At 59.8% G+C, this 57,215-nt stretch carries 51 protein-coding genes (2 of these 51 running past the window's edge); 29 read left to right on the forward strand and 22 right to left on the reverse strand.

All coding sequences use genetic code 11. The annotated features are described in order from the left end of the window. From ACIROY_RS19455 to ACIROY_RS19485, 7 genes are all read right to left on the reverse strand, one after another. On the reverse strand, positions 1 to 388 hold the beginning of the coding sequence (locus ACIROY_RS19455) for an ABC transporter substrate-binding protein (RefSeq protein ID WP_402343406.1). 1,163 nt of this gene lie to the left of the window's left edge; only the first 388 of its 1,551 coding nucleotides appear in the window; the start codon lies at positions 386 to 388; its stop codon lies off the left edge, out of view. A 104-nt stretch (positions 389 to 492) separates the two neighbouring features. Beyond that, positions 493 to 1,440, reverse strand: a complete 948-nt coding sequence (locus ACIROY_RS19460; RefSeq protein ID WP_402343409.1) for a TauD/TfdA dioxygenase family protein — start codon at positions 1,438 to 1,440, stop codon at positions 493 to 495. A gap of 396 nt (positions 1,441 to 1,836) precedes the next feature. After that, entirely contained in the window at positions 1,837 to 3,183 is a 1,347-nt protein-coding gene (locus ACIROY_RS19465) for an MFS transporter (RefSeq protein WP_402275883.1), read from the reverse strand. A gap of 73 nt (positions 3,184 to 3,256) precedes the next feature. After that, positions 3,257 to 4,216 (reverse strand): hydroxymethylglutaryl-CoA lyase, encoded by a 960-nt coding sequence (locus ACIROY_RS19470; protein ID WP_402275886.1) that lies wholly within the window; start codon positions 4,214 to 4,216, stop codon positions 3,257 to 3,259. Beyond that, entirely contained in the window at positions 4,213 to 5,406 is a 1,194-nt protein-coding gene (locus ACIROY_RS19475) for a CaiB/BaiF CoA transferase family protein (protein ID WP_402343412.1), read from the reverse strand. The genes ACIROY_RS19470 and ACIROY_RS19475 overlap by 4 nt, the downstream gene beginning before the upstream one ends. Positions 5,407 to 5,502: 96 nt before the next feature. Continuing rightward, positions 5,503 to 6,471: a LysR family transcriptional regulator gene (locus ACIROY_RS19480; protein WP_402275889.1), complete on the reverse strand. Its 969-nt coding sequence runs from the start codon at positions 6,469 to 6,471 to the stop codon at positions 5,503 to 5,505. A gap of 90 nt (positions 6,472 to 6,561) precedes the next feature. Next, positions 6,562 to 8,328 (reverse strand): diguanylate cyclase domain-containing protein, encoded by a 1,767-nt coding sequence (locus ACIROY_RS19485; RefSeq protein ID WP_402343415.1) that lies wholly within the window; start codon positions 8,326 to 8,328, stop codon positions 6,562 to 6,564. Between the two features lie 383 nt (positions 8,329 to 8,711). Between ACIROY_RS19485 and ACIROY_RS19490 the strand changes: the two genes are divergently transcribed. The 4 genes from ACIROY_RS19490 to ACIROY_RS19505 all read left to right on the forward strand — a co-directional run bounded on the left by ACIROY_RS19490 (position 8,712) and on the right by ACIROY_RS19505 (position 11,732). After that, positions 8,712 to 9,203 (forward strand): VOC family protein, encoded by a 492-nt coding sequence (locus tag ACIROY_RS19490; protein WP_402343418.1) that lies wholly within the window; start codon positions 8,712 to 8,714, stop codon positions 9,201 to 9,203. Positions 9,204 to 9,232: 29 nt separating this feature from the next. Then, a complete protein-coding gene (locus tag ACIROY_RS19495) occupies positions 9,233 to 9,682 on the forward strand; it encodes an ArsR/SmtB family transcription factor (protein ID WP_402343421.1) in 450 nt (149 codons plus the stop codon). Beyond that, a complete protein-coding gene (locus tag ACIROY_RS19500; RefSeq protein ID WP_402343424.1) occupies positions 9,679 to 9,936 on the forward strand; it encodes a hypothetical protein in 258 nt (85 codons plus the stop codon). Before ACIROY_RS19495 ends, ACIROY_RS19500 begins: the two co-directional genes overlap by 4 nt. A gap of 236 nt (positions 9,937 to 10,172) precedes the next feature. Beyond that, positions 10,173 to 11,732 carry an FAD-dependent monooxygenase gene (locus tag ACIROY_RS19505; RefSeq protein WP_402343427.1) on the forward strand — a complete coding sequence of 520 codons (1,560 nt, stop codon included), beginning with the start codon at positions 10,173 to 10,175 and terminating at the stop codon, positions 11,730 to 11,732. A 19-nt stretch (positions 11,733 to 11,751) separates the two neighbouring features. Here ACIROY_RS19505 and ACIROY_RS19510 read toward each other — a convergent pair whose 3' ends face one another. Then, positions 11,752 to 14,355, reverse strand: coding sequence for an autotransporter domain-containing protein (locus ACIROY_RS19510; RefSeq protein WP_402343430.1), 2,604 nt, complete (start codon positions 14,353 to 14,355; stop codon positions 11,752 to 11,754). Between the two features lie 648 nt (positions 14,356 to 15,003). Here ACIROY_RS19510 and ACIROY_RS19515 point away from each other — a divergent pair. Further along, the gene (locus ACIROY_RS19515; protein WP_402343433.1) at positions 15,004 to 15,786 is read left to right on the forward strand and encodes an alpha/beta hydrolase; all 783 of its coding nucleotides are present in this window, start codon (positions 15,004 to 15,006) and stop codon (positions 15,784 to 15,786) included. Positions 15,787 to 15,826: 40 nt separating this feature from the next. Here the strand turns inward: ACIROY_RS19515 and ACIROY_RS19520 are convergent, their stop codons facing one another. The 3 genes from ACIROY_RS19520 to gcvA form a co-directional block, all read right to left on the reverse strand. Then, complete coding sequence (locus ACIROY_RS19520; RefSeq protein WP_402343436.1) at positions 15,827 to 16,600, reverse strand: SDR family oxidoreductase; 774 nt, start codon at positions 16,598 to 16,600, stop codon at positions 15,827 to 15,829. A 58-nt stretch (positions 16,601 to 16,658) separates the two neighbouring features. Beyond that, the gene (locus ACIROY_RS19525; protein WP_402275909.1) at positions 16,659 to 17,486 is read right to left on the reverse strand and encodes an EamA family transporter; all 828 of its coding nucleotides are present in this window, start codon (positions 17,484 to 17,486) and stop codon (positions 16,659 to 16,661) included. A gap of 85 nt (positions 17,487 to 17,571) precedes the next feature. After that, on the reverse strand, positions 17,572 to 18,477 hold the full coding sequence (gcvA, locus tag ACIROY_RS19530) for a transcriptional regulator GcvA (RefSeq protein ID WP_402275911.1): 906 nt from the start codon (positions 18,475 to 18,477) through the stop codon (positions 17,572 to 17,574). Positions 18,478 to 18,655: 178 nt separating this feature from the next. Here gcvA and ACIROY_RS19535 point away from each other — a divergent pair, with 178 nt between their 5' ends. Then, positions 18,656 to 19,117, forward strand: coding sequence for a hypothetical protein (locus ACIROY_RS19535; RefSeq protein ID WP_402275914.1), 462 nt, complete (start codon positions 18,656 to 18,658; stop codon positions 19,115 to 19,117). A 9-nt stretch (positions 19,118 to 19,126) separates the two neighbouring features. Here ACIROY_RS19535 and ACIROY_RS19540 read toward each other — a convergent pair whose 3' ends face one another. Together ACIROY_RS19540 and ACIROY_RS19545 are read right to left on the reverse strand one after the other, a co-directional pair. Further along, the gene (locus ACIROY_RS19540; RefSeq protein ID WP_402275916.1) at positions 19,127 to 19,582 is read right to left on the reverse strand and encodes a MarR family winged helix-turn-helix transcriptional regulator; all 456 of its coding nucleotides are present in this window, start codon (positions 19,580 to 19,582) and stop codon (positions 19,127 to 19,129) included. Positions 19,583 to 19,622: 40 nt separating this feature from the next. Further along, positions 19,623 to 20,054, reverse strand: coding sequence for an SRPBCC family protein (locus ACIROY_RS19545; protein WP_402275918.1), 432 nt, complete (start codon positions 20,052 to 20,054; stop codon positions 19,623 to 19,625). Between the two features lie 213 nt (positions 20,055 to 20,267). Between ACIROY_RS19545 and ACIROY_RS19550 the strand changes: the two genes are divergently transcribed. From ACIROY_RS19550 to ACIROY_RS19575, 6 genes are all read left to right on the forward strand, one after another. Then, on the forward strand, positions 20,268 to 20,924 hold the full coding sequence (locus ACIROY_RS19550; protein ID WP_402275921.1) for a DsbA family oxidoreductase: 657 nt from the start codon (positions 20,268 to 20,270) through the stop codon (positions 20,922 to 20,924). 87 nt (positions 20,925 to 21,011) lie between these two features. Then, on the forward strand, positions 21,012 to 22,061 hold the full coding sequence (locus ACIROY_RS19555) for a hypothetical protein (RefSeq protein WP_402343439.1): 1,050 nt from the start codon (positions 21,012 to 21,014) through the stop codon (positions 22,059 to 22,061). Positions 22,062 to 22,132: 71 nt separating this feature from the next. Next, positions 22,133 to 22,456, forward strand: coding sequence for a hypothetical protein (locus ACIROY_RS19560; protein ID WP_402343441.1), 324 nt, complete (start codon positions 22,133 to 22,135; stop codon positions 22,454 to 22,456). A gap of 378 nt (positions 22,457 to 22,834) precedes the next feature. Beyond that, on the forward strand, positions 22,835 to 23,242 hold the full coding sequence (locus ACIROY_RS19565) for a hypothetical protein (protein WP_402343445.1): 408 nt from the start codon (positions 22,835 to 22,837) through the stop codon (positions 23,240 to 23,242). A 118-nt stretch (positions 23,243 to 23,360) separates the two neighbouring features. Further along, a complete protein-coding gene (locus ACIROY_RS19570) occupies positions 23,361 to 23,897 on the forward strand; it encodes an RNA 2'-phosphotransferase (protein ID WP_402343448.1) in 537 nt (178 codons plus the stop codon). Positions 23,898 to 23,990: 93 nt separating this feature from the next. Next, positions 23,991 to 24,458 (forward strand): hypothetical protein, encoded by a 468-nt coding sequence (locus ACIROY_RS19575; protein WP_402343451.1) that lies wholly within the window; start codon positions 23,991 to 23,993, stop codon positions 24,456 to 24,458. An 808-nt stretch (positions 24,459 to 25,266) separates the two neighbouring features. Here ACIROY_RS19575 and ACIROY_RS19580 read toward each other — a convergent pair. After that, positions 25,267 to 25,551, reverse strand: a complete 285-nt coding sequence (locus tag ACIROY_RS19580; protein ID WP_402279163.1) for a hypothetical protein — start codon at positions 25,549 to 25,551, stop codon at positions 25,267 to 25,269. 430 nt (positions 25,552 to 25,981) lie between these two features. On the opposite strand from ACIROY_RS19580, the gene ACIROY_RS19585 reads away from it, so the two are divergent. The 3 genes from ACIROY_RS19585 to ACIROY_RS19595 are packed head-to-tail and all read left to right on the forward strand — an operon-like array spanning position 25,982 to position 28,426. After that, on the forward strand, positions 25,982 to 26,992 hold the full coding sequence (locus ACIROY_RS19585) for a DUF2167 domain-containing protein (RefSeq protein WP_402279161.1): 1,011 nt from the start codon (positions 25,982 to 25,984) through the stop codon (positions 26,990 to 26,992). 9 nt (positions 26,993 to 27,001) lie between these two features. Next, on the forward strand, positions 27,002 to 27,730 hold the full coding sequence (locus ACIROY_RS19590; RefSeq protein ID WP_402343454.1) for a site-2 protease family protein: 729 nt from the start codon (positions 27,002 to 27,004) through the stop codon (positions 27,728 to 27,730). A gap of 57 nt (positions 27,731 to 27,787) precedes the next feature. Further along, entirely contained in the window at positions 27,788 to 28,426 is a 639-nt protein-coding gene (locus tag ACIROY_RS19595) for a hypothetical protein (RefSeq protein WP_402343457.1), read from the forward strand. Between the two features lie 683 nt (positions 28,427 to 29,109). Here the strand turns inward: ACIROY_RS19595 and ACIROY_RS19600 are convergent. After that, entirely contained in the window at positions 29,110 to 29,688 is a 579-nt protein-coding gene (locus ACIROY_RS19600) for a TMEM175 family protein (RefSeq protein ID WP_402279155.1), read from the reverse strand. Positions 29,689 to 29,871: 183 nt separating this feature from the next. Between ACIROY_RS19600 and ACIROY_RS19605 the strand changes: the two genes are divergently transcribed. The 5 genes from ACIROY_RS19605 to ACIROY_RS19625 all read left to right on the forward strand — a co-directional run bounded on the left by ACIROY_RS19605 (position 29,872) and on the right by ACIROY_RS19625 (position 32,687). Further along, a complete protein-coding gene (locus ACIROY_RS19605; protein WP_402279152.1) occupies positions 29,872 to 30,420 on the forward strand; it encodes a hypothetical protein in 549 nt (182 codons plus the stop codon). 61 nt (positions 30,421 to 30,481) lie between these two features. Continuing rightward, positions 30,482 to 30,901, forward strand: coding sequence for a hypothetical protein (locus ACIROY_RS19610; protein ID WP_402279149.1), 420 nt, complete (start codon positions 30,482 to 30,484; stop codon positions 30,899 to 30,901). A gap of 67 nt (positions 30,902 to 30,968) precedes the next feature. After that, positions 30,969 to 31,226 (forward strand): hypothetical protein, encoded by a 258-nt coding sequence (locus ACIROY_RS19615; protein ID WP_402279147.1) that lies wholly within the window; start codon positions 30,969 to 30,971, stop codon positions 31,224 to 31,226. A gap of 161 nt (positions 31,227 to 31,387) precedes the next feature. Continuing rightward, positions 31,388 to 31,990, forward strand: coding sequence for a hypothetical protein (locus ACIROY_RS19620; RefSeq protein WP_402279144.1), 603 nt, complete (start codon positions 31,388 to 31,390; stop codon positions 31,988 to 31,990). Positions 31,991 to 32,192: 202 nt separating this feature from the next. Then, positions 32,193 to 32,687: a DUF2314 domain-containing protein gene (locus ACIROY_RS19625; protein WP_402279142.1), complete on the forward strand. Its 495-nt coding sequence runs from the start codon at positions 32,193 to 32,195 to the stop codon at positions 32,685 to 32,687. Between the two features lie 52 nt (positions 32,688 to 32,739). Here the strand turns inward: ACIROY_RS19625 and ACIROY_RS19630 are convergent, their stop codons facing one another. Further along, the gene (locus ACIROY_RS19630) at positions 32,740 to 33,111 is read right to left on the reverse strand and encodes a DUF4440 domain-containing protein (protein ID WP_402279140.1); all 372 of its coding nucleotides are present in this window, start codon (positions 33,109 to 33,111) and stop codon (positions 32,740 to 32,742) included. A 135-nt stretch (positions 33,112 to 33,246) separates the two neighbouring features. Then, positions 33,247 to 33,936 (reverse strand): TetR/AcrR family transcriptional regulator, encoded by a 690-nt coding sequence (locus tag ACIROY_RS19635; protein WP_402343460.1) that lies wholly within the window; start codon positions 33,934 to 33,936, stop codon positions 33,247 to 33,249. An 84-nt stretch (positions 33,937 to 34,020) separates the two neighbouring features. Between ACIROY_RS19635 and ACIROY_RS19640 the strand changes: the two genes are divergently transcribed. The 3 genes from ACIROY_RS19640 (at position 34,021) to ACIROY_RS19650 (ending at position 36,200) form a co-directional block, all read left to right on the forward strand. Continuing rightward, positions 34,021 to 35,163 carry an FAD-dependent oxidoreductase gene (locus ACIROY_RS19640; protein WP_402343463.1) on the forward strand — a complete coding sequence of 381 codons (1,143 nt, stop codon included), beginning with the start codon at positions 34,021 to 34,023 and terminating at the stop codon, positions 35,161 to 35,163. Positions 35,164 to 35,235: 72 nt separating this feature from the next. Next, entirely contained in the window at positions 35,236 to 35,706 is a 471-nt protein-coding gene (locus ACIROY_RS19645) for a cupin domain-containing protein (protein ID WP_402279131.1), read from the forward strand. A gap of 89 nt (positions 35,707 to 35,795) precedes the next feature. Beyond that, positions 35,796 to 36,200, forward strand: a complete 405-nt coding sequence (locus ACIROY_RS19650; RefSeq protein WP_402343466.1) for a DUF5990 family protein — start codon at positions 35,796 to 35,798, stop codon at positions 36,198 to 36,200. 93 nt (positions 36,201 to 36,293) lie between these two features. Here ACIROY_RS19650 and ACIROY_RS19655 read toward each other — a convergent pair whose 3' ends face one another. The 4 genes from ACIROY_RS19655 to ACIROY_RS19670 all read right to left on the reverse strand — a co-directional run bounded on the left by ACIROY_RS19655 (position 36,294) and on the right by ACIROY_RS19670 (position 40,113). Next, the gene (locus ACIROY_RS19655) at positions 36,294 to 37,190 is read right to left on the reverse strand and encodes an NAD(P)-dependent oxidoreductase (RefSeq protein ID WP_402279126.1); all 897 of its coding nucleotides are present in this window, start codon (positions 37,188 to 37,190) and stop codon (positions 36,294 to 36,296) included. Further along, entirely contained in the window at positions 37,187 to 37,501 is a 315-nt protein-coding gene (locus tag ACIROY_RS19660) for a putative quinol monooxygenase (RefSeq protein WP_402343469.1), read from the reverse strand. Before ACIROY_RS19660 ends, ACIROY_RS19655 begins: the two co-directional genes overlap by 4 nt. A 9-nt stretch (positions 37,502 to 37,510) precedes the next feature. Beyond that, positions 37,511 to 38,878 (reverse strand): NAD(P)H-dependent oxidoreductase, encoded by a 1,368-nt coding sequence (locus tag ACIROY_RS19665; RefSeq protein WP_402343472.1) that lies wholly within the window; start codon positions 38,876 to 38,878, stop codon positions 37,511 to 37,513. A gap of 314 nt (positions 38,879 to 39,192) precedes the next feature. Then, on the reverse strand, positions 39,193 to 40,113 hold the full coding sequence (locus ACIROY_RS19670) for a LysR substrate-binding domain-containing protein (protein WP_402279118.1): 921 nt from the start codon (positions 40,111 to 40,113) through the stop codon (positions 39,193 to 39,195). Between the two features lie 255 nt (positions 40,114 to 40,368). On the opposite strand from ACIROY_RS19670, the gene ACIROY_RS19675 reads away from it, so the two are divergent. The 3 genes from ACIROY_RS19675 (at position 40,369) to ACIROY_RS19685 (ending at position 52,550) form a co-directional block, all read left to right on the forward strand. Then, positions 40,369 to 41,445 (forward strand): TRAP transporter substrate-binding protein, encoded by a 1,077-nt coding sequence (locus tag ACIROY_RS19675; protein WP_402343475.1) that lies wholly within the window; start codon positions 40,369 to 40,371, stop codon positions 41,443 to 41,445. Between the two features lie 26 nt (positions 41,446 to 41,471). Then, positions 41,472 to 43,313: a TRAP transporter large permease subunit gene (locus ACIROY_RS19680; RefSeq protein WP_402343622.1), complete on the forward strand. Its 1,842-nt coding sequence runs from the start codon at positions 41,472 to 41,474 to the stop codon at positions 43,311 to 43,313. Positions 43,314 to 43,781: 468 nt separating this feature from the next. Then, positions 43,782 to 52,550, forward strand: a complete 8,769-nt coding sequence (locus tag ACIROY_RS19685; protein WP_402343478.1) for a GH36-type glycosyl hydrolase domain-containing protein — start codon at positions 43,782 to 43,784, stop codon at positions 52,548 to 52,550. A 25-nt stretch (positions 52,551 to 52,575) separates the two neighbouring features. On the opposite strand, the gene ACIROY_RS19690 is transcribed toward ACIROY_RS19685, so the two are convergent. Then, positions 52,576 to 54,297 (reverse strand): IlvD/Edd family dehydratase, encoded by a 1,722-nt coding sequence (locus tag ACIROY_RS19690; RefSeq protein WP_402343481.1) that lies wholly within the window; start codon positions 54,295 to 54,297, stop codon positions 52,576 to 52,578. Between the two features lie 130 nt (positions 54,298 to 54,427). Between ACIROY_RS19690 and ACIROY_RS19695 the strand changes: the two genes are divergently transcribed. The 3 genes from ACIROY_RS19695 to ACIROY_RS19705 all read left to right on the forward strand — a co-directional run. Next, complete coding sequence (locus ACIROY_RS19695; protein ID WP_402343484.1) at positions 54,428 to 55,330, forward strand: LysR family transcriptional regulator; 903 nt, start codon at positions 54,428 to 54,430, stop codon at positions 55,328 to 55,330. Between the two features lie 199 nt (positions 55,331 to 55,529). Further along, on the forward strand, positions 55,530 to 56,573 hold the full coding sequence (locus ACIROY_RS19700) for a DMT family transporter (RefSeq protein WP_402343487.1): 1,044 nt from the start codon (positions 55,530 to 55,532) through the stop codon (positions 56,571 to 56,573). Positions 56,574 to 56,729: 156 nt separating this feature from the next. Next, on the forward strand, positions 56,730 to 57,215 hold the 5' portion of the coding sequence (locus ACIROY_RS19705) for a hypothetical protein (RefSeq protein ID WP_402273866.1). The gene runs 132 nt beyond the window's last position; 486 of the gene's 618 nt are visible here — the first part of the coding sequence; the start codon lies at positions 56,730 to 56,732; its stop codon lies beyond the right edge, outside the window.

Raw genomic sequence — 57,215 nt, forward strand, 5'->3', positions numbered from 1 at the left:
TGGGATCGAGGATGTGCTCGACCGAGGCCTTGACGTCCCTGGAGGTGAACTGCGTGCCGTTGTGGAACTTCACGCCCTTGCGCAGCTTGTAGGTGAACACCTTGGAGTCGGGTGAAATCGTCACGCTGGTCGCCAGGCGGGGCACGATCTTGCCCTCCAGGTCGAAGCCGTACAGCGTGTCGTATATTTGCCAGCCGTAGCGCAGCGAATCGCCGCTGATGGTGACCAGGCCGTCAAGGTTCTGGAACTCCTTTTCCACGCCGACCACCAGCGTGTCGCGATCGACCGCCGGCTTGTCGGTGGTGGCATGAACGACGCCGGACGCCAGCACCGATGCGGCGAGTACGCCGCCGGCCAGCAACGCCCTGATGACTTTGGAAAACACCATGCAAAAACTCCCTCGTGACGCGGTCGCGCCCTGTTTGTTGTAGACAAATAAATGAAAAGTGAACGACAGCCCGCACTGACGCAGGCGTCGCCGATGATCCGGAATTACTCGACGCTGTGCGCCGCCACCGGCTCGCCTTCGATGCTGACCGAGGGCTTGCCGTCAGGGCCGACCGGCACGTCGCCGACCAGCGTGATGCGGTACAGCTGGCGCTCGAACTCGGTCTCGTAGATGTCGACCGGCGCCAGGTGGGCGGTGGAACGGTTGTCCCAGAACGCCAGCGAACCTTCTTCCCATTTGAAGCGCACCGTGTATTCCGGACGCACCACGTGTTCGAACAGCAGCGCCAGCAACTGCTCACTCTCGCGCGGATGCAGGCCGACGATGTTCTTGAGGAAGGACGGGCTGACGTACAAGGCCTTCTCGCCGGTCTCGGGATGCACGCGCACCAGCGGATGGTGACTGACCAGCGGCGTGGCCGCGACCTTGCTGACGAATTCCTGCTTGGCCTTGTTGCCTTCCGGCGGCGTGAACTTGTGCTCGCCCTGCAAGGTGTCGACGAAGGCGCGCAAGGCCGGCGACAGGCCGTGGTAAGCGGCCACCAGGTTGGTCCACTGGGTGTCGCCGCCATAGGGCGGAATCACCACGCCGCGCAGGATGGAGGCGGCCGGCGGATTGATCGCGGCGGTGACATCGGTATGCCAGCCGGTCCACGGCCGCACCAGGCGTGCGCCGTCGAAGCGGCTCTTGAAACGATCGCGGCCGACCGAATAGACCTCCGGATAGCCGGGCTCGTAGCCGAACACCGGATGCCCCAGCGTGAGGTCGCCGAACTGCTTGCCGAAGGCGACGTGCTGGGCGTGGCTCAGGTGCTGGTCGCGGAAGAAGATCACTTTCCATTGCAGCAGCGCCGCGCGGATCTCGGCGATTTCTTCAGACGCCAGCGGACGAGCCAGGTCGACGCCGGAAATCTCTGCGCCGATGTGCACGGCCGATGGCTTGACGCTGATGCGTTGATAAGTCGGGATGGCGTTACGGGTGATCGCGTTCATCATTTCTCCATGCGTAGTTGCGCGCAGCAACGAAATATCGGAAGTCGTGGTCCATACTTTCAACGCAACGGATAACGCTCGCGATCTTCAGGTATGGAGAAGTGCATCCCTACAGTCCGGGTAGGATGCGATGGGGTGAAGGCGATTATAGGAAGCGAAAATCGTCCGAGTCCAAGAACGATTTCGTATAACTTTAGAAGGGATTGTTGCGTTTCCTCCGGTCAAGCAGAGGCGGCGCCAAAGCGAATATGGGTATGCGGTTTACGGCCTTCGCTTTGTTGTGGAATACGACGTTTCAGCAAGTTTTCTGCACATGAAAAAAGCGCGCCGGCGGAGAGCCGGAGCGCTTTCTTTACTGCGCGTTTTATCGCAGTTTTTACTGCGATGGCAAAGAGCTCATTCCTTCTCGCGCAAGCTGGCCGGCATCGCAAAGGTCAGCAGCAAGGCGCACAGCAGGGTCATGCCGCCGATCGCATACAACGCCGGCGTGGTGCTGCCGGTCAGGTCCTTGATGCGGCCGACCATGACCGGGCTGACGATGCCGCCGAGCTGGCCCAGCGTATTAATTAATGCTATGCCTGCTGCTGCGCCGGCGCCGGTGACCAGTTTGGGCGGCAGCGCCCAGAAGGCCGGGATGGCGGCCACCACGCCGGCGCCCATGACGCCCAGCGCGACGATCAGCAACACGGTCTGTTTTTCAAACACACCGGCGGCGAAGAAGCCGATGGTCGCCAGCACCAGCAAGCCGATCACGAAGCGGCGGCGTTCACCGCGTGCATCCGACAAGCGGCCGACGATGATCATCGCCGCTGCGCCGCAGATATAAGGCACTGCAGTGAGCAGGCCGATGATGGTCGGATTCTGCGTGCCGGCGGTGCGGATCAGATGCGGCGCCCAGAAGTTGAGGCCGTAGGAACCGACCTGGATCAGGAAGTACACCAGGCCCAGCATCAGGAAACCCGGCGTCCTGATGGCGCTGAGCAGCGAGTGGCCGCGCTCGTGCGCACTCGGACGCGTGACGTTGGCGGCGAGGATCTGCTGCTCGCGCTTGGTCAGCCAGCCGGCGTCTTCGATCTTGTCCTTGAGCTGCCACAACACCACCAGGCCAAGACCGATACATGGCAAGCCGCCCAGCATGAACAGCCAGTGCCAGCCGCGGATGCCGAAGGCGCCTTCCATGTGACCGAGGATCATGCCCGACACCGGCGCGCCGATCAGGCCGGCGAACGCCGACGCCAGGAACAGCATCGAAGTGATGCGGCCGCGATACGAGGCCGGGAACCACAGCGTCAGGTAGTACAGCACGCCGGGTGCGAAGCCCGCTTCCATCGCGCCGATCACAAAGCGCAGCGCGTAGAACTGCCATTCGCTGGAGACGAACACCATCGCCGCCGTCGCCAGTCCCCATGAAATCATGATGCGGGCGATCCAACGGCGCGCACCGACCTTGTAGAGGAACATGTTGCTCGGCACTTCGAACAAGACGTAGCCGACCACGAACAGACTGGCGCCGAGACCGTAGGCGGTGTCGCTCAGGCCGAGGTCGCCCTGCAGCTGGAATTTGGCGAAGCTGATGTTGATGCGATCGAAGAACGCGAACAAATAGCAGATCATGATCAGCGGCATGATGCGCCAGGCGGCCTTGCGCACGATGGCGACCAGGCTGTCGTCATGATTGAGCTCGTGCGGCGTGACTAGTTCTTGCGGGGCCGATGCCGACCCTGCTGCGGTGTTGGTATGCATGTTGTCTCCTGTGGGCGCGGCATGGAGAATGCCGCGCCGGTGGTTGATGGCGATGTGCTCTTGTGGTTGTTCTTCAGGCGGCCGCTTGCAGCGCGGCCGGTATCGGATGCAGGTCGCAGTTGCGTCCCGCCTTGGCGAGCTGGCCCGGCACTTCATGGCCCAGCAGCGCCGGCAATTTGCGCGACAGGGCCAGCAGTTGCGGCAGGTCGATGCCGGTCGCGATGCCGGTTTCGTCGCACAGGTTGACCAGGTCCTCGGTGCAGATGTTGCCCGAGGCGCCCGGCGCGAACGGACAGCCGCCGAGTCCGCCGAGCGCTGCATCGAAACGGCGCGCGCCGACTTCGTAGGCGGCCACGACGTTGACCAGTCCGAGCCCGCGCGTATTGTGGAAATGCAGCGTCAGCGCCGCCGCCGGCAACACCGCCAGCACGCGCCGCACGATGCGCGCGACCTGGCGCGGGTTGGCCATGCCGGTGGTGTCGGCCAGCGTGATGCCGTCGACGCCGAGCCGCAGATAGGCGTCGACGATGGCCAGCACGCGGTCTTCGTCGATGCTGCCTTCGAACGGACAGCCGAAGGCGGTGGCGATGGTCGCGTTCAGTGTGACATCCATGCCCGGCCGGCGCGCCAGCGCGACGATGTCGCCGAAGCCGGCCAGCGATGCTTCGCAACTCATGCGCATGTTGGCGCGGTTGTGGGTCTGGCTGGCCGACATGACCATGTTGAGTTCATCGGCGCCGGCCAGCAGCGCGCGCTCGGCGCCCTTGAGATTGGGAATCAGCGCGACATAGGTGACGCCGTCCTGGCGGGCGATGCGGCGGAACACTTCATCGCCGTCGCGCAGCGCCGGGATCGCCTTCGGCGATACGAACGAGCCCGCTTCGATGCGCGTGAAGCCGGCTTGCGACAGTCCGTCGATGAGCGCAATCTTGTCTTCGGTGGACACCCAGCTCGGCTCGATCTGCAAGCCGTCGCGCGGCGCCACTTCCTGCACGATCAGGCGGTTGGCATCGTTGTTTTTGACGGCGCTCATTGCACCACTCCTTCCTGTTGCAGGCGGCGGATTTCCGCCGCATCCAGTCCGAGGCCGGACAGCACCTCGACGGTGTGTTCACCGAGCGCAGGACCTTGCCAATGAATCTCGCCGGGCGTGTCGGACAATTTGGGCACGATGCCCGGCATCTTGACCTTGACGCCGCCGGGCAGCTGCGCCGACAGGATCATGTCGCGCGCCTGGTAATGCGGATCGGCGACGATGTCGGCGATGGAATAGATGCGGCCCGACGGCACGCCGGCCTGTTCCAGCACCGCCAGCACGTGTTCCATGCTGTGCAGGGAGGTCCAGCCGGCGATGGCGGCATCGAGTAGCGCGACTTGCCGCACGCGGCCGTCGTTGTGTTCGAAGGCCGGATCGTCGGCCAGGTCGGCGCGGCCGATGGCGTGCATCAGGCGCTTGAAGATCGGGTTGCTGTTGCCGGCGATGACGACGTAGCCGGCGTCGCGGGTCGGATACGTGTTCGACGGCGCAATACCGGGCAAGGCGCCACCGCTGCGTTCGCGCACGTGGCCGAGCAGGTCGTATTCGGGCACCAGGCTTTCCATCAGGTTGAACACGCTCTCGACCAGCGAGACGTCGACCACTTGGCCCAGGCCTTGTCCAGTCTTCACGCGCAGCAGCGACATCAGTGCGCCGATCACCGCATGCAGCGAGGCCAGCGAATCGCCCAGGCTGATGCCGGCGCGCGCCGGTACGCCGTCGGGTTCGCCGGTGGTGTAGCGGATGCCGCCCATGGCTTCGCCGATGGCGCCGAAACCGGGACGGTCTTTGTACGGGCCGGTCTGGCCGTAGCCGGAGATGCGCACCAGGGTCAGCTTGGGATTGATTTCCTGCAGTACGTCCCAGCCGAGGCCGAGGCTTTCCAGCGCGCCGGGCTTCATGTTTTCAATCAGCACGTCGGCATCGGCCGCGAGCTGTTTGATCAGCGCGATGCCTTGCGTCGACTTCAGGTTGACCGACAGCGATTTCTTGTTGCGCGATTGCAGGTACCACCACAGCGAGGTGCCCTCGTGCAGCTTGCGCCATTTGCGGATGGGATCCCCGTTGACGGGGGCTTCGATCTTGATCACGTCGGCGCCGAACTCGGCCATCACGCGCGCGGCGAACGGTGCGGCGATCAGGGTGCCGATCTCGATGACGCGTATTCCTTTGAGTGGTCCACTCATTACAGTCTCCTTCTTCCTTTTTTACAGGATAGGAATGACTGTCTCCGACGTCCAACCGCAAATCGGCAAGCAGCGTTCGCCAAACGCGAACGCTCGCTATTTTTTCTTTTTCTTTTCTTGTCCAGGCTTGCTCGCTGCACCGGCGCCGGCCCGGTCTTCCGCCGTGACCAGGTAATCGTACAGCGCACGCGACACCGGCGACAAACCCTTGAGGTCGCGCACCACGATCTTCAGCTCACGGCTGGCCCAGTCGTCGCTCAGCGGAATCGCGGTCAGGCCGAGCGAGCGTCCGATCGCTTCGTACACGCCGGAAGGAATCACACCCAGTCCCATGCCGGCCTGCGCCATGCGGCACACGGCGTCGAAGCCGGGCACATGGATGCGCATCTTGAGCGACTTGCCGCTACTGCGTGCGGCGAGGTGAGTGCGCGCGTTGATGGAACTGTCGGCATGCAGGCCGACGTGGTCGAAGTCGAGCGTGTCGGCGAAGGCGACCGTCTTGCCGCCGGCCAGCGCATGGTTGTCGCGCATCACCAGCACCAGCCGGTCGCGGCGATACAGGCCGGTTTGCAGGTCGTGGGTCTCGGTGTCGCCGGAACAGATGCCAAGATCGGCCCAGCCGTCCTGCACGCCCTTGACTACGCTGCCGCTGGGACGTTCTTCGAGGTCGAGCTTGACCTGCTCATGCAAGCGTGAAAACGCCATCAGGTCTTCCGGCAGGAACTCGACGATGGCCGACAGATTCGCGACCATGCGCACGTAGCCGCGCACACCCTGTGCATGTTCGGATAATTCGAGGCCGATGGTCTCGACGCTGAGCAGCACGCGGCGCGCATGCGTGAACAGCGTCTCGCCGGCCGGCGTCAGTTCCATGCCGCGCGCGTGGCGCACGAACAGGGCGACGCCGATGGCTTGTTCCAGTTCGACCAGGCGCTTGCTGGCGGCGGAGACCGCGATCGCCTCACGTGCGGCGGCCCGCGTGAGGGTGCCCTCTTCCTGCACCGAGACGAACAGGCGCAAGGTGGTGAGATCGAGGCGGCGTAGCAGGTTGCTGGTGAGCGTCATGGAGTTGCCGAGGGTCGCGGTGGATCGATATTTTCAGCGTGCAGTGTGCCACTACTCCGGCGCCTCTGCTCGAGTTGCATCATCCCTGCATCAGCGACGTGGCTCTTCGCCGTCCTTGCGGCCGGCCGCCTTGTCTTCATACATGCCCTGGTCGGCCAGCTTGATCAGTGTCTCGGCATCTTTCGCATCCTGCGGATAGAAGGACACGCCGACGGAAGCGCCCACGGTCATGCCGTCGGCGCCCTCGACATCCTGCAGGCACAGCAGCGGCGGCGCCAGCACGCCTTCGATTTTCTTGCGTACTTTGTCGGCGAAGGCAGCGTCGGCGACGCCCCAGAACACCAGCACGAATTCGTCGCCGCCGAAACGCGCCACCACGTCGTCGTCGCGCATGATGGAGCGCAGGCGCTGGCCGACTTCGATCAGCGTGAGGTCGCCATACTCATGGCCGAGCTTGTCGTTGATTGCCTTGAAGCGGTTCAGGTCGATGAACATCACCGTGAACTTGTCGAACAGCTCGGCGGCGCGACGGCCGCGCTTGTGGACAGCCGCGTCGAGGTAGCGCAGCACTGCCGCACGGCTGGTGACGCCGGTCAGCTTGTCGGTGCTGAGCTCGTTCTGCATTTCCATGAAGTTCTGCGCCAGCTGGCCGATCTCGTCGCGCCGCTCGATCTTCAGCGCGACGTTCATCTGGCCCTTGCCGATGCGCGCCGCCGCACGCGACAGCCGGCGCACGTCGCGCACCACCCACTGCACGATACTGAGGCCGAGCGCCAGTGCGATGGCCACCGCCAGCACCGCGATCACCACGGTCCAGCGCGCATTCTGGTCGAGCGTGTCGAGGAAGTCGCTGCGCGGCACCGCCACCACGGTCACCCAGGACAGGCCGGCGCCGTCGCGCACCCACGAATAGGCGGCGTAGGTCAGTTCGCCGTCCTGGCCGCTGAAGGTGAAGGTAGTGTCGGCGCCGCCCATGTTTTCGATCTCGGCGAGGTGCTTCTGCAGCGTGCCGTAGGCGTTGCGGATGATCAGGCTGCGGCTGTTCTCGGCGCGCAGGCGGCCGACCTTGCCTTGCTGTTCGGTATAGACGTTCTCGCCGTTGGAGGAGGCGATCAGATGGCCGTTGGATTCCATGATGAAGACTTCACCGTGGCGGCTGACATGCAAACCCCTGACGAAGTCATTGAGCGCCTTGAGCGAAACGTCGGTGGCTACCACGCCTTCAAACTGGCCGCTCTTCGACAGCACGCGGCGCGCGCGCGTGGCGACCAGGTCCTTGTCCCAGTAGTTGATGTAGATGTCGCTCCAGACGTCACGGTCGCTGTGCTGGGCGGCGACGTACCACGGCCGCGCGCGCGGATCGAAGTCGGTGGCGTCGTTCTTCGGCATGCTGAGCTGGCCGTCCACGCTGGTGAAACGGTAGGCGCTGCGATAGCCGACGGTGGCCCGCTTGACGCGCAGTTCTGCGTCGTCGAGCGCGTAGCGGAACAGGCCGACGAAGTCACCGCCGCGGTTACCGTAGAACACATAGTTATTGAGTTCCGGATGCAGGGAGGTCGAAATCCAGAAGCGCGAACGCAGGTTGTCGAGGTCGGTGTTGAGGTCGGTTGCCGCCGGCAAGCCGCGTGGAAAGGCCGATTCCAGCACCGAGGCGGCGCCGTCGATGTGGCGCTCGACGGTCAGCGCCACGCGATCGGCGGTCTGGTCGAGCAATTGCTCGGCCACCGACACCACCGCATGCCTCCCGGCAAGATAAGACAGGACGCCGACCAGCAGCGACACCAGCAGGATCAGTCCGATGAACGGCAACACCAACACCTTCGCCAGCGACGATGATGAGCGGAGTAGGTGGATCATGTGCCGTTCCTTGCTTTTTTGCCTGCTTGTTTTAATGTTTTCCGTCGCCGCGCAAGACGCGATGCGATGCGATCCGCTGCGGACGGTGTTCCCCTTGTTGCTTATCGGCTGCCGGGAGAGAAAATTGAAGCGACTGAGCGTGCTTTTTTTCAGCGGGCGGCATCAAGGACGTCTCGGGACATCATTCATGACTTGGCGCTATTGCGCAAGGTCCGTGCGCAGGATGTCGAGGAAGCAAGACCGAAGTGAGATGAAAGTGATACGGAAGCGCGACACATTGGCTGGGCGCAAGGCTGCGGCGACAGTTCGTTCCGGACCGAAGCATTCACGGTGCAGACGGCTCTACACTTGTCGCATCGCTTCTTTCCTGACTGGAGTACTCCGTGGCCATTCTCGCACCGACCGAAATCGGCATGTCCTGCATCAACATCGACGAACTGATCACGTTCTATGTGTCTGCGTTTTCGTTCTCGCTGGTCAACAAGATCGTGGCGCCCCCCGTGCCTGCCGGCGGCTCCCTCTTTTGCGACGCCGGCTATGCCGTTGCCAGGCTGCAGGCGCCGTTCGGCGAGCGGCTGAAATTACTTGCGCCGAGCAATCCGACGGTCCACGCGCCCCGATCCAGGGCCGCCACGAATATATTGCGGGAGCCCCGCGCGGCATTCCTGACATTCATCGTCGATGACATCGATGAAGCGTCGCAGCTCGCGCTCGAATGCGGCGCCGCATCCCTGGCTGCGCCTGTCAGGATCAGGCCCGACTTGCGCATTGCACTGCTCCAGGACCCGGAAGGAAATTACATCGAACTGGCGCAGTACGACGACATTTCACTGTACCGGCCGGATCTCGCGTCCGGCCCGGGACGTGTATCGTAGTATCCGACGTCATCTTCCGGGAATCCGACATGAATCCACTTGCCCAACCCCGCTTTGCCCGTGTCGCCGCCGCCATCGGCGACCCGACGCGGGCGCTCATGCTGTCGCGCTTGCTGGACGGCCGCTTCTACACGGCGAAAGAACTGGCCGACCACGCCGGCGTGACGGCGCCCACGGCGTCGCAACATCTGAAGCTGCTGGTGGACGAGCGGCTGGCAAGCGTACGCGCGCAAGGCCGGCATCGTTATTTCATGCTGGCCGACGGCAACGTGGCGCATGCGCTCGAAGCCCTGCTGCGCGTGGCCGATGGCAGCTTGCCGGAAAACACGCGCTGGCAAGCGCCGGCGATGCGCGGGCTGCGCCATGCGCGCAGTTGCTACGGCCATCTCGCCGGCGAGCTGGGTGTGCAGTTGTGCCGGAGCTTCGTCGAACGGGGCTGGGTCGCAAGCGCTGAAGGCGACGGCATGACTATCCGTTGACGCAGGCGGGCGTCGTTGGTCTGAAGGAACTCGGCCTGCCGGCGGAGCTGGTGGATGGTTTGCAAAGCAAACGCGCGCTGTACGGCTGCGTCGACTGGTCGGAGCGACGCGACCACTTTGCCGGCCCGCTGGCGGTGGCCTTGCTGGATGCGTTCATTGACCGCGGCTGGCTTCGGCGGGATGAAGCCAGCCGTGCCCTGACCGTCACCGCCAGCGGCAAGGCCGTGTTGATTCCTTCCCTGGCGGCTCGTTAAGTATTGCAAGAAAAAAATCGCGCTCTTGCGCGTCCGCCATCCGGCGGCTATATTACGCAGGTCGAAAAAGGCAGACTTGGTGTGGTCCAGCCCAGGTCCTTCTCTAAAAGAAGCTCTGTCCATGCCCGTGCATGAGTCCCACGACGAACATCGGCGCCATCCGGCGCTTTCTGTTCGTCTGTGCGGTTCTCAAGACAACGAACCGCTCCGGTCGAACGATCATCAGGGAGTCATTCATGCACGCGTCATCCGTTCCACCTGCTCCATCCGTTTCATCAGTTCCCCCCCTTCTCCCGATCCATGATGTCATCGTCGCCGGCGCCGGTCCTGTCGGCCTGTTCCTCGCCTGCGAATTGCGCCTTGCCGGCGTATCGGTGCTGGTGCTGGAGCAGGCCGGCAATCCGCAATCGCCGCTGAAGCAATTGCCCTTCGGCATGCGCGGCCTGTCCATTCCGACCGTCGAGGCCCTCCATCGGCGCGGCTTGCTGGACGCCGTCAAGGCGCCCTCGCCTGCGGCCAATGCGACAGCCTCCATGCCGCATTGGCTGCAACAGCCGCGGCGCGCCGGCGGCCACTTCGCCGGCATGCAGTTTTATCTCGATCAGGTCGATCACGCGAAGTGGCCCTATCACTTATCTGGTCCGGCCGATGCCGGCATCGCCACCGACATGCAACACATCGAAGCGGTTCTCGCCGCACGCGCTGACGCGGTGGGTGCGGAGATCATGCGCGGCGCCGGCGTGGATAGCGTCGAACAGTCGGATGAGCACGTGGACATTCACGCCGGCGCTCAGACTTTCCGTGCGCGCTGGCTGGTCGGATGCGACGGCGGACGCAGTACGGTGCGCAAGATCGGCGGCTTTGGATTTGCCGGCACCGAACCGGAGTTCACCGGCTACTCGGTCGAAGCCGAGATGGCCGATCCGCAATTGCTGCCGCCGGGTCGCCACTACACGCCCGCCGGCATGTTCACCTTCCAGCCGCCCGGTACCATCGCCATGGTCGACTTCGACGGCGGCGCTTTTCATCGCACGCAACCGGTCACGCGGGAACATGTGGAGTCGGTGTTGCGCCGCATCTCCGGCGTTGACGTCACGGTGACGGCATTGAGGCTCGCCGCGACCTGGACCGACCGCGCCTTCCAGGCTGCGACTTATCGCAAAGGCCGCGTGCTGCTGGCCGGTGACGCCGCACATGTCCACTCACCGCTGGGCGGTCAGGGACTCAACCTTGGGCTGGGCGATGCGATGAACCTCGGCTGGAAACTCGCGGCGACCATTCGCGGCGATGCGCCGGATGGCTTGCTCGACAGTTATGAGACAGAACGTCATCCGGTGGGTGCGCAAATACTCGATTGGTCGCGCGCGCAGGTCGGCCTCATGCGACCGGACGAAAGTTCGCGCGCGCTCGCCGCCGTGATCCGCGATCTGATCGCCACACGCGACGGCGCGACCTATTTCGCCGAACGGGTCTGGGGCTTGTCGTTGCGTTATGAACTCGGTGACAAGCATCCGCTGGTTGGTCGTAGCGCGCCGGATTTCATACTGGCCGACGGCAGCCGGCTCGGCGAGCATCTTCGCAACGGCAAAGGTTTGTTGCTGGATTTTGGCGCCGATGCTGCATTGCAAACAGCCATCCGCCGCTGGAACGAGCGCATCACGTATTGCGCGACGGACGCCGGCGACAAACTCGGCCTGAGCGCGTTGCTGGTGCGGCCGGACGGCATCGTCGCGTGGGCCGGCGACGGCGCTGCGGATCCGGAGGAAGTTGCTCAGGTTGCTGCACGGTGGTTTTGAAAGCGCCTGCGACCGCTCATCAACGTAAGGGCACATTGATTCCGAACAGGATCGACGAATAACGTCCCTGTCCGACATTCAGATTGCTGCTGTAGTCGACGACGAAGGACGTACCACCGGCCAGCAGCAGGCGCATGCCGATACCCGCGGTCCAGTTGCCGGTGAAGCTGTCGTCGGAGCGGATCACGTACGCCGGCCCTGACGATGCCAGGTCGGCATACGAAATCCCCGCTTCGCCTGCTCCGGAAAACTGCCGGCGGTATTCGACGCGGCCGCGCGGCGTCCACATGCCGACACGACTCAGGTATTGGCCTTCGGTGCGCAGGCCGAGCGTGCCGCTGCTGGTGCGCACGCTTTGCTTGAAGTAGGTCAGCGCGCTATTGCCGGCGGCAGTTTCGGTGTATTGCCCCAGCGTGGTCGAGGCCAGGTCGAGCTTGCCGTAAGGTGACCACATCCAGCTATTGCCGCGGAATTCATAGCCGCTCGATAGCGCGACGAACAGTTGATTGCCACCGCGCTGACCGGTGGCGAAGCTGCCGTCATCCGTCACATAACGGGTCGAGTCAAAGTTGAGCGCGCCGTAGCCGAGCATGCCGTCAACGAAGATGTTCGGCGTTGGCCGGAAGCTGCCGTACACCGTAGCCACCACGCTCTGTCCGACGCTCTTGCTGCCGTTCTCTCCGATGTCGCTGCGATCGCGGCTATAGCCGGTACCCACGCCGATGGTCAGCTGATCGCTCAGGCGATAGTCGGCGCCCATGCTGATGCCGTTGGTGGTGAAGCGGAAACCTTCCTGCTGGCCATTGGCGTTGCGCTGGCCGAAGTCGACCGTGCCGGCGATCCACAACGACAACTCCTGCTTGGCATTGCTAGAGGTCTTGTTCGGAAGTTCAGGCAAGGCGTCGAGATCCTTGCCGGCGCCGGCGAGCGGCGTCGTGCCGACCGGACTCGCCTGACTCAGCAGCGGCCAGCCCACTTTACGCATGCCCGCCTGCAACGGTGCTCCGACCACGCGATCGACTTCGTCCTCGTTCCATTGCGCCAGCAGCGGCTTGGCCGGTGCGACCGGCTGTGCAAACCCAAGACCGAAACTGGAGCGCGCCCAACCGTCGCCGTGCAGGCTTTCCAGACGACGACTGAAGTTGCCCAGCTGCGCCGTGGCGAAACGGCTGGCGGTCTGTCCATGCGCTGCGACCAGTCCTTTGACCTGCACATCGTTGGCGGCATTGGAGCGTGCGGCGACGGTGATGTTCACGATGATCGCTGCGGATGTGCCGAAGGCATTTGTCAGCGTATAGCTGAACTGCACGCTGCCGCTGAATCCTGCCGCTGCCGTATAGATGATGTCGGTACCGCTCACCACCGCGGTGCCTGATCCCGGTGCTGCGGCAATCGCGACAGCCGTGACCGGGCCGTTGGCGGCAGCCGCGCCGACATGTAGCGTGATGGCTTGCCCGGCTTGCACGGTAGCGGTTTGCGCCGCCGAAGTCGGCGCGCCCGGCGATGTCACGGTCACGCTCACCGTAGCCGGCGCAGACGTGCCGCCCGGTCCGGTGATGGTATAGGTGAAGCTGTCGGCGCCGACATAGTTGGCGGCAGGCGTATAAAGCACGTTCAGGCCATTGACGACGGCTGTGCCGTGCGCAGGTGCGCCTGCCGAAACCGAGGTGATGGACCCGCTATCGTTGACCGTCACCGGAATCGTCACCGCCTGATTCGCCTGCGTGTTGGCGCTGTCAGCCACTGCAACCGGAACGCCGGCGCTGACCGTCAGCGTGAAAGTCTGCATCTTGGGGATTGGTGTCGGCGTGCTGCTGTCGGTTGCCGATGCCGTCACGGAAAAGCTTCCCACCTGCGTCGGCGTGCCCGATATCGTCGCACTCGAAGGTGTTGTGGAGAAGGTCAATCCCGTCGGCAAGCCGGTTACGGTGATGGTGCTGTAGGGTGCAGCGCCACCGCTCCAGGTCAGCGTCTGGGTATAGCTCGCACCTTGCGTGGCAAACCATGCCGTAGATGGCGCAATCACGATCGTCGGCGCGCCGACAGTGACGGTGACGGTCGCCACGCCCGAGGTGCCGACTGCATTGGTCGCCGTATAGCTGAAGGCATCCGTGCCGCTATAGCCGGCGGTCGGGGTATAGGTAAATGTGTTGACGCCGCTGGGTGTTGCCGTGCCGTGCGCCGCCCCCGTGGTGATGTTCAGGGAAGTTGGGGTGCCACCGTTAATCGACGCTGGGATGCTGTTGTTGCTGCTGCCGTAGCCCACCGTTGCTCCGCTATTGGCGGTCACCGGTGCGCCCGCACCGACGGTGCCGATGAACGCTTGCGCGCCGGTGAAACTGTTGCTGTCGGTGGCGGTAAGCGTGAACGAATATGCGCCGGCGGTGGAAAGTATCCCGGTGATGGTGCCGGTAGCTGCGGCAAGGTTCAGTCCTGCCGGCAACACACCGCCGGTAACGGCGTATGTATACGGGGCAGTGCCGCCACTGGCGGTTGCCTGCAAAGTGGCGGCGAGGCCGCGCTGCAGATTGGCGGCTCCGATCGACACGGTAATCGTCGGCCCGACCGCATAGGCCGGATTAAACCAGCTCGCCGGCATCAGCAGCAGGAGAGCCGTCGTCAACGCGATGACACTTGGCCATGCAGCTTTTGCCACGATGCGTACACGCCGCCAAAGTGAGTTCGATGCCGAGGTCAATAGCGACGACGAAAGAAAGCGACGTGCGACGCGGTCGTTGCCGAGTCGAAACATGCATCCCCCCGGATGATCATTTTGGTTGCGGTTCATATTTTTATCTTGTGGGCAACAACGCAAATTACGCGCTGCATAGCCTCCACAGGCTATAGAGAAACCCCCATCCGGTATGTAGCCCAAACGCGCTACAACGCCGGTGGTTTTTGCCGGATAAGACGACGAAAAAACGATCAAAAGTCACGCCGTGGAGGGGCGTTTGAAACCGACCAGATTTGCATTGCCCCTTTTTTTTTGCGGGCAATACTACAGGGGCGCCCGCCGCCGCTTGATCGCCTGTCTCGCTATTTTGAAATTTTTAATTATCAATTGGACAAGCAGTGGATTTGCTTTGTTTGCGACGGCGGCCCTGCCAAACGACTTGCGCGAATGGAGCGCCGCAGTTACGTTATGGCCTGCTGCAAAAAACACTCAACAATGCCGACAAACATGCTCTGCCATCAACCCAGGAACGCATGCACCACGATGCCGGCGGCACTCACGCGCATACTGTGCGTAGTCTTGTACGTCGGGCTATGCATGCTGATTACAGGATGTGCCGAGGCGCCACGCAGGCAGGCGGACGCGATCGCGCAGTCGGCTGGTTTGCAGCATGAACAAGTAACCGCGGGATCGTTTGTGTTGACGGCGTATGTGCGCCTGTTGCGTACCGACTTGCCCGTCACCGTGTATATCGAAGGCGACGGCCTGGCCTGGCGTACGCGCATCCAGCCGTCGGACGACCCGACGCCGCACCGTGCACTGGGCCTGCGGCTGGCGGCGGCGGACCGCAGCGCCAACGTGGTGTATCTGGCGCGGCCGTGCCAGTTCACACCGATGAGCGACAACCCACAATGCGATGCCGCTTACTGGACCAGAAAACGTTTCGCGCCCGAAGTGGTGGCTGCGATGAATGACGCCGTCAGCCGCTACATGGAGCGCTTGCCAGGGCAGCGCGTCAACCTGGTCGGCTATTCGGGCGGCGGTGCAATTGCCGTGCTGCTTGCCGCCAGACGGCAGGATGTCGCGTCCTTGCGCACGGTGGCGGGCAACCTCGACCATGACGCGGTCAATCGCCTGCACCGCGTTTCGCTGATGCCGGACTCGCTCAATCCGATGGATGTTGCCGCCAAGGTCGCCGGCCTGCCGCAACGCCATTTCAGCGGCGCCGACGACAGCATCGTTCCGCCGGCCATCGTGCACAGCTTCGTCACCCACGTCGGCGCTTGCGCGCAAGAGCAAGTGGTCAGCGGCATGGCGCACGACGGAGACTGGGATGTGCGCTGGCCTCAATTGCTGGCGATCCAACCGCGCTGCAAATGAGAAAAACGCGGCGGCGGAACAACTGAGCGCGTCCGGCAACTTACTTGCCGCCGGTGACGTCCAGGAAGGTGCCGGTGATGAAGGACGCCTCGGCGCTTGCCAGCCACAGGATCGCGCGCGCGACTTCTTCGGGCTGGCCGCCTCTTCCCATCGGGATCGAATCCTTGACGCGATCCACCCGTCCCGGCTCGCCGCCGCTGGCATGCATCTCCGTATAGATGTGCCCGGGGCGAATGCAGTTGACGCGTATCCCCTCGCGCGCCACTTCCTTGGCGAAGCCCGTGGTGAAGGTCTCGAGGGCGCCCTTCGATGCAGCGTAGTCTACATATTCGTTGGGACTGCCGAGCCGGGCGGAGGCCGAGGAGATGTTGACGACGACGCCGCCGCTCCCGCCGTGACGCGTCGACATTCGCTTCACCGCCTGCTGCGCACAGAGGATGGGACCGATCGCGTTGACGGCGAAGATGCGCTGCATGCGCACGAATCCAAGATCTTCCAGCCGCGACTGCGGCGCCAGCATCGCGGCGTTGTTGACGAGTACGTCGATGCTGCCGAAGGTTCGGTCGATGGCGGCGAACAACTGTACGACCTGTTCAGGATCGGCACTGTCTGCACGCACCGCCAGTGCGCGACGTCCGAGCGCCTCGACATCGGCCACGACCGCGAGCGCGGCGGGCTCATTGGCGACGAAGCTGATGGCGACGTCATAACCTTGCGCGGCGGCGAGCCGAGCGGTCGCTGCGCCTACGCCGCGGCTTCCGCCCGTGATCAGAATCAGCGGCGCCTGTGAGTCGGCATGTGAGACCGTATCCATGTTAAGGACCTTTGTGTGGTGGTGAAAAAAACAGGCAGGCGTGCGCAGCAATGCGCCGTCAACCGATGATGATGGTGCCGGCGGCAATCACCGCACACGCCAGCATCTTGCGCACGGTGAGGGTCTCGCCGAGGAAGAAATAGCCGATCAGCGCGGCAAACAGCACGCTGGTTTCACGCAGCGCCGACACGGCGCCCATGGGTGCGCCGGACATGGCGTAGATGACGATGCCATATGCCAGCAGCGAGACCAGGCCGCCGACGAAGGCGGTGAGGAATCCCGGCCGCATGGTGAATAAACTGCCGGCATCGCGCAGGCCGATGTAGACCGCCGGCATCAGCACACCCCACAAGGCGCACATCCATGCCGTGTACGCCATCGGCGCGCCCGACAGGCGTACGCCGATGCCGTCCACCACGCTGTAGGCGGCAATGAAACAGCCGGTACCCAGCGCATACGGCAGGCTCGGCACGGCCAGCTTGCGGCCGTTGAAGGCCAGCGAAATGATGCCGCCGGCCACCAGTGCGATGCCAAGCAGGGCGCTCAGCGCCACCCGCTCGCCGGCAAAAGCCGATGCCGCGATGGTGATCAGCAGCGGGGAAGAGCCGCGTGAAATGGGATAGGTTTGTCCAAGGTCGCCGGCGCGATAGCTGCGCACGAGAAACAGGTTGTAGCCGACATGCAGCACCGCAGACAGCACCGCGTACATCCAGCTGGCCCTGGCCGGTGGTGCGAGGAACAAGGCGACAGCGCCGCTGGCAAGCGCCACCGCCAGACACATGATGGTCATCGACCACAGCCTGTCGGCGCCGCCTCGCAAGAGGGCGTTCCAGCTTGCGTGCAGGAGCGCCGCAAAAAGTATCAGTGCAATGATGTGAAAGGGCATGCGCCATACTAAGCAAACCGGCGCCCCGACTAAAGCGAAGTCTCTTCATTCAGGGATGAGCAATTCTTCATACCCCTCTGCACTCTTATCTGTAGCCCTGCTCGGCCCTGCCCGACTCCTCCAGCAGCCAGTTGCGGAAGCTGACGACGTGCGGCTGCGATTCGACGCCTTTGGGGCAGACGAAATAGTAGGCGACCGGAGAAGGAAACGGCAGGTCGAACAACCGCACCAGGCTGCCTTCCCCGAGCTCGGTCTCGACATGGCCGCTGCGCGCCAGCGCAACTCCCTGGCCTAGCAATGCCGCCTCGATGGTCATGTTGGTGTCGGCGAAGCGGACGTTTTCCTTGAGCGCAGAAATGCCCACGCCGATTTGCTGGAACCAGAACTCCCACTTCGGCACCAGGTCTGCGCCGTCTCGCGTCAACAGTGGATAGCGCAACAATTCGGCGGGCTCCTGCGGCATGCCGAAGCGTTTGAGCAGGTCGGGACTGGCGACCGGGAAGATCTGTTCCCTGAACATGAATTCCGAGTGCAGCGCCGGATAGTTGCCGGTGCCGAACCGAATCGCCACGTCCGGCTCCGCGCTGGAAAAGTTGATGGCCTTGTCGGTGGTTTCCAGCGTGACCAGGATTTCTGGATGTTGCTCGGCCAGGGCGGGCAATCGGGGCAGCAGCCATTTCAGCGCGAAGGAATAGGTGGTGCTGACCTTGAGCCGGACCCGGCCCTTCTGCTCGCGCAGGTCAGTGAGCGTCGCCTCCAGATTCATGAAGAACGCGCGCACGATCGGCGCCAGCGCTGCGCCGGCCGGTGTCAGCGTCAACGACTTCCCGCGCTGGAACAACTGCAGCCCCCAGATTTCCTCGAGATGCCTGAGCTGATGACTGACCGCGCTCTGGGTGACATGCAGCTCTTCCGAGGCGGAGGTGAAGGTAGCGTGGCGTGTCGCCACTTCAAAGGCGCGCAGGGTGGCGGTAGGCGGCAGGTCTCTCATCGTGTCGTTCCCGGCGGACAAGTCGCAAGCCGCTCTTCATGAATGGAAGCTCATGATAGAACATTCTGTACGTTCGCCGCAAAGGATCAGCCAGCGAGTCGCCCTGCCGGTAAATTCTTCATGGATTTCCGGCGCTTGTCGGCTACCATTCCCTCTTCGACGAACTGAAAGAAGAACCATGGGAATACTGGCTGAGGCGCTGCGCGAGATAGCGTCCGAGAAGCAAGCGGCGGAAGATGAATTGCGGCAGGCGCTGGAGGACTTTGACATGATCACCGCCAGGGCCGCGGACACGGTGAAGAACACGGTCGCAGCATTGAGAACTGAATTGCAGGCGGCGGGTTGGTGGGCCGGTGAAGTGTGCGAGGATGCCCAGAAGCCGGAATACCTGAGCCTGAGTTTCCACGTGCGGCGTCATGCGCACAATCCCGATTCCGTAGCGAATCCCGACTACTCCTATGCCGTCAGATTCGACGCGCTGGGTGGCGCCGTGCGGACGACCGATGACATCGATCCTTTGCTGGAGCCGGCGACATTTCGGGGCATCGCCAGACAGGATTTTGGCGTCGACCTGGAGCGGGATCTCAAGCTGTTCCTGAAAGCGATTCTTTACCGGCATCAGGAGAATCCGGCAGTGTGATGCCGGCGCTTATTGCTTGTCGAGCAATTTCTGGAAGAGATGCACGAGACTGGACTGTTGCTCGCCCAAGGGTGCAAAGAACTTGCGGTCGACCGCCTCGACGACAACCACCGCCTTGCGCGCAAGATCACGTCCTGCCTTGGACACCGAGATGACCTTGGCCCTGGTATCGGTAGGATGGGCCTCCCTCTCGAACAACCCATCTGCAAGCAAGGCCCTGATTACCTGAGAAGTCGTCATCGGATCGCTGCCTGTCAGCTGTGACAAGCGCATCTGCGTGAGCGGCTCGTCCGAACCAAACCATGTGGCGACTGCCAGCATCACAAATTGCGTATGCGTCAAACCCAGCGGCTGCAAGGCGGCGCGCTGTTCACGCTGCCACGTATTGGATATGCGCCAGAGCAAAAAACCCGGACTGTCTGAAGGTCCGTGATGGCTGGTCGGAAGCGGCTTGGTCTTTGACATTCATACCTCGGTGCTGTGAAATCAACGTGGATTGCCTGGCTCACTGGCTGCGCTGCGTTTCTGCCTGGGCCGCGAGTGCGCGCAAGACATCCGGAAAGTCTGCGGAAACACCGGCGCAAATATCTTCGGCGCCCTCCCCCTCGACATCGATCGTATACACAATCCGATGGGTCCCGTTCGGGAGCGGACGGATTTCATGCTTTACGCGCACCGCAACGTCGCCAAGCATGGTCTCGTCCGTGAACGAATTGGGCGCGCTGACTTCGATCAGTTGCGACCGGATGACTTCCTGATCAGGCAGCACCATCCTCATCCAGACGCCCTCGGCGAAGGGGCCGTCAAGCTCGCAAGAGTATACGCCCGCATTCCAGCTCTTCCAATCGGAAACGGCCTTGAAGAATTCCCAGATGGCGGCGGCCGATGCAATGGTGTCGTGATGATAGGAAGCAGTGGCGTGCGTGGTGACTGGCATGTTGAACTCCATTTAATAAGTAAACTTATTATAAGCATACATATTTAAATGATCAACCCTTTATTGCCGTCACTCGGGTCACCTGGAGATGTCGGCACGCGGCCGGCGCCGCACATCTCCGGGACGCCCCGGACGGCACTCGCGCATCCGCCTTACAATGTCTTCATCCATCAACGCCGCCCGACGACGGGCGCCATGCCATAAGGTATCGCCATGAATAATGCTTTGAAAATCGATTTCGTTTCCGACGTGGTATGCCCCTGGTGTGCGATCGGACTGGCTGGCCTCAATATCGCGCTCGAACGCCTCGGTCCGGAGACGCGCATCGACTTCGCCGTCCACCCCTTCGAGCTCAACCCCGGCATGCCCGCAGCCGGGCAGCCGCAACTGGAACACATCACCGAGAAATACGGCATCACCGCCGACCAGGCGCGCATCAACCGCGAACAGATCCGCGCCCGGGCGGCCACCGTCGGTTTCACCATGAACCGCGATGACGCCAGCCTCGTCTACAACACCTTCGACGCGCACCGCCTGCTCGCCTGGGCGAAAGAGAAGAATGCACAAGCGGCGCTCAAACTGGTCCTGCTCAAGGCCTATTTCACTGACGGCAAAAACATCGCAGACAGACACGTGCTGGCGGAACTCGCCACACAAGCCGGCCTGGATGGCGCCGAGGCAAGCGAAGTATTGGCGTCCGATCGATTCGCTCAGGAAGTGAGGCAAGAAGAAACGCTGTGGACCCAGCGCGGCATCCGCAGCGTGCCGGCCGTCATCGTGAATGACCGCTACCTGATTTCGGGAGGCCAGCCGCCGGAAGTATTTGAAGAGCAGCTTCGGGCTATTCTGGCAGGCGACAACGGAGAGTGATGGCGGCAAGGACTGTGCGCGCTTTGGCGCTGACCGGAGAGGTCGGGCGCCGGAAGCGACCGCCAGCGAGGAAGGAATCAAATCGACATGGTAGTTGTCGCAGCAATACCAGTCGGCAGCTGGCGCTTCTTTTGCATCAAGACCGCGAAGCGATCGCTCCTTGACTTTGAGTTACCCGGAACAAAGGGCTGCAATCGGCGAGTTGCGGACATAGAAGATTCCATTGATAACAAGCCGCATGCCAAAGCTGAGACTAAAATGAATCACACCTATATCCATCCGACCAAAGGTTGGGTTGGAAAGCTGCTGAACGCTTTACTTAACTCCGTCCGGCTAGCTAACGTTCGGCGGGCTTTCATGTCACGGCTACCGTTTCCCGTTCTTGAAAGTGACGTTGTTGATGTCGTCTACGCAAATTGGCTTGTAGACACCTCATTGGCAGCAGCCCTGGCGCCTCCAGGCGCACGTTTGTGGGACTGCAATGGTCGCACGCCGCTAACGATATTGACGTATCGTCATGGCCATTTCGGTCCCCGCGCGGCAGGACTCTTGCGTCGCCTTATGCCATCCCCGCTGCAAAGCAACTGGCGGCTTTATTTGGCGGAACCCCTTCTTGATGGGCCTCGGATACCAACAGTTGCATTCGTCAGTAATGTCATGAACAGTGCTATCCATGTCGTGGGAACGCGACTTTTCAGCGACGCGTTACCTTCTCACCTGCCGAACCGTTTTCTCTTCGAGGTGGGTGGAGACGAAGCGTGTGTTTGTATAGACCCTGGAGCCGGGAGCGCTCCAGGTCTCACGATGAGCCTAAGACGCCAGGGGGAGGCCTCTCTTCCCCTCGTTTGGCGGACGATGTTCGGTGACTGGAATGAGGCCGTCGGAAAACTGGCGTCTCAGGATGCTGCGGTAGTGGAGTTTCCGTCGGCCAACGCCGGGCAAACCAAAGTCGCCATTGCGGCCATTCGTTTGCCGATAGATATTCACTCTGTCGAACCCCTAAGTGCAAACCGGGAGGACGTTCAATGTGCCCTGCTGCAGTCCCTTAGACCTGATGCTGAGGGGCTGTTCTTCCTTTTGCCGCGGGTGAAATTTCTGGCTCTCTCCGAGAGACAATTGCTACCTCCAGACGTATAGCGCTTAGTCTGATAACTAACGTTCGCAATCGGCCAGGAGCGGCCGTCTGAATTCAGCATCTGGAGCTACGCATGAACTTGGAAGACATATTGGATGGCGATCTTCTCTCCATTAATTGGCAGGAAAATAAAACCTATGCAGCCTTAAAAATTATTACTACCGAAGGTAAGAAAGCTCGAATTGACGCCATAACATTAGACGGTATCGACGTGCAAATTTTCTTTCATCGCCTCGATTTCACAGCAGGCCGTAGTACTCATGACGGCCGACCATGTCTTGGCGAGATTGACGCAGTACTTTTCTCTCCTACCAGACTGACTATCGAAGGAGATTTTGGATGTTTTGAAGTGGTAGCGGGTCGCATTGAAATTGCGGCATGCGAAGCCTCTGACTAAAAGGCAGCAACCGGCCAGAAGCTGACATCCGGCATGCAAGAAAAACGCCCGCGTATTGCGGGCGTTTTTCCGTCTGGAGCGCCTGATTACAAGTCCGATGTAGAAATCATAAAAATCAATAACTTAGGTCATTTTTTGCTTCGCAATAAGGATTTATAGCCGGCCGCAAAGGCTTATTACATGCGGCTCAATTGCGAATTGCGAAGCGGAATTTTCAGTTCTTAATGCGAATACGGGGCGGTTCCTGATAAAGTTGCGCGACAAACTTAGGGCCAAGGTCCGCAATCGGCCAGTAGCGGCCATAGAAACACCACCTACAGAAGTAGCCGTCGCTTTATAAATGATACAAATTAATATTTTTAAATTTTGACTAGCGCGATGAATAACTCAATCTTTCCGTTGGCATATAGGTGGTTCCTTGCTAAAGGGCTTGAAAACTGGCAACCCTGGTATTTTTCCGATACGGACGCCACGATGAAAGCTCCTGCCGATTTTGATAAAAATAGAACTTTTGCGAAAGTATTTCTTGAAGAGACCGGTGCTGACTTCGACGTATACCTGTTCGCTCGGCGTCAAGACATGGACGACTTTGCATTCTTCGTCGTTCGCAACGGCGTCATTGAAGATAGAGTTGTGACCATCCATTTGTGTTTCTCAAAACGACTAGAATTTTCGACACCACTTCTCTATTCGAAGATGGAATCCCAGACATTCACGCAATGGATTCGCGAAATAGTCATTCTCGATGTGGAAGACTGGATCTGCGAAGAGGATATGTACGACTAAGGTGTAAGTAGAAGTCAGATTTCGTTAGTGCGGCCTTCTATAGGACAGACGTTGACTTTGGTGAAATTCGACGAAAAAGAAAAGATGGAAGTAAAGTATGACTAGTGATCGAAAAACGATGGAAGCACGTAGTAAGTTTCTCAGTTTAGTGCTTCGACATAAGCCAGACAAAATTGGTCTTAACCTAGATCACGAAGGCTGGGCAAACATGGATGAACTGATTCGATTGGCGAACGCCAGCGGCCAACCTATCGACCGCACAATGATTGAGACTATTGTTGCGAGCAGTGACAAGAAGCGTTTTGCGTTGAGTACTGATGGTCAGCGAATCCGGGCAAATCAGGGCCACTCTATTGAGGTTGCACTAGGACTGCCGCCCAGTGTGCCGCCAGACACGTTATTTCACGGAACAGCAAGCCGATTTTTGGAATCCATCTTCTCAGGCGGATTGCATCCTGGAAATCGGCAGCATGTCCATCTCTCCGTTGATTCGGCTGTTGCCGAGAAAGTCGGTAGCCGGCATGGGCATCCCGTCATCTTGCTGGTCGATGCAAAAGCAATGGCCGCACATGGTCATGTCTTTTATGTGTCGGACAACGGAGTTTGGCTAACGGAATCGGTACCCACCAACTACCTGAGTAAACTCACACAATGACCCTGAACAGGGTGACGGAAAAGTAACATCGGTTCCTTCGGTGTCCGTAATCGGCCATAAACAGTCTCTCGTAACTTACTAGAACAGGAAGTCATGTCAACACCGATTGTCGTTTTGCTTGATTCTTGGCCCACACCAGGCACTTCATCGGAAGTCGCTCTATTAGCAACCGATACAAAATTGTGTTTGCGATATCTCACCCAAAAAGATGAAATTGTCGTGATTCAATTTCCATTGGTTAATTCGTTCCGGTTTGGTTCTCCAAACGATGAGGCACTAGGTGGGCATCCACTTGCCCAGTTTGGGCTAAAGTTCTACAGCGTTCATCGCATTGATAATTCTCCCTGGCTTGCTGAACTTGAGCGACAGAACGCTGTGCATCCAAATCACAACAGAAGCAGATTTATGACAGGCCTAGTTCACTATGTCTTCACGTTCCAAGACTCGACCTTGGAGTGTGCCGTAAGGGAGGGGAAATTTTGGGCTCCAACTATAAAGATATTCTTGTCCGATGAAGAGGCAAAGTCAGAGTGGGCCGAGATTGTCACAACAATATTTTAATAAGGCTGCTTCCGGCCAGTTGCGGACTTCACTGCTTCAATAGGATTTTCTTATTTCAACGTATGAGGACCTCACATGGCAGGACCATCTTTTCGACCAGGCGAATATGAGAAATTAACCAAAAAGCAAAAAACCATCTACTGGATAGTCATTACTTGTGTATTTTCCTTTGTTTTATCTATCTGGCTCATAGGGCCATGGTGGCGTTAGTAGCTACTGAGCGTCCGCTTCCGGCCAGTTGCTGACATTGGGGAAACTCTTGGGATGCACGTACCAATGAATCGCGTAACTAAAAATACGGTTTTACGAATTTTTGCTTTGCCAGCGTGTGGTGGACTGGTTGTGCTGCTAGGCATATCGCTGCCGTATATTTTTTATACATCTGACTATTCACATATCTGGGGGATGTCCGCTCTATTCTTCATTGGAGCGTTCGTGAGTGCAATCGTTGGATTGCCATTGCTAGCGCTGGTGGAATGGCGGTTTCCGAAGAATAGGTTGCGATACGTCATAGGTGGAATTGCATGTTCTACCGGTATTTGGTTATTGCTTGACATGCCAATTTTCCCGAAAGACTGGAGCAAGTGGCATGACGCAAATTTCTTACTTCATTACGCTTGGCGGCGATTAATATTTTTCTCGAGCTTTGGGCTTGTGTCGGGAAGTTTATATACAGGAGTCGTCGCGTTGATAAATAAATATGTTCCAAAAAACAGGGATTTTTTATAAAAAGTGCGACTGAAAAAGCCGTCCTCCTAAAATGTACGGCTGCAATCGGCCAGAAGCCGACCTCAACACGAACTTCACGCTAGTCACGTGTGCCCGCGGCATCCATTGCAATCTCGATAGACCGCCGACAGATCGACCGCATTTCGTCCAATTCCTTGCTGTCATCAAATGACTCGTAAAAGGGGCCTTTGAACGAGAACAGGTGCCGACTCAGATCCTTGAGCACGTCCGCCATATCGGCCTCGCCCGCATTGCGGATTCTGGTCGCCGCCCACTTCGCGCTATCGCATTCTGCCGTGTCGATGCTGCGGATGTGGATTGCGTCGAGTGACGCCAATACATCGACAATGCGTTGTTTATCCATGCCAGAATTCCTTTCCGTGTCTCACGTCGCGAGCCGCCAGGATAGCGTAACGCAGGGGCTGAGCATAAGGACATCTTTCCGACGCGGCCTCGTGCTACGCAACCAAGTCCGAAGATGGCAATGCCGGCACTGCGGCTTTACTCAGCGCCTCCATTGCCTGTCGAGCCCTGCGAAGATTTTCAGTTCCCATCCGCTGGGCAAATTCAGCCTTCGCCGATTTATGCACGAAGCACAACATCCGGACATTAAATTTCAATACTACTTGGTAGGTATTTAAGAGATAGCTGTGGGTTCGCGAACGCATTGACATTTGTAGCCGGCCAGAAGCTGTTACGCCAAGAAATCTCATACCGCAGGAACTTCCTTTCTGTCAAAATGCGGCTGCACCAATGCGCCCACATCAACAAATAAAAAAGGGGGAATTCCATCCATGAAAGCTCCATCGCGTTTCTTCATTGTTTTTTTTGCATTTTTATTCCTTATCTTTGGCAACGCCAACGCCCTGGATCAAGCGACCGAATCCGAGCAAAAAGCTGCCGCACAGGAGGCTGAAAAGGTTCTCCAGCATGGTCCTGCTTCCATCGACATCCAGGATCAGGCAAAGCTTGCCCTGCCAGCCAAGACCGCATTCATACCTTCGGCGGCAGCAGCCCGCTATTTGCGTTCTCTCGGAAATCGTGTCGATGAAAAAGCATTGGTCGGCATCATTCTTCCTACCGACGCTGCAAGTTCATGGATGAGTGTGCTGACTGTGGAAAAAGGCGGCTACGTGCGCGACGACGATGCCAAGGATTGGAAGGCGGACGACATCCTGAGCAACCTTAAGGAGGGCACCGACACGGCCAATGCTGAGCGCAAGCAACACGGGATTCCCGAGATCGAAGTGACCGGTTGGGCAGAGGTACCCAAATATGATGCAGCTACACACAAATTGGTGTGGTCGGCCATCATCGGCAGCAAAGACAAGCACGATGCCCCTGCCGACCTCTCCGTAAATTACCGTACGTTGGCCTTGGGTCGCGAAGGCTATCTCTCGCTCACCATGGTGAGCCCACTGGATCTGCTGCAGCAATACAAGCCCACGGCACAACAGCTGCTCGCGGCGATCAGTTTCAATGACGGCAAGCGATACGCCGATTTCAACTCGTCCACCGACCATGTTGCCGAATACGGCCTTGCCGCGCTGGTTGCGGGCGTCGCGGTCAAAAAACTGGGCCTGCTAGCCGTCATCGCCGCGTTCGCCGCTAAGTTCTTCAAGGTGATCCTGTTGGCAGTAGTCGGATTTGGCGTAGCCTTCAAGAAGTTTTTTACCGGAAAGCCGAAGGCTGTTCCCCCGGTTGTATTTGCTGAGGACACGCCTGCTCCGGCAGCACCCGTTTTGCCGACACCCGAAGCGCCGACCACTCCAGCGTCGCAATCCAGGCAGACCGATCCGCACTGACCAGACATCATGATCAAACTGCTGGTGTTTGCCCTCTCCGGGCTCAAGCTCGGTAAACTGCTTGCGTCCGGCGGTTCAATGCTGCTGTCGCTATTAGCCTATACGTTGATCTTCGGCTGGCGCTATGCGCTGGGCTTCATCTGCATGCTGTTGATCCACGAATACGGCCATTATTGGGCAGCCCGTAATCGAGGGATGAACGTAGGATTGCCGACTTTCGTCCCATTCGTCGGTGCCTGGATAGAGATGAAGGACAAGCCTTTTAATGCCGAAACGGAAGCCTATGTTGGCATGGCCGGCCCACTTGCCGGCAGCATTGCGGCTCTGGTCTGCTATTTCGCGGCACGGCAGATGGACAGCTCGCTGCTGCTTGCAGTCTCATACAGTGGCTTCTTCCTCAACCTGTTCAATCTCATCCCATTGTCTCCCTTCGACGGCGGCCGTATTACTGCAGTGTTGTCGCCACGGATTTGGTTCGCTGGTGTTCCAGTATTGATAGGGCTGTTCATCTATCATCCCAGCCCTATGCTGATCCTGGCCGCAATACTGGCTTTGCCTCAACTCCGGTTGGCTTGGAATTACGACCCGAGTCACTCTGACAATGCGCGCTATTACGGGGTTTCGGCTGCAACCAAGCTCAACTACAGTGTCTGCTACCTGGCATTGATCGCATTTCTCGCCATGATGGCGCTTGGCGTGCATGACATGTTGGGCGCCGTGCGAGCCATTCACTCCTGATCGCGCGAACGACCGTCAATACGGTCAGCAGAAGTCCAGAGTCGGGCAGCAGCTGCCATGACGTACTTGATACGACAAGGCCTGATCCATCGACAACAAAAAAAGGACGTCGAAATGAAACGTTTAGCTTCGAAAGTACGTTATCTGCGGGCCCTGGCATTCGCTTTCGCACTGATGCCGACACTGGCGCAGGCGGCAAGCGCCAACGACCTCAACCTCGATGGCGTGAATTACCTTCATCGTTGGTCAAAGAACGGTCAGAACGAATTCACGCCGCCAGCCGAGAGCGACCTGAGCCGGTGGAACGACATGATCACCATCAATGTCATCGATAAGGTCTCCGATGGAGACAAATTAGCGGAGCTGGCCAACAGAATACTAAGCACCTATCAAGCCGCCGGAAAAGTCCTGCGAACCAATTCGGTCCCCCGTACCCAGATCCGCCCCGCTGAGCATTTCATCGGCGCGGTCCTAGGAAGCCAGGGGTTTCTCGAGGCCGTATTCGCACGCGTTGTACTGATGGATGGCACGGGTCTCATCATCGTGCATTCGCACCGCATCTATGGCCAGAAGGTGGGGCCGGAAATGGCCGACTGGTTGCGCAAGAACGGGCCGCGCAGCGAGCAGGTGTTGATGGATTGGAATGATATTCCGAGCCCGGTTGAATTGCGAAAACTACCTCAGAGCGCGCAGTAGCGCCGGAGAATCTCTCCTGACATGTAAATGTCGAGTTTGTTGCTGCTACAGTTCCGCAATGTCGGTTGTCGGCCAGAAGCAGACTTTCATGAAAAGAAAGAAGCCTGCATTTGCGGGATTTTTTGATACAGTTCGCGATGTCCTCAATTGGCTAAGGGTGGAAAGCCATGGACGAATATAAATCTCGTCTTTCAATTCATAATGTTTATAACCAATCAGAAAAGGAAATATTGTGGGCGCGACACTTATCAGTTTCTTACCGATGTTTATCGTACAGTTGATTTATGCAGTCTTTGTCGCGCAAATAGCGGCACGAACAAATAAGAACGTCCCTGTTTATGTCGTAGTCACTCTTATTCCCATTGTTGGTATGTTCTTCTTGATCTATGTGTTCTGGTCGACCATCTTGTCACTCCTTGATTCGGTAAATCAGTTAAAGCAGTCACTGACCACCAAGGGCGAGGGAATATAAACAAAACGTACATCTGAAGAAGCAAAAAGCCCGCAAGATGCGGGCTTTTTGCCGTTGATAGAAAATGGTTGGATACGCTTCGATAGCGAAGTCCGCAACCGGCCAGAAGCAGTCATAGCTCTTTTCATTATTCCTAAAGAAAAGAGCTATGGCCATGCGAGTGCCGCGAATCTTGAAGGCACTTAAGAACTGCGAGTATGCTCAGCCGAATTCAGCTGCGAGTACCGGAACTTTCCAGGCGATGATCTGGAACGAACCAGAGCACGGCAAGCACGACATAGATGACGGTACCGGTCAGAGGATCCCAGACCGACAAGGGAATGGCCAGCGCGTACAACAAGATCGAAGCAGAGTTCTTTACGCCTTTGCCGATGGCTTTCGCCAGCCGGGAGTCGCCCCCCTCCGCTGCAATCAACGTACGCCGCAACACCAGGAACGCTATCGAGCACATCAGCAGCACGGCGCCGTACGAGGCTACGGGCACAGGATCGCGATGATGTTCGGCGACCCAATTGGTGACGAAAGGAATCAGTGACAGCCAGAACAACAAATGCAGGTTAGCCCACAGAATGCGACTGTTGACGCGGCTGACCAGTTGCAGAAGATGATGGTGATTGACCCAGTAGATGCCGACATACGTGAAGCTCAGCGCGTAGCTGAGCAACTGTGGAACCAGTTTGAGCAACTCGGCCAAACTCGCGCCGTCCGGCATCTTGAGGCCCAGCACCATGATCGTGATTGCGATGGCGATAACGCCGTCGCTGAATGCTTCCAGTCGCGCTTTATTCATGGGCCTACAGCATCCATGGAAACGTGTCTGGCGTCAATCCTGTCGAGCACGATCAAGCCCCGCAAGACAGGATAGGCATCGTCAACACCGTAAAGTCCCAAGCGTGGCACCACAATCGGCCAGAAGCTGACTGTGTAGAATCTATGATCCGGTACGAAAACGCTTTTAGGCAAATGCGAAGTTATGCAGAAAAACGAATTTGAAGAGATTTTTGACGAGATAGTCACCCATCCGTTAAAAGCCCTCGGATTCCAAAAGAAAGGGGCGCGACTGCTAAGCGATGACGGGATGGTCCAGATTGCTTGGGTACGCGGTGGGGGACGGCTTGCCAGCGGTGGAGCGATGGCTCATCTTGCCTGTTTTCGCCACTCGTTTCTGCGAGACAAATCCGAAACTGTTCCCGCTGTGGCTCCCAGTGAACCCGGGGAATATCCATGGGTATTCGATTGCGAGGCGTTGCTGAACACTAATCCGCATGATTGGACTTTTGATCCATCAAGATTGATGTCTCTTCCCTATGGGCGACTAGACTTCTCAACGCTGTCTACGGCAGATGTAGTCAGTGCATTGAGTGAGAGACGAACTGCGTTTGCTAAATATGTCAGTTGGGCTCGCGCTTTATCCTTGAAGGAGGCGCACGAGCAGATCGCCTACTATGTTGAGAGATTTTGGGTGGCCAGGCTATGGGATCAGGACTATCGTTCGTTCACAGCCTCTCCCCATCCCGTTTGAATCTTATTCACCGAAGTCCGCAATCGGCCAGGAACGGCCATAACTCTTGTCATTATTCATAATGAAAATCACAACAGCCATGCGAGTACATCGAATCTTGAAGGCACTTAAGAACTACGAGCATGCACAGCCCCAAGTCGATGAGTTGACATGTCCGTCCAGGATATCGAACTTAGGAGCATTGCTTGGTTACTATCGAAATTCCAACATTGAAGAAGATGTGGTTGCCATATTCGACCAAGGACTGACCTGGAATGACAACGGCAATTTAATAGTATTGCGATTCATCGATGTTATTGATGTAGAACTAACCGATGGAAAGAATAGTGAAAGTCTCTTGCTGAAGATGAAGGGCTCCCAAACAGTTGACTTACCGATCAAAGGGCGTCATGAACGTTGTTATGATTCATTGGAGGTGCTGAGGTTTTTGAGGCGAGTTATGACGGACGCGAAACACCAAAATCCGCTGTGTATTCAATAATTCATTTTTTTGAGCGTGCGTCCGCCACCGGCCAGAAGTCGGCATTGGTGAAAAAGGAAGCCCATTCGTGATTGCAAAAGAAAACGCACCTATAGGATGGATTTTCCTGATGTCGGAATTGGAAGATGCAAAAGAACATCTGTCCACGTTGATCGAGGATATGCGTCAGGATCCTGAATATGATGAAGCTAATCTACGGATTGATCTTGGACACGTCTTTTCCCATCTCAATAGAGCATGGCATCGTCGTGACATTCGCGAAGACTTAAGTGAGGTGGAATGGGAAAAAGCGAGCCAGTTTCCTGCGGATCTTGAACCGTTATAAATGGTCGACTGCCGCCGGCGCAGCCTGAATAGGGAGGCCGACGTCCGCAACCAGCTCGTAGCGTACTTGTCATTGCGAATCTTTCAGCACTGCAGAAAATCAGCAGCACCGATAATATTCAATCGTTGAGAAGATCCCAAATAGTTTTAATAAGGCGGAATATGAGAAAACTTCGGTTAGCCGGAGCATTTATTGCAACTCTTCTGCTCTGCAACTGCGCAGCCTTTGACGTTGCGGCAACTTCGAACCCATGGAAAAAACTGGACGACGCCCATGATCTTTTTGTTAGGCAGAATCGACCAATTCCGGCAGAACGTCTAATTCAGGAGGCGATGTCTGTCTTTAAGGAAAAAGATGACGTTCATGGACTCGGGAATACGTATCGAGAATATGCCCTTCTGTTGGAGTCCGTAGCGGTAGTCAAGTGGGAAAAAATATATAGACGTGATGGCTTCCTCGATAAATCCGTGACTTACGACAACCGTCTGGAGAAAACGAAGGAGTTTTATGAGATATCGCTCAACTATTTCCTTCGCGCAGAGGTCCTTCTTCAAGAAGCAAAGAAATTTGACTCCTTGACGAATGTCTACTACCTCATGTCTGATGTGCATGTCGCTCTGGGCGATCGAAAAGCGGCATGCAGCGATCTGGATCATACCGTCGAGGCATATAGAGAAAACATGCGGCTTAATCCTTCTGCCAAACCGTATGGCTCAGTGATCGAATCTGTCAACTCTCAGAAACGCGCGAATGCATGCCCATGAAGATTTTACGGGTTTCTTCAATGGTTTCTTCCAAGGATTATTTTTAACGACAGCATCGTTCATGCAATCAAGATAAGGTCCATAGAGATGTCCGCAATCGACCAGAAGGGGAAATTAAAACAAGCTCTACTATAGTCAGCAATAACGTTCTTCACTAACAAATGCACATGGCGCATTACAAGAATCAAAATGGGGAAGGTCTATGTGGGGAAAAATCAAAGACGTCTTTAGGCGTTCAACGAAAGAACCATTATTTACGCGAACACACGGTAGCGATACCGAGATGCAAGTCGCTTATCAATCGGCTGCAGCGACATTTGACCGACTTGATTCATTCGTGCGTGATGGCAAAGCCTCCGTATGTTGCGTGAAACTTCGTCTCAGAGATCCTGTGGCATCTGAGAAACTTGGAGAGGAGCGATTCCTCTTCCTTTGGGTAAATATTGCCGAAACTGATCCAGACGAAGCGGATGCGTTTTTGGGACTCATCTTCGAAGCACCGGCTGAACTCCATACCTGGTATCCGCCCGGAAAATACGTGCATTGCCGACGTGCAGACGTCTATGATTGGTTTGCGAACGATCAAGGCAAGCTATATGGTGGCTTCACACTGCGTGTTCAACGAAGCCGCCTGCCCGACAATCAACGGCAGTTATTTGACGAGCATACTGGCGTTCGGCAATGGATGGAGCATTAGACATAGTGAACTTTGTCTGCAACCGGCCAGACGCAGACATCGCCAAAGCGTGTCAGGAAATCAGCGTTCCTTGATGGAAGACGATTTTCCATTTTCCATCAGTATTTCTCCACAGCGTCGTTCTTCGTGTACGCCGGCCGGACTGCTGCAGTAAGTAGGTGAGTTGGTAGAGATCGTCAGCCAACTGCCGGATGTGAAACTCCCTGCAGGAAAAGTCTCCTTCCTCCTGCGTTTCGTATCGCTCCAACAATGTTTCGATGACGAAGTTACGGTCGTAGATATCGCCGCTTGCGCCGATTTCCCAAAAATCGTCGGCAGTCATGTCGAGCAATGCCTCACGCCCTGTCCCGAACTCCCTTCGATGAAAAATGGGTTCTCGGGCGATAAGTTCGGCAAGCACGGCGTCAAGTCCGGATGTCGGCATTCGCTTCCCTTCAACGTGATCGATGATTATCTGACTGGATCAGTATGCTGAACATGATTGCGACAAACAAGGAAGAACATGCAGATGTCCATAGTCGGCCGTTAGCGAACAACTTCAGGAGCGAATGCGTTCGCCCTATTGCGGTCTTGCCGTCCCGGCAGATTCAATGCCCGCCAGGATCAGATCAATTCCCACCAGGAAGTCAGCGCGATCGTCGTGGACACGCATTTGCGTAGCGATACTGCGTGTGAACGGATAGCGATCGGGGTCGAGCTGCAACCAGGCGTCTGCCACCGTACTCAGGAATTCATCTCTCTCCGCTTCTCGCGCCCGCGCCGCTTGCGCATTGGCGGCATTCTGCCCGCCTACTCCGAGGACGTAGTTCAACAGCACTGACACGGTGACCCAGTGTTTGTCGGGTGCCACGCCAAGCGCGTGCACTTGTTGCCCGATACGCTCCAGCACGCTCACCATGGTCGACTTTCCAGCGGCCCACGCCAGCGCGGAACCGATCCACGGATGCGCATCCATCGCATCGAACATCATCAGCGCTAAGGCGCGAATCGCCGCTTTCGGCGGCATGTCCTTCGCCTGTGAATTCACACCAGGTCCAATCACCGCGCTGCAGGCGGCTTCGAGCAGATCATTCTTGTTGGCGACGTGTCCGTAGATGGCTCCCGGACCTGTGGCTAGGCGCTCGGACAGGTTGCGGAAGGTCAAACCTGGCTCGCCGCCGCTATCGAGCAGTTCGATTGCGGCTTCGATGATCTGCTCCCGCGACAAGGATTCATCACGTCGTGGACGACGCTGCATTTTTTTTACCATGCGACATCTTGACATAAATGGAATGCCATTCCAATATATTGGAACATCGTTCCAAACTTAACAGCCACTTCCCGGAAAATCCATATGAATACCTCAATCACCATCATCGGGGCCGGGCTCGGCGGCCTCACACTGGCTCGTGTCCTGCACCTGCACGGCATTACGTCGATCGTCTACGAAACGGAACCCTCGGCCGAATCGCGCGCTCAGGGCGGCATGCTCGACATCCATGATTACAATGGGCAGCTGGCGCTGCAAGACGCCGGCCTGCTCACGCAGTTCCAGGAACTGATCCTGGAGGGACGGCAGGCGATGCGGGTTTTAAGTCCCGACGGCAGCCTGCTGTTCGAGAATCCGGATGACGGCAACGGCGGCCGTCCCGAGGTGCAACGCGGTGAGCTCAGGCAGATGCTGCTCGATTCCTTGCCGGCCGGGACAGTACGGTGGGGGTACAAAGTCGCCGGTGTGCGCTCGTTGGGAGACGGCCGCCATGAAGTCAGCTTTGCCAATGGCGGAACGGTCATCACGCATTTTCTGGTCGGCGCCGATGGCGCCTGGTCAAAGGTGCGTCCGCTGCTCTCCACCGTCACGCCCCGGTATTCCGGGATGTCGTACGTGGAGACGTTTCTGTTCGATGCGGGCGTTCGCCACCCGGCCAGCGCGGTAGCGGTCGGCACCGGGCAAATGGGCGCCCCCGTTCAAGGCAAGGCGATCATGGCGCATCGTGAGCGCCATGACACGCTGCACACTTATGCCATGCTGGCCAAGCCGCTGGAGTGGTTTGCCGATATCGACTTCACGGACAAGGCGAAGGCAAGCGCGCGTATTGCAGATCAGTTCGCGGGCTGGGCGCCTGAACTCACTGCACTGATCACCGACAGCGACACGGTCCCGCTATGGCGTCCGCTTCACGCTCTGCCAAACGAACACCGCTGGCAACGGGTGCCGGGAGTAAGCCTGATCGGCGACGCCGCCCACCTCAGCATCCCCAACGGCGAGGGAGCCAACCTGGCGCTGTACGACGGCGCCGAACTTGCCAAGGCCATCGCCTTGCATGCCGATGACCTGGAAACCGCTCTTCATCAATTTGAGCAAGCCATGTTCGAGCGCAGCGCCAAGGTCGCGGCGGAAGGTGAAAAATTCTATGAACTGCTTGCCGGAGAAGATCCTGCATGGGGGATGATCGACATGTTCCAGGAGCCGGACGCCAATCACCTTGAAGCGTAGGCAATGCTATGATCGACGCAGCCCCTATCGGCTATCCGCGCAACCTGCGACAACTAAAAAAACGGAGACTCCATGCGTCAAAAAAACACCCTCATCGCGTTTGCCATCGTCGGCGCATTTGCGGCCGGCATTGCAGCATCGCCACTGCTGCAACATCTGGTTCCGGCTGCCCACGCGCAGCAAGCGCCGCTGGTGGCGACCGTGATCGACCTGAATGCCATCAACCACGCCGCGCTGCCCGCCACACCTTATCCTGAGTTGCGCTCGAAAACTCTGGTCAACACGGACAACGCCACCATCAATCTGCAGTCGGGCAACGTCGACAAGCACATCCATTCCAAGACCGATGAGATCCAGTACATCGTCGAAGGCACCGGATCCATGTGGCTGGGCGGAGAACTCAAGGAGTTCAAACCCGGCAGCCTGATCATCATCCCCAAAGGCACGCCGCACGCCGGCGCCGTGGTGACGGCCGGCCCGGTCAAGGCGATTGCGATCAAGATCCCGCCGCAGGCCAAGGACGACATCACCTTCGTGCATTAATGTTGACGCTTGTCCGTCCCGCGCTTGCACTGCGGACAAGCGCATCACCCACGCAACACTCCCAGCAACATCAACATAAGGATTCCCGCATGAGCGCATTGTCCCGCGAGATCAAGGTGACCCTGACTTGCAAAACGCTGCCGTCTCTCGACGAGCCGGCTGACGTCGGACTGCAGGATAAAGATCAGAACGTGTACGCCGGCAACCGCAAACGCGACGGCGCGATGGCGTTCGAGTGCGTGGTTCTGGTGAAGGACAAGGGAAACGGCAATATCGACTTCGCCGGCCCCTTTGTCCACGGCACGGCTGCGGCGCGCTTCATTTACCTGAGCTGGAAACGCGCCGCCCCCGCCACCGCAGCGTTGTGGGTGCAACGCGTGAAAATACCGCTGGCCTTCACGGCTGCCGATCTGGGCGACGCCACGGCAATCCGCGCGGACATTACCGGGCGTCGACCGCATGCTTCCGAGGCGATTGCATGGACCATGTCTTAGTCACACTGAATGAGGACCACCCCCTCCTTGCCGACCCACAGCCATCTGCTGCGCTTCGGCGAGCCGGTGCAACCGGCTCGTCATGGATGATCCTCAGACAGGAAGCTGGTTGCGCCGGCGCAGTTCCCGTATCACGCCGCTGTGATCGAGATCGCCGTCGCCGTTGTCGAGCATGTCGGCGAACAGCCGGTCAGCCTTGTTGAGCATCGGCAGATCCAGTCCGACGCTGGCGGCGAAACGAATCGCCGTGTTGGTGTCCTTGACCTGATAACGCGCCGGACCGCCCGGCGCAAAATCGCCGCTGATCATGCGCAGCGCGTGCTGGCGCAATATGGTCGAGTCGGCAAAGCCGCCCAGCAACGCCTCGCGTACTTTTGCCGGATCTGCGCCGCCACGCTCAGCCAGCAATAGCGCTTCCGCCACGCTGGCAATATTGTTGGCGACCATCATCTGATTGACCAGCTTGGCCAATTCGCCTGATCCGGCCGGACCGACGTGCGTCGGCCGTCCCATTTTTTCCAGCAGCGGCAATGCTTGCTGGTAGGCTTGCGCCGTACCGCCGGCCATGATCGCCAGGCTGGCTTCGATCGCACCTTTTTCACCGCCCGAGACGGGAGCGTCGACATACGCCACGCCGCGCGCGGCGGCCTGTTGCGCCTGATGGCGGGCGGTCTCGACCGGAATCGAACTCATGACGAGCAGCAAGGAGCCCGCGCGCATGCCGGCGATCAGACCTTGTTCACCCAGCAGCAATGCATCGCAACTGGGGCCTGAACTGAGCATGCAGACCAACGCGTCCGCGTCACGGATGACATCCGCGGCCTCGGCAACCACCTCGGCGCCGAACGCGGAGAGCCGCTGCGCCTTGTCCGGCGTACGATTCCATGCCTGTACCCGATAGCCCGCTTGCGCCAGATGACGCGCCATCGGAAAGCCCATGATGCCGGTGCCGATGAAACCGATGGTCTTGATTTTTGCGGGTGCCGTCATGTCGCATCTCCGCTACCGGCGCTGCCAAACCGCACCGGCAATTCACTCTCGATGCAGGCCGGAAATCCTGCTCTGAAACGTGCCAGGTGCGGCGTCTCCAGATGCAGATCAAATGCGTCGCGGTCGTCATACACTTCATAAAAAAGTACACGCGTCGAACCGGGAAAGCTCACTACGTCGAACTGGCGACACCCCGCTTCGTCGGCCACCGAATGCTGTGCATCGTCATGCGCCAGCGCGAGAAAGTCCGCCATGGCGGCGGACTTGACCTCGAACTCGGCAATGACGACAAATGCTGTTGCATTTGCCATGCGCGACTCCTAGCGCAGCAGGATGCTGCCGCCCGGATTGGCGCGGGCGTGCCGCTCCATTTCCTGACGCAGCTTCACGACGTCCAGATCGCTGGACAACTCGACGTCTTCAAAGCGGACCACAGTGTCTTTCTTGACCGGGCGCTTGAGCTTGACGTTATGCGCCAGGCCGATCGGCAGCGCACCCAGCGCCAGGCTTTTCGCTGCCGGAATCGCATTGGCCCACACGGCGTAGCCGCCTTCGCCGTCCAGCATCTCGCCGGCCTGCAAGTCGCGCTTGGCGGTGGCGACCGCATCGCCGCGGAATTCCTTCGAGCAGCCGGTGGACTCGCCGCGCAGCACCGCCGACAACACGCTGATGCTGGTCTCCAGTCCGATCATGTGGAACGGCCGCCACATCGATCCGTACCAGCCCGACTTGTCGACCAGCAGGCCGTATTGCTTGAAGCAGGCGCGTGCATATTCGGTCGGCGCCTTGAAGGTGACGAAGACGCCGTAGCGGATATTGTTGAAGACTTCGCGGCCATCCGGCTCCTGGCTGGCCGCAATGTCCACCAAGCCCGCGCGCGCGAGTCGGCCGCCGTCGGCGGCGGGACGGAACACGCTGGCCAGATCATGCAGGCCGGTCGGCGGGAACGCCAGGCCGTCGTCCGGACAATCGAGGCCGGTGCCGTTGGCGACTGCCGCCATTTCGATCGCGGCCTTGGTGCCGTCAGTGAAGGAGTTGTACATCTTGGGATTGAAATCGCCCTTGGCGACTTCTTCGTCGGTCCAGCCAAAGAATCCCCACACGGTGTCCGGTGTCGAGTAGCGGTAGCGCGGCTCGTAGTTCATGCCCTTGCCGGCCGAGACCAGCTCGAAGCCGCAGGAGCGCGCCCAGTCGACCAGCTCGCAGATGATGGCCGGCTGGTCGCCGTAGGCCATGCTGTAGACCAGACCCTTGGCTTTGGCGCGCGCCGCCAGCAAGGGACCGCACATGGCGTCGGCTTCGACGTTGACCATCACCACGTGCTTGCCGCCATCGATCGCAGACAAGGCATGGCGCACGCCGGCGATCGGATGGCCGGTGGCTTCGATGATGCATTCGATTTCCTGGCAATCGGCCAGTGCGGCGGCATTGTCGAGCACGCAGGTGGTGCCGTTCTTGACGGCGTCGCCGAGCGTTTTGGCCTGATATCGATCCTTCTCCCAGCCCACCCGCTCCAGCGCGGCATGGGCTTTTTCCACATTCAGATCGGCCACGCCGACGATGTGCATGCCTTCGATCAGCCGGGCCTGCGCCAATACCATGGAGCCGAATTTACCGGCGCCGACCAGGCCGACGCGCACCGGGCGGCCGGCCGCCGCGCGTTCGCGCAGCAAGCTGTACAGATTCATTGTTAATCCTCGTCAATAACAGAAGGCATCGCCCGTGTCTCCCGCGTTCTCGGCTTGGGGTGCGATACCTGAAAGCGTGAAATTGCCGCTATGCCTTGTACCACCACGCGGAAAACCGACGCCGCGGGACAAGCCAACCGACAGACTTTTACGCATCGGACGAACTGCTTCTCGTGCAGCTTGGACTTCGCCCGACTCGTGCAAAAAAGTTTACTCAGCGCATCCTGTTAAAACAATTAACATTTACGAGAGAAATACTTAGTTTTTCTAATCGATAGAAAAAACAAGGCGAAGGAAACGGGGGCGGGAGGAGATTATTTTGAAAACGGCAAACGGAGATATTGCGCTTGCTCCGCCTGCCATTGCGCGACTTCCACGCGCAGCCAGTCGATGAAGACGCTGACCTTGTTTTTGCGCAGATGATCGACCGGGCAGACGATCCATTGCGTGGTCTGGGAAATCTTCGGCGGATGGCGTACCGGGCAAACCAGGTTGCCGTCGCGCAGTTCGCGCCACATCATCAGGCTGCTTTCCAGCGCCAGGCCAATGCCGTCGGCGGCGGCGTCGACCGCCATGTGGCTGCGGTCGAACAGCACCCGGCGCATCTGGTTGGGCGGCGTGATCTTGCTCATGGAAAACCAGTACGGCCATTGCACCTGCGACTTGACCGACTGGATCAGGCGATGCTGTGCCACATCGGCCACGCTCATGCTGCCGGCGGCGGCATAACCGGGACTGCACACCGGGAAAAACCATTCCTCCGTCAATCCTTCGGTGAACAGGCCCGGCCATTGGCCGCGCCCGTGACGGATTTCAACGTCCACGGTCTCGCGCGTGAAGTCGGTGACTTCATTGGTGCCGTTTAGCCGTACTTCGAGGTCAGGATTGGCGTCGAGGAACGAGCGCAGGCGCGGCAGCAGCCATTTGCTCGATAAAGTCGGCGTCGCCCGCACCGTCAGCAGCGTGACAGGACGCAGGCCGCGAATACTTTGCGTGGCCTCGGAAATGCGATCGATCTCTTCAGCGATCATGGAGAAATAGCGCTCGCCGGCTTCGGTCAGGGCGACGCCGCGGCCGACCTTGACCATCAATGAGGTGCCGAGATGCGTCTCCAGCGCCTGGATCTGCTGGCTCACCGCCGAGGGCGTGACGTTGAGCTCTTCCGCCGCGCTCGAAATGCTGCCGGAGCGGGCCACCGCGTGGAAAACACTGATCGAGCGAAGAGGAAGATACATGGCGTCAACTCTTTAAATTTTCTACACGATGCTTAAAAATAAATTAATTGTACTTCACCAACAAACCTTTTACATTCAATCACGGACTCCCCCAGGCAACCTCGCAGAAGGCGACCAAGGAATCTCGACAGCAGTCGACCACGATGTCGATTGCGGCAGCCAGACAAGCTGCACCGTATCCGGCAACCAGGCGCCTTCACCAGGAAAGCGGCCTTCAAACCGGATTCCGACCTATAAAAAACTGGAGACAACAGCATGAAGCAAACCACACCGCCACGCGGCGATTTTTCGTCGGATTCGTCGTCGGACGCATCCTCAACCCTGCCTTCCGCCAAACGCCGCAGCCTGCTGACCGCAGCGGCGACGTTGCCGTTGTTCACGGTCTGGTCCGGGCCGGCCCGGGCCGCCGAATTCAACTACAAGCTGGCCACCGGCCAGTCGCTCGACCAGCCGATCAATGCACGCCTGAAGCAGGCCACCGACCGTATCCGCGAAGCCAGCGCAGGGCGCTTGGACATCCGCTTCTTCCCGGCCAGTCAGCTGGGCTCGGATACCGACCTGCTGACCCAGGTGCGCTCGGGTGGCGTGGAATTCCTCAACATCGCCGGCTCGGTCATCTCCACCGTCGTGCCGCTGGCGGCCATCACCAACGTTGGCTTCACCTATTCCGATTATCAGCAGGTATGGAGCAGCGTCGACGGCGATCTCGGCAAGCTGATCCGCGCGCAGATCGACAAGAGCGGCTTCGTCTCGGTGGCCAAGGCCGGCGACAACAGCTTCCGCCAGATATCGTCCGCCTCCAAGCCGATCAAGACGCCGGCCGACCTGCAGGGGTACCGCATCCGCGTGCCGGTGTCGCCGATGTTTACCTCGCTGTTCAAATCGCTGGGCGCCAATCCGACCTCGATCAACTTCAACGAGCTCTACACCGCGCTGCAAACCAAGCTGGTCGACGGCCAGGAAAACGGCCTGGTCGCCATCGATTCCGGCAAGCTCTACGAGGTGCAAAAATATATTACCCAGACCAACCACATCTGGGATCCGTTCTGGATGCTGGGCAATCGCCGCGCGTTCGCCGCCCTGCCCGACGACCTCAAGAAAATCGTGCAACGCGAATTCGATCGCGCCTACATGGAGCAGCGCGGCGACGTCGAGCAGCTCAACACCACGCTCAAGGATCAACTGATCAAGAAAGGCATCGTCTTCGAAACCGCCAATCGTGATTCCTTCCGCAAGGCCTTGTCGGATGCCGGCTTCTACAAGGAATGGCGCGACAAGTTCGGCGCCGCGCCATGGGCTGCGCTGGAGGCCGTCGTAGGGAAAATGTCGTGAGCGCCGTGCACAGCGCCGCACCGCCCATGCCGCTGAACGGTCCGGCCGGCAACATGCTCGGCAACGCGCAGCACTGGCTGGAAAAATCGGTGGAAGTCCTCACCGCCACCGTGCTGGTCGCCGAGGTGGTGCTGCTGTTCATCGGCATCATCGCTCGTTCGGTGCTGCACAGTTCGCTGATCTGGAGCGATGAACTGGCGTCGATCCTGTTCCTGTGGCTGGCGATGCTGGGCAGTGCGCTGGCGGTGCAGCGCTCCTGCCATATGCGCCTCACTTTCTTTGTCTCCAAGCTGCCGCCACGCGCACAGGCCTGGGCCGAGACCCTTGCCGTGGGCGTTACGGCCGTGCTGCTCCTGATGATGATCCATCCGAGCTTCGACTATGTCGAAGACCAGGGCTTTGTCGAAACGCCGGCGTTGGGTTGGAGCGGCATGGTGCGGGCGCTGGCCGTGCCGGTCGGCTTCCTGATCGCGCTGGTGAGCTGTGCGCTGCGCCTGATGCATCACGACAAGCGCGACATCTTCACGGTCGCCGCGTTGCTGGCCGTGATCGCCGGTGCCTGCTATCTGGCGGCGCCGATGCTCACCGCGATGGGACAAAGCGCGCTGCCGATCTTCTTCATCGGTTTGCTGGGCGCGGCCGTCATGGCTGGTGCGCCGATCGCCTTCGCCTTTGCAATTGCGACCTGCGCGTATCTGTTGACGACCACCACGACGCCGGTGGTCATCGTCGTCGGCCGCATGGATGAAGGCATGAGCAGCCTGATCCTGCTGGCGGTGCCGATGTTCGTGCTGCTGGGCCAGCTGGTGCATGCGACCGGCCTGGCACGCGTGATGGTGGAATTCCTGGCGGCACTGGTGGGTCACGTGCGCGGCGGCATGTCGTATGTGCTGCTTGGCGCCATGCTGTTGGTGTCCGGCATCTCCGGCTCCAAGACGGCGGATATGGCGGCAGTGGCGCCGGTGCTGTTTCCTGAAATGCGCAAGCGCGGCATGCAGGACAGCGAATTGATTTCCCTGCTGGCGGCCTCCGGCGCGATGAGCGAAACCATCCCGCCCTCGCTGGTCCTGATTGCGATTGCCTCCGTGACCGGGATATCGATCGCGGCGCTGTTCACCGCCGGCATCATGCCCGCTTTCGTCCTTGCCATCGTACTGGCGGTGGTGGCCTGGTGGCGCGCCGGATCGGACCACGTCGCGACCAGCCGCGCGCCGCTCAAGCGCGTGCTGAAAACCTTCGCCATCGCAGTGCCCGCCTTGCTGCTGCCTTTCGTCATCCGTACCGCAGTGGTGGAAGGCGTGGCGACGGCGACCGAAGTCTCGACCATCGGCATCGCCTATTCGCTCATCGTCGGCCTGATCATTTATCGGGGCAGCCTGAAGTGGCACATGGCCTTGCCTATCCTGGTGCAGACGGCGGCGTTGTCGGGCGCCATTCTCTTCATCGTCGGCGCCGCCAGTGCGATGGGATGGGCCTTGACGCAATCGGGGTTTTCACATGACCTGGCGGCCATGATGACGGCGGTGCCTGGCGGTGCCACCGGCTTCCTGCTGGTCTCCATCGTTGCCTTCATCGTGCTCGGCAGCGTGCTGGAAGGCATCCCGGCGATTGTATTGTTCGGTCCCTTGTTGTTCCCGGTGGCGCGCCAGCTCGGCATTCATGAAATCCACTATGCCATGGTCGTGATCCTGGCGATGGGACTGGGCGTCTTCGCACCACCCTTCGGCCTGTGCTACTACGCCGCCTGCATCATCGGTGAAGTCAAACCGGAAGTGGCGCTCAAACGCATCTGGCTGTATCTCGGAATGCTGCTGCTGGGCTTGATTGCCATTACCTTCATCCCCTGGATATCAATCGGTTTTCTTTGACAGATCGATATGACAAATAAAAGCCCTGCAATACGGGGGCTTTTATTTTCGTTCCATGATCAGGTAAGCGCGGCGGGGCCATATCTGACAGCAGAATCAGCTATCCGCAACCGGCCTGAATGACATCATCAGGCCGGAATTGACGTACACTCCCAGAGGATTGCCGACAACCAGCTATCCTGACGCAATACATCCATCCTCTTTCTGAAACGCCCCGCAACAGCTTGCATGTGCGCGGCGATTCAACCCGTATCGAACCCAGCCATCCTGCGTGTGACCCGGAGCACACAAACCTGGATTCAGCTCTTTCCGCCAGACCCCATTGACCGCTCACTGCGCATGACTGCGTTGTCGGCGGCGTTTATACGCTTGCACCAAACGATTGCTCCCCGCCGCCGCAGATCGCATGATCGCGGCTTCCGGCGTCAGGCATGGGCGTTGGTGCCGGCAGGATGAAAGACGTGAATCATGAACGAAGACCAGAACATCCTCATAGAAGAACTCCCGCTGCGCGCCGAATTGTTCAGCGCCTTGCAAATGGAGCAGCATGGCCGCGTGCTGGCCAACGCCCACAAGCTCAATCCGGACTACGGTCCCGACAAGCTGCTGGTGCGACTGGCCGACAACGAACTCACCATCATCGATGCCTGCACGCGCCTGACCGAGGCCATCAAGGCCGGACGCCAGGTGACGCCTGCGGCGGAATGGCTGCTGGATAATTATTACCTGATCGAAGAACAAATCCGCACCGCCAAGCGCCATCTTCCCAAGAACTACAGCAAGGAATTGCCGCGCCTGCTAAACGGCCATTCCGCCGGCAGTCCGCGCGTCTATGACATCGCGCTGGAGACGATCTCGCACGGCGACGGCCGCGTCGATCCGGAAAGCCTGAGCCGCTTCGTCATCGCGTATCAGCAGACCACCACGCTCAACCTGGGCGAGCTGTGGGCCATTCCCATCATGCTGAGGCTGGCGCTGATCGAGAATCTGCGACGCGTTGCGGCACGCCTGTCGGCCACGCTGATCAACCGCAACCTGGCGCATTCCTGGGCTGACGCCATGCTCGACGTGGCTGAGAAGAACCCGAGCAACCTGATCCTGCAAGTGGCCGACATGGCGCGCTCGGCGCCGCCGATGGAAAGCGCGTTCGTCGCCGAGCTGGTGCGCCGGCTGCAAGGCCAGAGTCCGACGCTGACGCTGCCCCTGACCTGGCTGGCGCAACGCCTGACCGCGTCCGGCAACAGCATCGAACAGCTGGTGCAGCAGGAAAGCCAGAGCCAGGCGGCCGACCAGGTCTCGATCAGCAACAGCATCGGCTCCCTGCGTTTCCTGACCAGCATGGACTGGCGCGAGTTCGTCGAAACCATGAGCGCAGTCGATCACATCCTGCGTGAAGATCCCGACGACACCTATGCCCGCATGGACTTCGCCACGCGCGATCGCTATCGCCACGTGGTCGAAAAAATCTCGCGCGAAGGGTCGCAGTCAGAAACGGAAGTCGCGCGACAGGCGATCGCCATGGCGCGCGCTGCCGCGACGGCGCCGCGCAACGACGTCGTGGATCGACGCGCGCATGTCGGCTATTACCTGATCGGCGAGGGCCTGGCATCGTTGCGGGCTGCAGCAGCCGTGCGTGTCTCGTCGCGCACAAAACTGACGCGACTGGCGTCGACACGTCCTGTGGCGACGTACCTCGGCGCCATCTTCGTGATCACCGCCTTGTCGACGTGGTGGGTATTGGCCGAGGCGCACCAGCGCGGCGCACAACAGTGGCATCCGCTGTGGCTGGCCTTGCTGGGATTGCTGGCCGCCCTGCCAGCGAGCCAGCTGGCGCAATCGCTCGTCAACTGGCTGGTGCCGCTATTGACGCCGCCGCGATTGTTGCCGCGCATGGATCTGTCCGCCGGCATTCCACCTGAATGTCGCACGCTGGTGGTGGTGCCGACTTTGCTCACCACCAACGCCGGCGCCGAGAATCTGGTCGAGGCGCTGGAAGTGCGCTTCCTTGCCAACCAGGACGTCAATCTGCGCTTTTGCCTGCTGACCGACTTTGCCGACGCGGCCGTCGAAAGCACGCCCGGAGATGCGCCCCTGCTGGCGTTCGCCACCGGCTTGCTGAACGCGCTCAATCTCAAGTATCCGCGCGCCGGCGGCGACAACTTCCTGCTGCTGCATCGTCCGCGCCGCTGGAATCCGGCACAGGCGACCTGGATGGGCTACGAGCGCAAGCGCGGCAAACTGGGCGACCTCAATGCCTTCCTGCGCGGCGGTGGACAGGAAGCCTTCAGCGCCGCCATCGGCGACACCGGCGGTCTCATCAACACCCGCTACGTCATCACGCTGGACACCGACACCGAACTGCCGCGCGACGCCGCACGCCAGTTCGTGGCCACCATGTCCCATCCGTTGAATCGTCCGGTCTACGACGCCGTTCAGAAAAAGATCAGCGACGGCTACGGCATTCTGCAGCCGCGCATTGCCGTGAGTTCGCCCAGCGCGCAGGCCTCGCGCTACGAGTTGCTGTACGGCGGAGAAACCGGCATCGACCCCTATACGCGCACCGTCTCCGACGTGTATCAGGATCTGTTCGGCGAAGGTTCCTTCATCGGCAAGGGCATCTACGACGTCGACGCCTTTGAAAAAGTCTTGCAGGAACGCATGCCCGAAAACCGCATCCTCAGCCATGATTTGCTGGAGGGGAATTACGTCCGCGCCGGCCTGATCAGCGACGTGCAATTGTATGAACAATACCCGTCGCGCTACAGCGCCGACGTCAGCCGCCGCCATCGCTGGATCCGCGGCGACTGGCAGATCGCCGCGTGGATGTGGCCGCGCGTGCCGGTCCGGCGCGATGCGGCCGGCAAGCTGCACTACGAAAAGACGCCGCTGTCGGCACTGTCGCGTTGGAAACTGTTTGACAATCTGCGCCGCAGCCTGGTCGCGCCGGCGCTGACGCTGTTGACCCTGTGCGGCTGGGTGCTGTTGCCGCAGGCGTGGTTCTGGAGCGGTGTCGTGCTGGCCGTGACGCTGGTGCCGGCCGTGTGTTCGTTACTGCTCAATCTGATCAGAAAACCCGACGACATCCGTCTGCAACAACACGTTTCAGCAGCGTTGACGACGCTGGGCGCACAACTGGTGCATGCAGGTCTTGCCATCAGCCTGCTGCCTTACGAGAGCTGGTATCAACTGGACGCCATCGTCCGCACGCAATGGCGTCTGCATGTCTCCGGCAAGAGCCTGCTGGAATGGAACAGTTCCGGTGAAGCCAATATGCGCGCCGGCAACGGACTGCGCTCCTATTATGCGGCGATGTGGCAATCGCCCTTGCTGGCGCTGGCCGTGGCGGTGTATCTCGTGCTGCGTCATCCTGCGGCGCTGGCGGCCGCGACGCCGATCCTGCTGCTGTGGTGGCTGGCGCCGGTGATCGTGTTCCGCATCAGCCAGCCGATCACGCGGCGCGTGCCGCATCTGGACCAGGCGCAGCAAGCCTACCTGCATGCGCTGGCGCGCAAGACCTGGCTGTTCTTCGAAACCTACGTCGGTCCGGCCGACAACTGGCTGCCGCCCGACAACATGCAGGAACATCCGGTGGAAGTCTTGGCGCGGCGCACCTCGCCGACCAATATCGGCCTGTCGCTGCTGGCCAACCTGACCGCCTATGATTTCGGCTACATCCCCGGCGGCCAGTTACTGGAGCGCACGCGCAACACCTTCCAGACCATGGCGGCGCTGGAGCGTTACCAGGGACACTTCTACAACTGGTACGACACCCAATACCTCCATCCGCTGCCGCCGTCCTATGTGTCGACCGTGGACAGCGGCAACCTGGCCGGCCATCTGCTGACCTTGCTGCCCGGTTTGCAGGCGCTGGCCGATGCACCGGTACTGCATGCCAAGTTGTTCCCCGGCATCCGCGCCGCGCAGTTGATCCTGCAGGAACTGTCGCGGACCTTGCCGCTGACCGAAGAGCAGCAATTGTCGCCGTTGTTCGCCCGCGAACTGGACAGCGCCTGCGCGACCCCGCCGACGTCGCTGAGCCAGGCCTGCGTGATACTGGAGAGCCTGAATCGGCACGTGGATGATTTTTCCCGCGGGCTGAATCAGGTCGCGTTCTCCAGCACCACTAACACGCCAGGTTCGCCGTCGGACAAACAACCGCAACGATTCAGCCAATTGCGCCGGTGGGAACGCGCGCTTGCCAGCCAATGCCGCGAAGCGCTGGCCGAATTGCATGCGCTGGCGCCCTGGCTGCGATCGGATCAGCTCCAACGCTGCTGCGAGGAGTTCCCGTCGCTCGCAGCCACGCTCAATGGCGCGCTCAGCCTGCGCCAGATTGCGCAGTTGCCGGTGCTGATTTTGCAAACGCAATCCGCAACCAACGCGATGGAAAGCAAGCGCATTCCAGACGCCCTGCAAGCACTGTTCAAGGAAGCCAGCGACCTGGCGGCCGCGCGCCTGGCCGCCATCGATCTGCTGGCCGTGCAGGCCGGCGAGTTCGCACGCATGGAATACCGCTTCCTGTACGATCCCGCCACGCATCTGCTGGCGATCGGTTACAACGTCACTGAACGCCGGCGCGATACCGGCTTCTACGACTTGCTGGCATCGGAAGCGCGCCTTGCGACCTTCGTCGGCATCGCGCAGGGACAGTTGCCGCAGGACAGCTGGTTTGCGCTGGGCCGACAACTGACGCTGGCCGGCGGCGAACCCATCCTGCTATCGTGGAGCGGTTCGATGTTCGAATACCTGATGCCCTTGCTGGTGATGCCGACCTTCGCCGGCACCCTGCTGGACCAGACTTATCGCTCGGTGGTGGAACGGCAGATCAGCTACGGCGCACAGCGCGGCGTGTACTGGGGCATGTCGGAGTCCGGTTATCACAGCTTCGACGCCAGCCTGAATTATCAGTACCGCACCTTCGGTGTGCCGGGCCTCGGCTTCAAGCGCGGGTTGGGCGACGACCTGGTGATTGCACCGTATGCCTCGATGATGGCACTGATGGTCGCGCCGGAACAGGCTTGCGGGAATCTGCAGGCGATGAGTACGGCAGGATTCGAAGGCGTCTTCGGCATGTATGAGGCCATCGACTACACCCCATCGCGCCTGCCGCGCGGCCAGGGCAATGCCCTGATCCGCTCTTTCATGGCGCATCACCAGGGCATGGGATTCCTGTCGCTGGCGTATCTTTTGCTGGACCGGCCGATGCAGCGCCGCTTCGAATCGTATCCGCTGTTCCAGGCCACCATGTCGCTGCTGCACGAGCGCGTGCCCAAGGCCGGCGCAAATTATTCCAGCGCCTCCGAACTGGCCGATGTACGCGTCGCTTCCACGGCGCAGGACCAGCAGATTCGCATCGTGCGCCGTCCCGATCCGCGCACGCCCGAAGTGCAACTGCTGTCCAACGGCCGTTATCACGTGATGGTCACCAGCGCCGGCGGCGGTTACAGCCGCTGGAACGATGTCGCCGTCACGCGCTGGCGCGAAGACACCACACGCGATCACTGGGGCAGTTTCTGTTACGTTCAGGATATCCGCGACAAGGAGTTCTGGTCGACCGCCTATCAGCCGACGCTGGCCATGCCGACGCATTACGAAGTGATTTTCTCCGAAGGCCGCGCCGAGTTTCGCCGCAATGATCGCGACATCGAGATGCATACCGAAATCGTGGTCTCGCCGGAAGACGACATCGAACTGCGCCGCACCAAAATCACCAATCGTTCGCGCACTACACGCACGCTGGAAATCACCACCTATGGCGAAGTCGTGCTGGCGCCATCGGCGGCGGACGCAATGCATCCGGCCTTCAGCAACCTGTTCGTGCAGACCGAGATCGACATGCAGCGCGGCGCCATCCTGTGCACGCGCCGGCCGCGATCAGCCAATGAAGTCGTGCCGTGGATGTTCCACCTGATGGCGGTACATGGCGGCAGCGATACTCATGCTGATGCAGCATCGTATGAAACCGACCGCATGCAGTTCCTCGGTCGCGGCAACACGCCGGCGACACCGCAGGCAATGCGGCAGACCGGACCATTGTCGAACAGCGCCGGCTCGGTGCTTGATCCGATCATGGCGATCCGACGCCGCATCACGCTGGAGGCGGAGCAATCCGTCACCATCGACGTGGTGACGGGCGTGGCCGCCACCCGCGACGTCTGTGCGGAACTGATCGGCAAGTACCAGGATCGCCATCTGGCCGATCGCGTCATGGAACTGGCATGGACCCACAACCAGGTGGTGCTGCGCCAGCTCAACGCCAGCGAAGCAGATGCGCAACTGTACGGTCGCCTGGCGAACTCGGTGGTCTACGCCAATCCCCTGCTGCGCGCCGACGCCAGCATCCTCGCGCGCAACCGGCGCGGCCAGTCGGCGCTATGGAGTTATGCAATCTCGGGCGACCTGCCGATCGTGCTGGTGCAGATACGCGACATAGCCAGCATCGAACTGGTTCGCCAGCTGGTGCAGGCGCATGCCTACTGGCGCTCGAAGGGGCTGGCGGTCGATCTGGTGATCTGGAACGAAGATCACGCCGGCTATCGGCAAGTGCTGCAGGAGCAGATCCTGAACCTGATCTCCTCCGTCACCGGCGTCCATACCATTGATCGTCCGGGCGGCATCTTCGTACGTCTGCTCGATCAGATTTCCGACGAAGACCGTATCCTGTTCCAATCGGTGGCGCGCGTGATCCTGAACGACAGCAGCGGCACCCTGGCCGAGCAAGTTGCACGGCGCGATGCGCCTGAGGTGAAGATGCCGTTGTTGTCGCCGAAGACCGAGCTCATTGCGGACACCGCGGTCGCGACATTGCAAGCAGTACGTGCACCGGCGCCCTTGCTGGACAACGGCATGGGCGGTTTCAGCGCCGACGGTCGTGAATATCTGATCGTCACCGGTGATGACCGTCATACGCCGGCGCCGTGGAGTAACGTCATCGCCAATGCGCAATTCGGTAGCGTCGTGTCGGAGAGCGGGCAAGCTTATAGCTGGGCCGAGAACGCGCATGAATTCCGCCTCACGCCGTGGGCCAACGATCCGGTCAGCGACGGCGGTGGTGAAGCCTTCTATCTGCGTGACGAATACAGCGGCGCCAGCTGGTCGCCGACGCCGCTGCCGCGACGCGGCACGGGTGAATACCTGACGCGCCATGGTTTCGGCTACAGCGTGTTTGAGCATAGCGAGGCCGGTATCTTCTCGGCGCTGAGCATGTTCGTCGCCCTGGATTCGCCAGTGAAATACATGGTGCTGCGCGTACGCAACGATTCACAGACGCAGCGTCGTTTGTCCGCCATCGGCTATGTCGAATGGGTGCTCGGCGACTTGCGCGGCAAGACGGCGATGCACGTCAACACCGAGACCGATACCGCTACCGGCGCACTACTGGCCAGCAATCACTACAACACCGAGTTTCCGCAACGCGTCGCCTTCTTCGACCTCGATGCTGCGGCCAAGACCGTCACCTGCGACCGCAAGGAGTTCATCGGACGCAACCGCTCACTGCAGGACCCCATCGCGCTCGAACGGCAGCGCCTGTCGGGCAAGACCGGCGCCGGCCTGGACCCCTGCGCCGCGATACAGACCACGTTCGACCTGGCGCCCGGCCAGGAGCGTGAGCTGGTGTTCGTGCTCGGCCTCAGCGATACGCGCCAGACCGATACCGCCACGTTGATCCTGCGTCATCGCGGTGTGACGGCGGCACAGGCAACGCTGGCGTCAGTCAAGGATTACTGGCAACGCACGCTGGGTGCGATCCAGGTCGCCACGCCGGAACCGGCGCTGGACGTGCTGGCCAACGGCTGGCTGTTGTACCAGACGCTGGCTTGCCGCATGTGGGCGCGCAGCGGTTACTACCAATCGGGTGGCGCGTTCGGCTTCCGCGATCAGCTGCAGGACGGCATGGCGCTGGTGCACAGCGAACCCACCCTGGTGCGCAGCCACTTATTGCTGTGCGCCGCGCATCAGTTCGTCGAAGGCGACGTGCAGCATTGGTGGCATCCGCCAACCGATCGCGGTGTACGCACGCATTGTTCGGACGATTACCTGTGGCTGCCGCTGGCGGTGCATCGCTATGTCACGATCACCGGGGACACCTCCGTGCTGAATGAGACCGTACACTTCCTTGAAGGCCGCGCCGTCGGGGCAGAGGAAGATTCCTACTACGACCTGCCGCAACGGTCGGGCGACAGCGCCAGTCTCTATCAGCATTGCGTCCGAGCGATCCGCCACGGTTTGCAATTCGGCGTACACGGCTTGTCGCTGATCGGCTCCTGCGACTGGAACGACGGCATGGACAAGGTCGGCGAACACGGCAAGGGCGAAAGCGTCTGGCTCAGCTTCTTCTTCTACGAAGTGATGCAGCGCTTCGCCGATGTTGCGGTGATCCATCAGGATCAGGCGTTCGCCGCCGAGTGCCGCGCGCAGGCGCAGACGCTGCAGCAGCACATCGAAAAGAACGGCTGGGACGGTAACTGGTATCTGCGTGCGTATTTCGACGATGGCACGCCGCTCGGTTCTCACGCCAACGTCGAGTGCCAGATCGATTCGATCTCGCAAAGCTGGTCAGTGCTGTCCGGCGCCGGCAATGCCGATCGCACGCAACAGGCGATGCAATCGGTGCGTCAACGCCTGGTGCGCGACGACGACAAGCTGATCCAGTTACTCGATCCGCCGTTCGACCGCTCCGATCAGAATCCCGGCTATATCCGCGGCTATGTACCCGGCGTGCGCGAAAACGGCGGGCAATACACACATGCGGCCATCTGGACAATCATGGCCTTCGCACGCATGGGCGACCGACAGTCGGCATGGAGCCTGATGCGCATGATCAATCCCATCAATCACGCGCGCAATGCCGAAGAGATCGCGGTCTACAAGGTCGAGCCTTACGTGGTCGCTGCGGACGTCTACGCCGTCACGCCGCACACCGGCCGCGGCGGCTGGACCTGGTACACCGGCTCGGCCGGATGGATGTACCGCTTGTTGGTTGAATCGCTGCTGGGCTTGCATGTCGAAGGCGACAAGCTGACCATCAATGCCTGCGTTCCGGATGACTGGGACAGTTATGGCATCGACTATCGTTACGGAGACACTGCCTATCGGATCATGATCACGCAAACGAAGGGAAGTGGGTTACCGGGAGCATGTCGCTTCAGCGTCGATGGCATAGCCTTAGCTGAGGCTGTCCTGACGCTGGTCGATGATCGTCAGGAACATCGTATCGACGTCATGTTGTCGCGCTGAGCTGGTGGCGCCGGATTGCAGCAATTCACTCCGGCGTCTTGCCCACCATCCTGGCCGCACGCAGGAAATCAAAATCCACGCCCTGGTCCGCCTGCGTCACCGTGTCGAGGAACAGCTTGGCATAACCGCGCTCGGCGGTGGGAATGACCAGCGGCGTCTCTTGTGCACGCCGGGCCAGTTCTTCGTCCGTCACCAGCAAGGCGATTTCCCGGCTCGACACGCTCAGACGGATGCGGTCGCCGTTTCGTACATAGGCCAGCGGTCCGCCGATGGCTGACTCGGGCGTGACGTGCAAGACGATGGTGCCGAATGCGGTGCCGCTCATGCGGCCATCGGAAATGCGCACGATGTCTTTCACGCCGGCCCGCGCCAGCTTGCGGGGAATCGGAATGTAGCCGGCTTCGGGCATGCCGGGCGCGCCCTTGGGACCGATGTTCTTGAGCACCAGGATGTCGTCCGCGGTGACGTCCAATTCGTCGCTGTCGATACGCCTGGCCATGTCTTCGACGTTCTCGAACACCACCGCGCGCCCAACGTGTTCCATCAGCCGGGCGTCCGCCGCCGACTGCTTGATGATCGCGCCGCCGGGCGCCAGGTTGCCGCGCAGGACGGCGATGCTGCCTTGCGGATAAATGGGATTGGTCGCGGGGCGCACGACGTCTTGCGGAAAGCCGTCGCCGGCGCGTTCGATCTCTTCTCCCAGCGTGCGGCCGGTCACCGTCATGGCCTCCAGGCGCAGCAGCGGCTTTAGTTCGCGCAGCAAGGTGGCCATGCCGCCGGCGTGGTGGAAGTCTTCCATGTAATGTTGGCCCGAAGGCTTCAAGTCCAGCAGCACCGGCGTCTCGCGCCCCATGCGGTCAAGCGCCGCCAGGTCGATCTCCAGTCCCATGCGCCCGGCAATCGCGGTCAGGTGGACGATGCCGTTGGTGGAACCGCCGATGGCCAGCAACACCCGCATGGCGTTCTCGAAGGCGGCGGGCGTCAGTATCTTGTCGATGGTCAGGCCGTCGTGCGCCATCTGCACCGCCTGCGCGCCGGTTTCTTCGGCCACGCGGATGCGGTCCGCGGTCACGGCCGGCGGCGAAGCGCCACCCGGCACCGTCATGCCCATGGCTTCGGCGATGCAGGCCATGGTGCTGGCGGTGCCCATGACCGAGCAGGTGCCCACGCTGGCGACCAGCTGGTTGTTGACCTCGGCAATTTCTTCCGCGCCGATTTCTTCGGCGCGGTATTTGCCCCAGTAGCGCCGGCAATCGGTGCACGCCCCCACCCGTTCGCTGCGATGGCTGCCGGTCAGCATGGAACCGGTGATGAGCTGGATCGAAGGAATGCCCGCCGAAGCCGCGCCCATCAGTTGCGCCGGCACCGTCTTGTCGCAACCGCCGATGAGCACCACGGCGTCCATCGGCTGCGCGCGCACCATCTCTTCTGTATCCATGGACATCAGGTTGCGCAGGTACATGCTGGTCGGCGCCGAGAAGCTCTCATGGATGGAAATGGTCGGAAAATCCATCGGCAATCCGCCCGCCAGCATGACGCCGCGCTTGACGGCTTCGATCAGCTGCGGCGCGTTGCCGTGGCAGGGGTTGTAGCTGCTGCCGGTATTGACGATGCCGACCACCGGGCGTTCAAGCGCCTTGTCCGTATAGCCGGCGCCCTTGATGAACGCTTTGCGCAGGAACAGCGAAAATCCCTGGTCGCCGTAGTTGGTCAGTCCTTTTTTCAAACCGCTTTGCCTGGGTTTCATTTTTTGTCTCGCGCTGTTGTTGTGGAAGCCGGCCTGCCGCCAGGCCATGCACGGGATACTGGGCGTTTTCATTACAAAAAACAATTTGGTATTTCTTGCTTTAAAAGAAGATATTTTTTAGTATCGTCCGATGGACATCCGCTACATACAAAGCTTTGTCGCCACCGTGGAGTGCGGTTCGATCGCCGAGGCAGCGCGCCGCCTGGACCTGACCTCGGCGGCGTTGGCCGCGCGCGTCAGGGCGCTCGAGGAAGAACTGGGCACGCCGCTGCTCAAACGCTCCGGCCGTTCCGTCAAGCCGACGGCAGCCGGCCTGAACATCCTCGACAGCGCGCGCAGCATGTTGCGCGAAGAACGTGATCTGCGCGCGATGGCCATCAAGGAAATGCCGGTCGGCGAGTTGCGCCTGGGCACCTTCGTCTCGGCCCTGACCACGGTGCTGCCGCCGGTCCTGCGCAAGCTGTATGGGGATCATCCCGATCTGTCGGTGTCGGTGGTGTCCAACGGCTCGGTCGAGCTGTGCCGCATGGTGGCGGCGGGAGAGCTGGATGCGGCGGTGGTGGTCGAGCCGCAGTTCGCGATTCCCAAAACCTGCGAGTGGCGTCCCCTGATGGATGAACCGCTGGTGGTGGTGGCGCCGGTCGGCATGGCCGGTCGCGATCCGCACGAGCTGCTGCGCAATGAACCGTTCATCCGCTACGACCGCACGGTCTGGGGCGGTCAGCTGGCCGATCGCTATCTGCGCGACCACGGCATTCGTCCGCATCAGCGGCTTGAGATCAACGGCCTGATGTCAATTGCGGTCATGGTCGACCACGGGCTCGGCGTATCGCTGCTGCCCGACTGGTCGGCGCTGTGGTCGGGCGGCCTGTCGATCGCGCGGGTGCCCCTGCCGAGCCACGCGCCGGTGCGCCGGATCGGCTTCATCTGGGGTGCGCATCGTCCGCACTCGCACCTTGCCGGCTTGTTTTTGAAACACGCCGAAGACGTGTTTCGCGCCAGGGATGGACGCAGGCGCAAAGCGCGCAAGTGATTGCAAGTGATTGCAAGTGATTGCAAGTGATTGCAAGTGATTGCAAGTGATTGCAAGTGAAGCAAGCAGCGGAGAAGCTGGCAGAGTCGACCCATCCGGATCGTGAATCAATCACCGTCGCCTGCAGAGGCGTCATTCGCTGATTGGCCAAGGCAAGCCAGTACAATGACTTCCTGTTCTATTCCGCACAGGAATCGCCATGCAATCTCATTCGATGTCACGCGGGGTCAAGGCGGCACTGCTGGCCGCGCTTCTTTTTGGCGCCGCGACTCCCCTCGCCAAATTGATCCTGGCCAACGCATCTCCCTGGTTGCTGGCCGGTTTGTTCTATCTCGGCTCCGGCATCGGTCTTGCCGTCTATCGAAAAATGACAGGCGCGGAAAAGGTGAATTTGCCGCGCGAGGAGCGACTCTGGTTTGCCGGCGCGATCATGTCCGGTGGCATCGTCGCCCCCGTGTTGCTGATGACCGGCTTGACCTCGATGCCGGCCTCGGGAGCGTCCTTGCTGTTGAATGCGGAGGGCGTGTTTACCGCGCTGCTCGCCTGGTTTGTCTTCAAGGAGAATTTTGACCGGCGCATTGCCTTGGGCATGCTGGCCATCGTCCTTGGGGCAGTCGTTCTCAGCTGGCCCGACAGCGCCGACTTGTCGGCGCTGTGGCCTTCGTTGGCGATTCTTGGCGCTTGCCTGGCATGGGCCGTGGACAACAACCTGACTCGCAAAGTATCTCTCAACGATGCGTCATGGGTCGCATCGGTAAAGGGTCTCTTCTCCGGCTGTACGAATCTGGTACTTGCGCTGCTGATGGGAGCCAGCTTGCCTTCCCCAGCAGTTGTGGTCGCAGCGATGACGCTCGGCTTTCTGGCTTACGGGGTCAGCCTTGCTCTGTTTGTCGTGGCGCTGCGCCATCTCGGAACCGCGCGCACGGGCGCCTATTTTTCCATCGCGCCTTTTTTTGGCGCGCTGCTGGCGCTGATATTGGGCGAACCCCTGACCACGCCGCTGATCGTTGCCGGGCTGTTGATGGCGCTCGGTATCTGGCTTCATCTCTCGGAGACGCACGAGCATGCGCATATCCATGATGAAACGGAACATGAGCATGAACACCTGCACGATGAGCATCATCAGCATGCGCATGACTTCGCGGTCCTGCCGGGTGAGCCGCATCGGCATGTGCACCGGCATTCCAGGATCGAGCACACGCACGCGCACTTTCCTGATTCGCATCATCAGCATACGCATTGAGCCGAGAGATGCAGTGTTAGCTACTCGAGCGTTATTTAGAGCCTAACAACCTGATAAATCACCCGTGGTATGCCTCGATACTCAACAAATAAATGCAAATCGTCTAGCCGAAGTCCTCAACCGGCCAGAAGCCGACACTCAAATTAACAGGCACACATGAAAAAAAGAATAGCCATAATTGCCGTCGTTGGAACCTTGCTCCAAGGTTGCATTCCGCACACATTGCTCTACTCACGTCTGGAAGCACCGGACTCCAAATACTTTAAGAGCAGATGCTTTGGTGGTGCGGGGGCGACTTCTGTTATCTACTATCCGTTTCACGGCATATACATATCGCTGAATATCACCGGAACATTGAGATTGGGATTGCATGTTCCTGCAGGTGAGGTCGCTCAACTTACTGACAACGTAATCAAGATCGAAGGCCGTTCAGGGGACGAAACATTCGGTGGCTTCTCAGGAAAGCTCATCGCAGCTCGGCAAGGCTCGATTGGTGCCGTCTATCCTAAGGAGTTACGAACACTGCCCGATCCGTATTCATCACCTGATAATTTTGGGCCGTTGATGGGAGGAAGTAAAAATGGAGACCACGTATGGTATTTCTTTACCGTTATGGAAAATGGAAAGCCAAACCGTTTTTCT

The sequence above is a fragment of the Herbaspirillum sp. NPDC101396 genome, from assembly GCF_044767365.1.
In the GTDB taxonomy this organism is placed as follows: domain Bacteria; phylum Pseudomonadota; class Gammaproteobacteria; order Burkholderiales; family Burkholderiaceae_D; genus Herbaspirillum.

Excerpts from the sequence above, each read along its gene's own strand:
- ACIROY_RS19580 (WP_402279163.1), bottom strand. The coding sequence starts at position 25,551 with ATGGATAAACAACGCATTGTCGATGTATTGGCGTCACTCGACGCAATC.
- ACIROY_RS19515 (WP_402343433.1), top strand. The coding sequence starts at position 15,004 with ATGCTGATTACAGGATGTGCCGAGGCGCCACGCAGGCAGGCGGACGCG.
- ACIROY_RS19575 (WP_402343451.1), top strand. The coding sequence starts at position 23,991 with ATGTCAACACCGATTGTCGTTTTGCTTGATTCTTGGCCCACACCAGGC.
- ACIROY_RS19590 (WP_402343454.1), top strand. The coding sequence starts at position 27,002 with ATGATCAAACTGCTGGTGTTTGCCCTCTCCGGGCTCAAGCTCGGTAAA.
- ACIROY_RS19540 (WP_402275916.1), bottom strand. The coding sequence starts at position 19,582 with ATGTCAAAGACCAAGCCGCTTCCGACCAGCCATCACGGACCTTCAGAC.
- ACIROY_RS19645 (WP_402279131.1), top strand. The coding sequence starts at position 35,236 with ATGCGTCAAAAAAACACCCTCATCGCGTTTGCCATCGTCGGCGCATTT.
- ACIROY_RS19585 (WP_402279161.1), top strand. The coding sequence starts at position 25,982 with ATGAAAGCTCCATCGCGTTTCTTCATTGTTTTTTTTGCATTTTTATTC.
- ACIROY_RS19635 (WP_402343460.1), bottom strand. The coding sequence starts at position 33,936 with ATGGTAAAAAAAATGCAGCGTCGTCCACGACGTGATGAATCCTTGTCG.
- ACIROY_RS19535 (WP_402275914.1), top strand. The coding sequence starts at position 18,656 with ATGGGAATACTGGCTGAGGCGCTGCGCGAGATAGCGTCCGAGAAGCAA.
- ACIROY_RS19685 (WP_402343478.1), top strand. The coding sequence starts at position 43,782 with ATGAACGAAGACCAGAACATCCTCATAGAAGAACTCCCGCTGCGCGCC.
- ACIROY_RS19545 (WP_402275918.1), bottom strand. The coding sequence starts at position 20,054 with ATGCCAGTCACCACGCACGCCACTGCTTCCTATCATCACGACACCATT.
- ACIROY_RS19520 (WP_402343436.1), bottom strand. The coding sequence starts at position 16,600 with ATGGATACGGTCTCACATGCCGACTCACAGGCGCCGCTGATTCTGATC.
- ACIROY_RS19555 (WP_402343439.1), top strand. The coding sequence starts at position 21,012 with ATGGTAGTTGTCGCAGCAATACCAGTCGGCAGCTGGCGCTTCTTTTGC.
- ACIROY_RS19565 (WP_402343445.1), top strand. The coding sequence starts at position 22,835 with ATGAATAACTCAATCTTTCCGTTGGCATATAGGTGGTTCCTTGCTAAA.
- ACIROY_RS19600 (WP_402279155.1), bottom strand. The coding sequence starts at position 29,688 with ATGAATAAAGCGCGACTGGAAGCATTCAGCGACGGCGTTATCGCCATC.
- ACIROY_RS19620 (WP_402279144.1), top strand. The coding sequence starts at position 31,388 with ATGAGAAAACTTCGGTTAGCCGGAGCATTTATTGCAACTCTTCTGCTC.
- ACIROY_RS19550 (WP_402275921.1), top strand. The coding sequence starts at position 20,268 with ATGAATAATGCTTTGAAAATCGATTTCGTTTCCGACGTGGTATGCCCC.
- ACIROY_RS19560 (WP_402343441.1), top strand. The coding sequence starts at position 22,133 with ATGAACTTGGAAGACATATTGGATGGCGATCTTCTCTCCATTAATTGG.
- ACIROY_RS19680 (WP_402343622.1), top strand. The coding sequence starts at position 41,472 with ATGCCGCTGAACGGTCCGGCCGGCAACATGCTCGGCAACGCGCAGCAC.
- ACIROY_RS19675 (WP_402343475.1), top strand. The coding sequence starts at position 40,369 with ATGAAGCAAACCACACCGCCACGCGGCGATTTTTCGTCGGATTCGTCG.
- ACIROY_RS19570 (WP_402343448.1), top strand. The coding sequence starts at position 23,361 with ATGGAAGCACGTAGTAAGTTTCTCAGTTTAGTGCTTCGACATAAGCCA.
- ACIROY_RS19480 (WP_402275889.1), bottom strand. The coding sequence starts at position 6,471 with ATGACGCTCACCAGCAACCTGCTACGCCGCCTCGATCTCACCACCTTG.
- ACIROY_RS19495 (WP_402343421.1), top strand. The coding sequence starts at position 9,233 with ATGAATCCACTTGCCCAACCCCGCTTTGCCCGTGTCGCCGCCGCCATC.
- ACIROY_RS19665 (WP_402343472.1), bottom strand. The coding sequence starts at position 38,878 with ATGAATCTGTACAGCTTGCTGCGCGAACGCGCGGCGGCCGGCCGCCCG.
- ACIROY_RS19460 (WP_402343409.1), bottom strand. The coding sequence starts at position 1,440 with ATGAACGCGATCACCCGTAACGCCATCCCGACTTATCAACGCATCAGC.
- ACIROY_RS19625 (WP_402279142.1), top strand. The coding sequence starts at position 32,193 with ATGTGGGGAAAAATCAAAGACGTCTTTAGGCGTTCAACGAAAGAACCA.
- ACIROY_RS19670 (WP_402279118.1), bottom strand. The coding sequence starts at position 40,113 with ATGTATCTTCCTCTTCGCTCGATCAGTGTTTTCCACGCGGTGGCCCGC.
- ACIROY_RS19525 (WP_402275909.1), bottom strand. The coding sequence starts at position 17,486 with ATGCCCTTTCACATCATTGCACTGATACTTTTTGCGGCGCTCCTGCAC.
- ACIROY_RS19505 (WP_402343427.1), top strand. The coding sequence starts at position 10,173 with ATGCACGCGTCATCCGTTCCACCTGCTCCATCCGTTTCATCAGTTCCC.
- ACIROY_RS19695 (WP_402343484.1), top strand. The coding sequence starts at position 54,428 with ATGGACATCCGCTACATACAAAGCTTTGTCGCCACCGTGGAGTGCGGT.
- ACIROY_RS19690 (WP_402343481.1), bottom strand. The coding sequence starts at position 54,297 with ATGAAACCCAGGCAAAGCGGTTTGAAAAAAGGACTGACCAACTACGGC.
- ACIROY_RS19485 (WP_402343415.1), bottom strand. The coding sequence starts at position 8,328 with ATGATCCACCTACTCCGCTCATCATCGTCGCTGGCGAAGGTGTTGGTG.
- gcvA (WP_402275911.1), bottom strand. The coding sequence starts at position 18,477 with ATGAGAGACCTGCCGCCTACCGCCACCCTGCGCGCCTTTGAAGTGGCG.
- ACIROY_RS19660 (WP_402343469.1), bottom strand. The coding sequence starts at position 37,501 with ATGGCAAATGCAACAGCATTTGTCGTCATTGCCGAGTTCGAGGTCAAG.
- ACIROY_RS19650 (WP_402343466.1), top strand. The coding sequence starts at position 35,796 with ATGAGCGCATTGTCCCGCGAGATCAAGGTGACCCTGACTTGCAAAACG.
- ACIROY_RS19630 (WP_402279140.1), bottom strand. The coding sequence starts at position 33,111 with ATGCCGACATCCGGACTTGACGCCGTGCTTGCCGAACTTATCGCCCGA.
- ACIROY_RS19610 (WP_402279149.1), top strand. The coding sequence starts at position 30,482 with ATGAAAATCACAACAGCCATGCGAGTACATCGAATCTTGAAGGCACTT.
- ACIROY_RS19595 (WP_402343457.1), top strand. The coding sequence starts at position 27,788 with ATGACGTACTTGATACGACAAGGCCTGATCCATCGACAACAAAAAAAG.
- ACIROY_RS19470 (WP_402275886.1), bottom strand. The coding sequence starts at position 4,216 with ATGAGCGCCGTCAAAAACAACGATGCCAACCGCCTGATCGTGCAGGAA.
- ACIROY_RS19700 (WP_402343487.1), top strand. The coding sequence starts at position 55,530 with ATGCAATCTCATTCGATGTCACGCGGGGTCAAGGCGGCACTGCTGGCC.
- ACIROY_RS19475 (WP_402343412.1), bottom strand. The coding sequence starts at position 5,406 with ATGAGTGGACCACTCAAAGGAATACGCGTCATCGAGATCGGCACCCTG.
- ACIROY_RS19605 (WP_402279152.1), top strand. The coding sequence starts at position 29,872 with ATGCAGAAAAACGAATTTGAAGAGATTTTTGACGAGATAGTCACCCAT.
- ACIROY_RS19655 (WP_402279126.1), bottom strand. The coding sequence starts at position 37,190 with ATGACGGCACCCGCAAAAATCAAGACCATCGGTTTCATCGGCACCGGC.
- ACIROY_RS19465 (WP_402275883.1), bottom strand. The coding sequence starts at position 3,183 with ATGCATACCAACACCGCAGCAGGGTCGGCATCGGCCCCGCAAGAACTA.
- ACIROY_RS19640 (WP_402343463.1), top strand. The coding sequence starts at position 34,021 with ATGAATACCTCAATCACCATCATCGGGGCCGGGCTCGGCGGCCTCACA.